The sequence below is a fragment of the Hamadaea sp. NPDC051192 genome, assembly GCF_040682475.1.
In the GTDB taxonomy this organism is placed as follows: domain Bacteria; phylum Actinomycetota; class Actinomycetes; order Mycobacteriales; family Micromonosporaceae; genus Hamadaea; species Hamadaea flava.
This window is the reverse complement of sequence record NZ_JBFBAZ010000064.1, coordinates 1-43,139: the sequence shown is the minus strand read 5'-3', so window position 1 is coordinate 43,139 and position 43,139 is coordinate 1. Positions and strand designations below refer to the sequence as shown.

Here is a 43,139-nt window from a genome sequence, read left to right as displayed (position 1 = left end):
GGCGACCGCGTCGACGATCTGCAACGCCCGGTCCAGGGAACCGTTGTGGTTGCCCGACATCTCGGCGATGATGAACGGCCGATGCCCCGGCCCGATCAGATGGTCACCGATCTTGATCTCGGTCACTTCGTCTTCCCCTTCTTCCGGTCGGCCGCGCTCAGCTCGGTCCAGACCACTTCCTGCGGAACCCCGTCGACCTCGCGCTCGTAACGCCGGGTCTCGGTGAATCCCATCCGTTTGTGCAACTGCAACACCGGGGTGTTCCAGGCGAGCGTCTCGCCGCCGATCAGGTCGGCCTGGAGCACGTCGAAGGCGTACGCGACGGCGTCGGACTCCAGCTGCACCCAGGCCGGCAGGAGATCCCGCCCGAGACCCTCGTTGTCGAGGTAGAACCCCCAGACGACGCCCTCCTCGGCGGCGTTCCGGGCGTCGAAGCTGACCACTCCGGCCGGCTTCCCGCGCCACTCGAAGATCAGCACTTTCCGCTCGGAGTCCTGGGCGACGGCAGCCCACCAGGCGGCGTGCTCGGCCGGGCGGATCTCATGCGTCGTGAAGCTCACCTTGCGTACTTCGGGGTGATTGCGCCAGGTCAGGACGATGTCCCGGTCGGAATCGGTCGCGTCGCGCAGCACCCGACGATCCTAGCCCGGCAGTCTCTCCCGGCGTTCCGCCGGGCCGTTTCATGATCATGGTCAGATCCGTGTCGCCATGGCAGCGTGAAAATGACCCTGATCAAGGAGGACGCCCCCTAGGGGCCGAAATCCGTAGCTTGCCGGATCACGAGACTCCCAGGGAACGCCTAGCCTCAACCGCGTGACACTGATCGCGACCGAGTCGCTCACCAAGCGCTACGCGAACGGCGTACTGGCGCTCAGCGAATTCACGGTCCAGGTGCAGCCCGGCGTCGTCGGGCTCGTCGGCGCCAACGGGGCCGGCAAGTCGACGCTGATCAAGATCCTGCTGGGTCTGGTCGAGCCGACCGCCGGCGGCGTACGCGTGCTGGGCCTGGATCCGAAGACGGAGGCGGAGAAGATCCGCGCCCGGGTCGGCTACATGCCGGAGCACGACACGTTGCCGCCGGACCTGGCCGCGGCCGAGTTCGTGACGCACATGGCCCGCATGAGCGGGCTGCCGAAGGTGGCCGCGCGGGAGCGGGCTTCCGAGGCGCTGCGCCACGTCGGCCTCTACGAGGAGCGGTTCCGCCAGATCGGCGGCTACTCCACCGGCATGAAGCAGCGGGTCAAGCTGGCCCAGGCGCTCGTGCACGACCCCGATCTGCTGCTGCTGGACGAGCCGACCAACGGGCTCGACCCGGCCGGGCGGGACGCCATGCTCGGGCTGATCCACCGGATCGGCAGCGAGTTCGGCATCTCCCTCGTGGTCTGCTCGCACCTGCTCGGCGAGGTCGAGCGGATCTGTGACTCATTGGTCGCGATCGACGGCGGCCGGTTGTTGCGCGCCGACAGCGTGGCGACCATGACGACCGTCAGCGACGTGCTGGCCGTGGAGGTCTCCGAGGGGCAGCCGGAGCTTGCGGCCGCGCTGCGTGCCCAAGGGCTGCCGGTCCGCGAGGAGTCGCACCTCATTCTGGTGCCGCTGGCCGGCGACGGCACCTACGACCAGATCATCGGCGAGGTGGCTCGGCTGGATATGCCGTTGCACCGGCTGGACCTGCGCCGCCACCGCATCGCGGAACTCTTCGCGACCGCTTCTCCGACCGGACAGGAGGCCGCCGATGTCTGAGTCGGGCGTCATCCATGACATCGGCTATCAGCGCTATTCCGGGCCGCGGCTCGGCCGCGGGTATGCCGTGCGCTCGCTCTACGTGCACAGCCTGCGGACCGCGTTCGGTTTCGGCCGCAGTGCCAAAGCCAAGATCTTCCCGTGGTTCGCCGCCGGAATCGCGCTGCTCGTGGCCGTGATCGTCACAGCGGTACGCGCGCAGGCGGGCCGCCCGGTGCTCTCCTACACCTCGTACGCCGACGCGATCTCGATCCTCGTCGTGTTGTTCTGCGCGGTCATCGGCCCCGAGTTGGTCTCCCGGGATCTGCGCTCCGGAGTGTTGCCGCTCTACTTCTCCCGGCCGATGACCCGGGCGGATTACGCACTGGCGAAGCTGGCCGCGACGGTGTCGGCGGCGTGGCTCTTGCTGGCGATGCCGCTGACCATCATGTTCCTCGGTGGAGCGTTCGGGGCGGGCGGCGCGAAGGAGATCTGGACCGAGATCGGCCGGTACGCCGCCGGCCTCGGCTACGCCGCGCTGTACGCGCTGCTCTTCGGCGCGATCGCGACGCTGGTCGGGTCGCTGGCCAGCCGACGGGCGGTGGCCGCGGCGATCATCGCGGGCTTCTTCCTCATGACCTCGGCGGTGGCCGGGGTGGTCTCCGGCATCGCCTTCGCCACGGACAGCACGACGTTGCAGCACGCGTTCGGCCTGCTGAGCCCGGCGACGCTGCTCCAAGGCGTACATGCGTGGGCGATCGCCGATCAGCCCGGCGACCTCGAAACCATCCCGGTGGGCAACCTCGGCCCGGTCTACGGCCTGGTCCTCGTGGCCGCGATCGCGGTGTGCACCCTCCTCCTGCTGGCCCGCTACCGGAAGGTGGCCCGATGAAGGTCGAACTCGACGGCGTATCCAAGTGGTACGGCAACCTCGTCGCCGTCAACGACATCTCGATGGTCCTGGCGCCCGGCGTGACCGGTCTGCTCGGCCCGAACGGCGCGGGCAAGACGACCGTGCTGCACATGATGGCCGGTTTCCTCGCCCCGTCCCGGGGTCAGGTGCTGGTCGACGGGCAACCGTCGTGGCGCAACCCGCCCGTGTACGGCAAGCTCGGGCTCGTCAGTGAGCGGGAGGCGGTGCACGGCTTCCTCACGGCGTACGAGTTCGTGCTGGCCAGCGCGAAGATGCAGCGGCTACCCGACCCGGCCGCCGCCGCGCGCCGGGCGTTGGACCTGGTCGAGATGACCCCGGCGCAGGACCGGCGGATCGAGACCTACTCCAAGGGCATGCGCCAGCGGACCCGGGTGGCGGCGGCGCTGGTGCACGATCCGGCGGTGCTCCTGCTCGACGAGCCGTTCAACGGCATGGACCCCCGGCAGCGGCTGCACATGATGGAGTTGCTGCACCGGATGGGCGAACAGGGCCGCACGGTGCTGTTCAGCTCGCACATCCTGGAGGAGGTCGAGCAGGTCTCCGGCACGGTGCAGGTGATCGTGGCGGGGCGGCTGGCCGCCTCGGGCGACTTCCGCAGCATCCGGCGGCTGATGACGAACCGCCCGCACGTCTTCACCATCCAGTCCAGTGACGACCGCCGGCTGGCGGTGGCGCTGATGGGTGAGGCGTCGGTGGCGGGCGTCGACGTCGACGCGAAACTCGGCCTGACGGTGCGCGCGTCCGACTACGGGACGTTCACCCGCTCGCTGCCGAAGATCGCCCTGTCGACGGGCGTCCGGGTGCACCGGCTGATCCCCGCCGACGAGTCCCTGGAGAGCGTCTTCTCCTATCTGATCGCGGCCTGATTGCGGAGTACGCCATGAATCTCACCATCGCATCGATCACCTTGCGTGGTCTTCTCGGCCGCGCCCGGTTCCTCTGGCTGCTGCCGCTGCCCTTGGTCATGCTGGGGCTGGCCTGGCTGGCCGACGCGCTCGGCGCGGCTCCGGAGGACTGGACCGGGCCGATCGTCGGCGGGCTCGGCATCGCCGTCGTCCTGCCGGTGATGGCCCTGATCGTCGGGACCGGCGTGCTCGGCTCCGAGATCGACGACGGGACCGTCGTGCACATCCTGACCAAGCCGTTGCCCCGCCGGGAGATCATCCTCGCCAAGCTCGCCGTCGCCACCGGGGTCACCGCCCTGGTCGCCGGGGTGCCGCTGTTCCTGGTGGGCCTGATGTCCGACGGCGTACGCCTCGGCCTCGGGCTGTTCGTCGCCGCCATCGCGGGGTCGCTCGCGTACTGCGCGTTGTTCCTGGCGCTGAGTCTGCTCACGCGGCGGCCGGTGCTCGTCGGGCTCGCGTACGTGCTGCTCTGGGAGGGCCTGCTGGGCAACCTGCTCAAGGGCACCCGGCTGCTGTCCGTCCAGCAGAACGTCGTCGCGCTGGCCGACGCGATCTCCGGATCGGACCTGGTCAAGGGCACCATCTCGACCCCGTTCGCGATCGGCGCGCTCGCCGTCTTCGCGATCGGCGGGACCTGGCTGGCGGTCGACCGGCTGCGCTCGTTCAGCGTGGCGGGCGAGACGTCCTGACGTCACAGCAGACAGAACAGGGGCGGCGTCCGCGAGAACGCCGCCCCTGTTCGGTTACCCCCTCACCGGGAACCTTCTAGAGCGAGTTGGTCGAGATGACGCGGCGGTACCACCGCGCGCTCTCCTTCAGCCGCCGCTCCTGGGTGGCGTAGTCCACGTGGACGAGGCCGAACCGCTTGTCATAGCCGTACGCCCACTCGAAGTTGTCGAGCAGTGACCAGGCGAGGTAGCCCCGCAGGTCGACGCCGTCGGTGACGGCCCGGTGCGCGGCCCGCAGGTGCGAGGCGAGGAACCCGATCCGCTCGGTGTCCTCGATCTCGTCGCCGACCACGACGTCCGGGAAGGACGCGCCGTTCTCGGTGATGATGATCGGCGTCTTCACGTAGTCCCCGCCGAGCCGCTTGAGCAGCACGTGCAGGCCGTCCGGGTCGATCGGCCAGTCCATCCCGGTCCGGGGCAGGTCGGGGTCGAGGAACTCCACGCCCTCCGTGCCCGGGAACTGCGCCGAGCCCGGCTCGCCGACCTTCGCCGCGACCAGCGTCGGCATGTAGTAGTTCACGCCGAGGAAGTCGATCGGGGCGTTGATCGTCGCGAGGTCGCCCTCCTGGATGTGCGTACCGCCGGTGAACCGCTCGACGACCTCCAGCATGTCGGCCGGGTAGCGGCCGAGCAGCAGCGGATCGAGGAAGATCCGGTTGTGCAGGCCGTCGACCCGCGCCGCCGCCTCCACGTCGTGCCGGTCGCGGGCGTCCCGGGGGAACACCGGGCTGAGGTTCACCGTCACCGACACCTCGCGGGCGCCGGCTTCGCGCAGCCGCCGGGCCGCCAGCCCGTGGCCCAGCATCAGATGGTGGGCGGCCCGGAAGGCGGCGGCCGGTTCGGTACGCCCAGGAGCGTGGTTGCCGGAGGCGTACCCGAGGAACGCCGAGCACCACGGTTCGTTGAGCGTCGTCCACGTCGGTACGCGGTCGCCGAGCCGCAGGTACGCCGCGATGGCGTAGTCGGCGAAGGCGTCCGCGGTCGCCCGGTTGGTCCAGCCGCCCCGGTCCTCCAGGATCTGCGGCAGATCCCAGTGGTAGAGGGTGGCCATCGGGGCGATGCCGGCTTCGAGCAGCTCGTCGACGAGCCGGTCGTAGAAGTCCAGCCCGCGGGGGTTCATCGGGCCGGTGCCGTCGGGGATCACCCGCGGCCAGGCGATGGAGAACCGGTAGGTGCCCACCCCCAGCTCTCGCATGATCGCCACGTCGTCGGCGTACCGGTGGTAGTGGTCGCACGCGACGTCGCCGGTGTGCCCGCCGTCCACGAGTCCCGGCGTACGCGAGAACGTGTCCCAGATGGAGGGAGTGCGCCCGTCCTCGCGGGCGGCGCCCTCGATCTGGTACGCCGCCGTCGCGACGCCCCAGCGGAAGCCCACCGGGAAGGTGACGGAGGCGGAGGCCTCGGTGCGGTCCTGGGTCGTTGTCATCCTTTGAGGGCTCCTTGCATGATTCCGTGGATGATCTGCTTGCCCAGCAGCGCGAACACGACGATCAGGGGCATCGTCGCGAGGGCGGCGCCGGTCAGGGTCAGCGAGTAGTCCGTGATGTATCCACTCGCGACGGTGGACAGGGAGACCTGGACGGTGGGGTTCTCCGGGGTGAGGACGACCAGGGGCCAGAAGAAGTCGTTCCAGGCGTTCATGAAGGTCAGCATGCCCAGCACCGCCGCGGCCGGCCGGGCGATCGGCAGGACGACGTGCCAGAACAGGCCCAGGGTGGTGCACCCGTCGACTCGGCCGGCCTCCAGCAGTTCGGTCGGGACGGCGGAGGACAGGAACTGCGACATGAAGAACACGCCGAACGCGCTGACCAGGCTGGGCGCGATGACGGCGTACAGCGTGTCGATCAGCTGCCACTTGGCCATCAGGATGTACAGCGGGATGACGCCGAGCTGGCTCGGCACCATCATCGTCGCGATGACCCCGACGTAGAGCACGGGCCGGCCACGGAAACGCAGTTTGGCGAAGGCGAATCCGGCCAGCGAGGAGAACAGCACGACGCTGAAGGTGATGACCGAGGAGACGATCACCGAGTTGATCAGCGCTTTGCCGAAGGCGACGGTGTCGAAGACCCGGCGGATGTTCTCGACCAGGTGCGTACCGGGGAACAGCGGCGGCGGCACCTGGCCGAGCGCCGAGTTGTCCATCGAGGCGACGATGAGGCTGTAGTACAGCGGGAACGCCGAGAAGAACAGGAACGCGATCAGGGTCAGGTAGGTCAGCGGGTGCGCCCGCCGGATGAACCCGATCGGGCGTACGCGGGTCTTCTCCTTGTAGACCTCGCTCACCGGGCGGCGGGTCCGGGGCGGGACGGTGGGCGTCGTGGCCGACATCAGGCCCTCCGGATGCGTCGGGTGAGCAGGAAGTTCAGCATCGCGGCGAGGACGATGACGAGGAACATGAGCCAGGCGGTCGCCGAGGCGTAGCCGAAGTCGAACCGGCCGAAGCCTGCCTGGTAGAGGTAGAGCGCCAGGGTCTGGAACTGCCCGTCGGAGCCGCCGGTGAGGCCGCCCCCGCCGAACAGCAGCGGTTCGGCGAAGACCTGGAGACCGCCGATGGTGGAGACGATGACGGTGAAGATGATGGTGGGCCGGATCGACGGGATGGTGATCCGCCACAGGCGCTGCATCGAGGTGGCGCCGTCGAGGATCGCGGCCTCGTGCAGCGAGTCCGGCACGGCCTGCATCGCGGCTAGGTAGATCAGCGCGTTGTAGCCGGTCCAGCGCCAGATGATCATCGCCGAGATGGCGATATGGGAGGTGGCCGTGCCGGCCTGCCAGTCGATGTGACCGATGCCGAACTGGCCGAGGACCCAGTTGATCATGCCGTAGTCCCGGCCGAAGAGCTGGCCGAAGATGATCGCGACGGCGACCACGCTGGTCACGTTGGGCAGCAACAGCCCGGTACGCCACAGCGTCTGGCCGCGGAGCCGGTTGTTGAGGATGTGCGCGAGCAGGATGGCGAACAGCAGCTGCGGAACGGTCGAGATGACCCAGATCGACGCGGTGTTGCCGAGCGCGTTCCAGAAGAGCGAGTCCGCGAAGAGAGCCTTGTAGTTCGCCAGTCCGACGAAGGGATGCTCGTCTTCCAGCAGGCTCCAGTCGTGCAGCGACACCCAGGCCGTGTAGACCAGCGGGAACGCGCCCAACAGTCCGAACAGAAGGTAGAACGGCGAGATGTAGAGGTAGGGCGAGGCCTTCACATCCGCCCGGTGCAGCCACGATTTCACCAGGGGCTCCTCGGGTGTTTCAACGGGACGACCTGCGGGATGACCGGCCCCGGTCCGGGCGTCTGGACCAGGGCCGGAGCCGGGCTGAACCTCTGAGGTGCGCCTCTCGGGTCAGCCGCCAGAGGTTCAGTCCAGTCAGGGGTGGCGTCAGACGATCTTCTTGATCTCCTCCAGCGCCTGCTTCCAGGCGGCGTCGGGTGTCTGCTTGCCCTGCTCCACGCGGGTCAGGCCGTTCTGGATGGCGGTGTTGATGTCACCGGCCTTCGGCCCGAGGTACTGCGCCTTCATCGTCGTGATCGACTCGGAGAAGATCTTGCCGACCGGCGCGTTGTTGAAGAACGGGTTCTTGAAGTCGGTGATGACCGGGTCCTGGTACAGCGTCACGGTCGAGGGGAAGTTGCCGGCCTTGCGGAAGACCTTGGCCTGCTGCTCCGGGCTGGTCAGCCACTTCGCCAGCTCGTACGCCTCCTTCTGGTGCTTGCCCTGCTTGGGCAGGGTCAGGAAGGAGCCGCCCCAGTTGCCGCCGCCGCCGGGGATCTTCGCGATGTCCCACTTGCCGGCCGCGTCCTTGGCCTGCTCCTGGATGTACGCCATCATCCAGGACGGGCAGGCGATGGTCGCGAACCGTCCCTTCTGGAATCCGGCGTTCCAGTCGGCCGACCAGGCGGCGATCTTCGCCGACAGACCCGCGTTGATCGCCTCGACGGTCTTGTCGAAGGCGGCGCGCACCGACGGGTTGGTCTCGACGATCACGTTGTCCTGGTTGTCGTACAGGCCCTGGTCGAACTGGCCGAGCACGGAGCGGTACATGACGGTCGGGCCGTCCATGAAGGCGGAGTTGGGCAGCTTCGCGGCGGCGTACTTCTTGCCGGCGGTGATGTAGCCGTCCCAGTCCTTCCACAGCGCCGAGACCTGCTCACGATCGGTGGGCAGGCCGGCCTTGGCGAACAGGTCGGTGCGGTAGCACATGGCCAGGCCGCCGACGTCGGTGCCGAAGCCGATCTGGGCGCCGTTCTTGCCGACCGAGGTCTGCCACTTCCAGTCCGGCCACTGCGCCTTGAGGTCGTTGGCGCCGAGGTCGCTCAGGTTCACGAACTTGTCGGGCGTGGCCTTGAACTGGCCGATCCAGCCCTCTTCGATCGCCTCGATGTCGGCCGCGCCCTGTCCGGTCGCCAGGTGCGCCGCGAGGTTCTTGTGGTGGTCCTCGGCCTTGGTGACCCGCTCGGTGATCTCGATGTCCGGGTGGGCCTTCATGTATTCGGCGTAGAGGTCCTTGTATCCGAACTCGCCGAACGTCGCGACGACGAGCTTGACCTTGCCGCCGCTGCCGGAGCCACCCTTGTCGTCGCCGCACGCGGCGACTCCGGCGAGCAGTGCCACGGAGAGCGCCGCGGCACCGATCTTGTGCAGGTTGCGCATCAACTCCACCCCTTCACGGGCGCGTTCAAGAGGAACTCTGCGGGGGAGACCCGGTGAGCTTTCGGAGCGTGATAGAGCGCTCTCCGGGCTTATTTCGTGATGCGATTTAAGGCCCGATCCTTCGGCGTGTCAAGCGTTGACTTATTCGGAACACCGTGTTTACAGTTCCGACCACAGAAGGTTCCATCGATGGATGTCGGGCAGGACATCGCGATGGCGACTGGGTGGCGGGCCCGTGAGCTGCGGGTTTCCTGCGAGGTGCGCCGTGCCTGCTGCGCGGGACGGCGAAGGCCGTCACCGCCGGATCCCCCGCAGAAAGGCACATCCATGTCTTCGTTCAGGACGGGAAGCATCCCCAGACTGGCCGCGCTCGGGTCCCTCGTCGTGGTCGCCGGGTTGCTCGGACCCGTACCGGCCCAGGCCGCCGGTGAAAGCGTGAACATCTGGCTGACGACCACCTCAGACTCCGGCGGCCGCACGGTCACCCGAGGACTTCAGCAGCAGACGCCGGTGGCGTACGCGGCGAGCAGCCCGGCCGGCAGCCAGACCGTCACCGTCAACGAGAACGTGACCTACCAGCAGTTCGAGGGCGGGGGCGCGTCCTTCACCGACACGGCGGCGTACCTGCTCGACGGCGGCGTCCTCAGCACGGCCACCCGGGACGACGTCATGCGCAAGCTCTTCTCCCCCACCGACGGGATCGGGCTGAGCTTCCTGCGCAATCCGATGGGCGCCTCGGACCTCGCCCGCTACAACTACTCGTACGACGACACCTGTTGCGACCTGAACGACTTCTCGATCAGTCACGACCTCGCCGACGTCGTGCCGCTGACCAAGCAGGCGCGCCAGCTCAACCCCAACGGCGTCAAGCTGATGATGGTCCCGTGGAGCGCGCCGGCCTGGATGAAGGACAACGACAACTTCATCGACCAGGGCTGGCTGATGTCGCAGTACTACCCGGCGTACGCCCAGTATTTCGTCAAGACCCTCCAGGCGTACGAGGCGCAGGGGATCCACGTCGACTACATCTCGGTGCAGAACGAGCCGACCTGCTGCGGCGCCGGGACCACGTACGCCTCGATGAACTGGAACGGCAGCGGCCTGCAGTACTTCATGAAGACCAACCTGTGGCCGGCGCTGCGGGCGGCCGGGCTGACGACGAAGACGCTGGTGCTCGACTACAACTGGGGCAACTACAACGACCTGGGCTCGGTCCCGCTGGCCGACTCCGCCGTACGCGGTGACTCCCTGTTCGGCGGCATCGCCTGGCACGGCTACGGCGGCGACGTCAACCTGCAGACGACGATCCACAACCAGTACCCGAGCGTGAACGCGTACATGACGGAGCACTCGGGCGGCACCTGGATCGCCAATCAGCAGACCGAGGACATGCTCAACATGATCGACTACACCCGGAACTGGGACCGGTCCTGGGTGAAGTGGAGCCTGGCGGTCGACCAGAACCACGGACCGCACTCGGGCGGCTGCGGCACCTGCACCGGCCTCGTCACCGTCCACAACGGAGACTCCCGCAGCGGGCAGGTCGACTACACGATCGAGTACTACACGATGGGACACCTGACGAAGTTCGTGAAGCCGGGCGCGGTCCGGATCGACTCCAGCGCCAACAGCTCGGTCCCGAACGTCGCCTGGAAGAACCCGGACGGCAGCAAGGCGCTCATCGCGTACAACAACACGGGCAGCACGCAGACTGTGAAGGTCAACTGGGGCGCGCAGTCGTTCACCTATAGTCTGCCCACCAAGACGTCGGCCACCTTCACCTGGTCCGGTACGCAGTCCGGCGGCGGCAGCCGGGTCGGCGCCATCACCGGATACGGCGGCAAGTGCGTGGACGTGGCCGCCGCGAACTCCGCCAACGGCACCCAGGTCCAGCTGTACGCCTGCAACGGCACGAGCGCGCAGCAATGGACCGTCGGCACCGACGGCACCATCCGGGCGCTGGGCAAGTGCCTGGACGTCGCCAGCGGCGGCACGGCGAACGGCACCAAGGTCCAGATCTGGGACTGCAACGGCTCAGCCGCCCAGCAATGGACCTACTCGGCGGCGAACGATCTGGTGAACCCCCAGGCGAACAAGTGCCTCGACGCCACGGGGCCCAGCTCGGCCGACGGGACCCCGCTCCAGATCTGGGCGTGCGGCGGCACCGCCAACCAGAAGTGGACGCTCCCCTGAGCTAGCGGAAACGAAAGGCGCCCGCTCGACCGGTCCGAAGGCAGAGACCGGTCGCGCGGGCGCCGTTTTCGTCGTGTGCGACGCGCTCGGGGCGAGGTGGTTCCGAGACATCTACACGCCTCTACTTTGAGACTTATTTCATATCATAAAATCAAGGTCTGGGGCATGCTGAGACGTTCCTCGAACGCAGAGGTGGGTTGCACACATGGTGGCGAGACGGGCGACGGTGCGTGACATGCGCCGGTCGAACAGGGCAGTCCTGCTCTCGAAGATCTACCTGGACGGGCCGCTGAGCCGGCATGAGCTGACGCAGCTCACCTCGCTGTCCCCCGCGAGCGTGAGCACGCTGGTCGCCGAGTTCCTGGAGGAAGGCCTGGTCGAGGAGGCCGGCTCGGTCGAGTCCGACGGCGGCCGCCCGCGCGTGCTGCTGCGGGTCGCGCCCAGCTTCGGCCACGTCATCGGGGTCGACGTCGGCGAGACACGGGTGACCGTCGAGCTCTTCGACATGTCGATGGCGGCCCTGGCCAAGGCCGACTACCCGCTCGAGCCCAACCAGCTCGAACCGCGCGTCACCGTCGAGCACATCCTCGAGGGCATCACCGCCGTCTGCGCCCAGGCCGGGGTGGATGAGTCCACTGTGCTCGGAGTCGGGGTGGCGTTCCCCGGGGTCGTCGACTCCGGCGAGGACGGCCTCGTCCACGCTCAGCACCTGGGCTGGGCGGACGGCGTACCCATCGGGACGATGCTGCGCGCGGGCACGCGGATTCCCGTCCACATCGACAACGGCGCGAAGACGCTGGGCCAGGCCGAGATGTGGTTCGGCGCGGGGCGTGGGGCCCAGCACGCGGTGATCGCGCTCGTCGGGTCGGGAGTCGGCGCGGCCGTCGTGGCCGACGGCGCGAGCTATCGCGGTTCGCGCAGCAGCGCGGGCGAGTGGGGCCACACGACGCTGGTCTACGGCGGGCGTCGCTGCCGGTGCGGCGCGCTCGGCTGCCTGGAGGCCTACGTCGGCGCCGAGGGCATTCTGGACCGCTACCGGGACGCGAACGGTCAGGGCGCGCCGGGGATCGACGAGGAGTCGGCGATCGGTGCGCTGATCGCGACGGCCGACTCGTCGCCCACCGCGCGCGAGGTCCTCACCCAGACCGTCGGCTATCTCGGCGCGGGCATCGCGACGCTGATCAACCTGTTCAACCCCGAGCGCATCGTGCTGGGCGGCTGGGCGGGCACCGCGCTCGGCGGCCGCTGGCTGCCGGAGATCCGGTCCGCCGCCGCCGAGCACGCCCTCAAGCTGCCGTTCGCCCAGACCACCATCACCCTGTGCGAACTCGGCCCAGATGCCGTGGCGCTCGGGGCGGCGACGCTTCCGGTCGCGCGGCTGCTCGCCGACGGCGGCTTGCGTCCCGCGGCGGTCGCTCAGTCAGCACTTGTACGCGGTCCACGCGTCCGCCGTTCGTAACGTCAGTCCGCCGCGTCCGGCGTCGGCAACGGCGACTCGAAACAGGCCAGCCAGGTGGTGAGCAACGACTCCAGCTGGCCGGCCTGCTCCGGGGTCAGCAGGTCGAGCAGCCGGCGTTCGTTGCGCATGTGCTCGGCGAACGCCTGGTCGATCAGGTCCCGGCCGGCGGGGGTGAGCGCGACCACCCGGCCGCGGCCGTCCGTCTGGCTCGGCCGCCGGGTGACCAGCCCACCGCGTTCGAGCCGGTCGATGCGTTTGGTCATCGCGCCGGTCGTGACCATGGTGTGCGCGGCCAGCTCGCCCGGCGCCCGTTCGAAGGGCTCGCCCGCGCGGCGCAGCGTGGCGAGGACGTCGAACTCGCCCTCCCCGAGACCGTATCGGCGATAGACGACGGTCAGCTGCTCGGTCAGCTCGCCGGCGAGCCGGTGCAACCGGCCGATGACGCCCTGCGGGGTCACGTCGAGATCCGGCCGCTCGCGGGCCCACGCCTGCTGGATGCGGGCCACGTGATCGAGTTCTGTCACCCCTACACAATAGCTTCCCGGGAAGCTAAACTAGCTTCCATGGAAGCTACATCGCGATGGGCGCTCGTCACCGCGATCGCGCCGGTGGCCTGGGGCTCGAACTACTTCGTCACCCACCAGTACCTCCCGGCCGACTCCCCGCTCTACGGGGCGGCGATCCGGGCGCTGCCCGCCGGACTGCTGCTCCTGCTCGTACGCCGGACGCTGCCGCGCGGTTCGTGGTGGTGGAAGTCGCTCGTCCTCGGCGTCCTGAATGTGGGCGCGTTCTTCGCCCTGATCTACGTGGCCGCCCAACTGCTGCCGACCAGCGTCGCGGCGACGATCATGGCCACGTCGCCGGTCGTCATGATGCTGATCGCGTGGGCGGCGGTGGCCGAGCGACCCAGAGTCGCCCAGCTGACCGGCGCGGGCGTCGGGATCGCCGGGGTCGGCCTGATGGTGCTCGACGGCGGAGCCGCGGTGAACGCCGGCGGCGTACTGGCTTCGGTGGCCGCGATGACCATGTCGTCGCTCGGCTACGTCCTCGCCAAGAAGTGGAGCGCCGACGTCGACGTGTTCTCCCTGACCTCGTGGCAGCTGATCGCCGGCGGACTGGCGCTCCTGCCCTTCGCGGTCGCGGTGGAGGGCGCACCACCCACTGTGGACGCTCCAGCCGTCCTGGGCTTCGCGTACGTGACGGTCGTCGCGACCGCCGTGGCCTTCGCGGCCTGGTTCACCGGGCTGCGGCACCTGAGCGCCGGAACGGTCGGGCTCGTGGGACTGCTGAACCCCATCACCGGGGTGCTGCTGGGCGCGGCCGTCGCCGGGGAGTCCCTCGGCATGCCCCAGATCCTCGGCATCGCCCTGGTCTTCGTCGGCATCCTGCTCGGGCAGCCGATCCTCCGCCCCTTCCTCCGCCGCGTACGCCGTCGGGCCGCCGGGCCGGCCGCTGGGCAGCCGGCCCGGTGACGGTGCTCAGGCGGGCAGGTTCCACTTCTGGTTGGCCCCGCCGCCACAGGTCCAGATCTGGAGCTGGGTGCCGTCGGCCGAGCTGACCCCGGCGGCGTCGAGGCACTTGTTGGACTGCGGATTCACCAGATCGCGCCCGGCGGTATAGGTCCACTTCTGGGCGGCGGTGCCGTTGCAGTCCCAGAGCTGGACCTTGGTGCCGTCGGCCGTGCCGCCGCTGGCGACGTCCAGGCACTTGCCGAGCGCCCGGATGGTGCCGTCGGTGCCGATGGTCCACTGCTGCGCGTTCGTGCCGTTGCAGGTCCACAGCTGGATCTTCGTCCCGTTCGCGGTGCCCGCCGACGCCACGTCGACGCACTTGCTCCCGTAGCCCGTGATCGGGCCGACACGGGTTCCGCCGGAGGTCCACGAGTAGACCCGGACGTAGTCGATCGTCATGGTCTGCGGGAAGACCGTCGACGCGTTCGGCGAACCGGGCCAGTTCCCGCCGACGGCGACGTTGAGGATCAGGAAGAACGGGTGGTCGAAGACCCACGGGTTGCCGTTGGTCTCGGCCGAGGTGTGCCGGGAGTACTGGATGCCGTCGACGTACCAGGTGACGGCGCCGGGCTCCCAGTCGACGGCGAAGGTGTGGAAGGCGTCGGCGAACGACTGCCCGCCGGGCAGCGTGTACCCGCCGCCGAGGCCGCAGCAGCCGGAGTACCCGGGACCGTGGATCGTGCCGTGCACAGTGGACGGCTCGAAGCCGACGTTCTCCATGATGTCGATCTCGCCGCTGTTCGGCCAGCCGACGCTGCCGATGTTGTCGCCGAGCATCCAGAACGCGGGCCAGAGTCCCTGCCCGCGCGGGATCTTCATCCGCGCCTCGAACCGCCCGTACGCCTGGGTGAACTTCCCCTGCGTCTTCAGGCGGGCGGAGGTGTACTGGCAACTGCCGTACCAGCAGCTGTACCCGGACGGATTGCCCTGACGGGCGGTGATCACGAGGTTGCCGTTGCCGTCGAGGGCGGCGTTGCTGGTGCTGGTGGTGTAGTACTCCAGCTCGTTGTTGCCCCAGCCGGCGCCGCCGACGTCGTACGCCCACCGGGCGGAGCTGGGCGCGGTGCCGGCCGCGCCGGTGAACTCGTCGGACCAGGTGAGCCCGCCGACCGCGGCCGCGGCCGGCGGCGCTGCCGGTGCGGTCGCCAGTCCGGCGGCGAGGGTGAGCGCGGCGCTCAGGGCGAGAGCACCACGTAACAGGGTTCGGGACATAGAAAGAACGCTATTCTTCACTAAATATTCTTGTCAATAAAAGTCCCGAACAAAGTGGGCGCCGGCTTTGAGGTAGTCGTCGATGCGCCTGATGATCAACCGGTACGCTGGCGGAATGCTGATCTACGTGGGCGCGTACACCTCGACCGGCGGCGGCATTCGCTGCTACGAACAGGACCCCTCGACCGGCGCGCTGACGGAGGTGCATCCCCCGGCGGCGGCGATCGATCCGTCCTTCCTGGCCTGGGACGCCACGAAGGCGAACCTGTACGCCGTCAGCGAGTCGACCGGCGGCGTCGAGGCGTACGCCCGCTCGGACCACGGTCTGCTGACCTCGCTCGGCCAGCAGTGGACCGGCGGCGCCGACCCCTGTCACCTGGTCGTCGACCCGACCGGTCAGTTCCTCGTGACCGCGAACTACAGCGGCGGCTCCGTCAGCGTCCACCCGATCGCACCAGACGGCTCCCTCAACAGCCGCCGCGATCTGCTGGAGCACGGCGGCAGCGGGCCCGACCCCGAGCGCCAGGAGGGCCCGCACGCGCACATGATCGCGTACCGGCCGTCGGGGAACTCGTTCTACGTCACCGATCTCGGCACCGATCAGATCCACGAGTACGCCCTGAGCGCCGACGGCGCGATCCTCCCCGTCCGCGCCATCGCCGCCGAGACGGGCAGCGGCCCCCGCCACATCGCCTTCCACCCCACCAGTGGCGCGGTCTACGTCTCCGGCGAACTGGATTCGAGCGTGCTCATCTATCAGCCGCAGGGCGACGGGCTGGTCCAGGTCGGCCGGATCCCCGCGACCGTCGAGCCGCCGACCGAGCGCAACTACCCCAGCCACATCGAATGCTCGGCGGACGGCCGGTTCGTCTACGTCGGCAACCGCGGCTCGGACTGCGTCACCGTCTTCTCGGTCACCCCGGACGGGCTGACCCCGGTGGCCGACGTGCCCGCGGGCGGCCGCTGGCCCCGGCACTTCGCGTTCGCCGGCGACTTCCTCTACATCGCCAACCAGTACGCCGGCACCGTCACGGCCGGGCGACTCGACCCGGCGACCGGCGTACCGGCGGCACCGGTGGTCGTCGCCCAGGTCGCCGAGGCCGCCTGCATCCTCCCCAGCTGACTTCCGGGCCGCCTCCGGTCGGCTCCGGCTCCGCTCCGGTTCCGTCTTGGGCGCTGGATCAGGGATCCGGGTCGAATCATGCTCCAAGATTCGACCGAGAACCCTGATCCAGCGCCCAAGCACCAGCGCCCAAGCACGGTCCGGCGCCGAGGCTGCGAAGGGTCAGGGGAGCAGGGCGACGGAGTGGGCGGCGACGACGGACTGGATGAGGTCCAGCGCCTCCCCCACCGGCTGCGGATCGAGCGACCGCCCGTCCCGAAGCCGCAACGCCACCGCACCCGCTGCCGCCTCCCGGGCTCCGATGACGGCCGCGTAGGGAATCTTGCGTTGCGCGGCTTCGCGTACGCGCAACGACAGCGAGCCCTCCTCCAGGACTTCGACCCGAAGGCCCGCTCGGGAAGCACGGTCGTGCAGCGCCCAGGCGGCGTCCCGCTGCGCCTCCCCGATCGGTACGACGGCCAGCTGCACCGGGGCGTACCAGGCCGGGAAGGCACCCTGGTGCACCTCGATCAGGTGGGCGAACAGCCGCTCCAGGCTGCCGATGATGCTGCGGTGCACCATGACTGGGCGCTGCTTCACGCCCTCACTGTCCACATAGGTCAGATCGAACCGGTCGGGCTGCGCGAAGTCCACCTGGATGGTGGCCAGCGACAACTCCCGCCCCTGCACGTCGTGGATCTGCAGGTCGATCTTCGGCCCGTAGAACGCGGCCTCCCCCGGCGCCTCGAAGAAGGAGACGCCCTCCGCGATCAACGCGTCGCGCAGCATTCCCTCGGCCGCGTCCCAGACCTCGGATTCGCCCAGGAACTTCTCGCCCCGCAACGACAGCCGGTAGGAGTCGACGGAGAACCCCAACGCGGCGTGCGCCCGCTTGATCAAGGCGAGCATGTTCGCGACCTCGGCGCCCACCTGATCCACACGACAGAACACATGCGCGTCGTTGAGCGAGATCGCGCGTACGCGGGACAGCCCGGACAGCACCCCGGACCGCTCGGCCCGGTACTGACCGCCCAGCTCCGCGACGCGTACGGGCAGCTCGCGGTAGGACCGGCCGCGGGCCGCGAACACCATCGCGTGGTGCGGGCACATGCTCGGCCGCAACACCAACGCCTCGCCCTCCGGCGCGGAGTCGTCGGCCATCGGCGGGAACATGTCATCGGCGAACTTCGCCACGTGCCCCGAGCGCACGTACATCTCGTGTTTGGCCATCGGTGGCGAATAGACGTGCTGATATCCAGCGAGGCGTTCCTCCTCGCGGATGTACTCCTCGACCGCGTGCCGCGCGGCCGCGCCGGCCGGCAGCCAGATCGGCAGGCCCGCGCCGACGAGCGGGTCCGAGTGGAACAGCTCCAGCTCACGGCCCAGCTTGCGGTGATCGTTCATCGCTCTCTCCTCCTAGGGGTACGCCCAAGGCCGTCCAGAGAGCGCGAAAACGGCTCCGGGACTGGCCCGGAGCCGTTTCGATCGACTAATGCGTCAGCGGTTCACCGCTGCGTCAGCCTGCACGAAAGCCGCCGGGATGCCCGGCGTCGTCGTGCTCTGCTGATAACGCATGAATCGAGGGTACCTCACACGCCGTAGTAGCCGCGAGCACCGGGGTGCAGTTCCACCGGAGCGGTCTTCCAGGCCACCTCGCGGTTGATGTTCCGGCCTTCGGTGTGCACCGCCGCCAGTTCGTCCTGATGCTCGAAGAGCAGCCGGGTCAGCTCGTACCCCAGCTCGGTCGGCATGGTGGGCGTGGTCACCAGCAGGCAGGGGACGGCGACGGTCGACACGTCCGCGCCGAGCCCGTACGCGTCCTTGGGGATGGTCGCCGCCGTGTACGCCCCCGGGTAGTCCTTGTCGAGGATGGGCACCAACGCGTCGGTCGGCAGCAGCGCGACGTGGCCGGGCAGCTTGCCGAACAGCGCGGTGAGGCCGACCACCGGCTGACCGGCGGTCCAGAAGAACGCGTCGAGCTGACCGGCGGCGAACATCGTCGTCATCTGGTTGAGCGAGGCGGTGAACCGCTGCACGTCTTTGGCGGGATCGAGGCCGGCGGCGGTCAGCATCCGCAGCGCGAGGATCTCGGTGCCGGAACCCGCAGGACCGGTCGCCACCCGTTTGCCCCGGAGATCGGCCGGCGTCCGGATGCCGATGCCCGGGCGCACCACGACATGCATGTACGCCGTGAACATCCGGGCCAGCGCCCGCACCTCGACGGGCGATCCGGCGAACGAGCCCTTGCCGGTGACGGCGTCGCTGGCGACGTCGGCGTACGTGAAGCCCACGTCGATGTCGCCCCGGGCGAGCCGCTGCAGGTTCTCCAGGGCGCCGTTGGTCGGCATCGACACCGCTTCGAACCCGGTCAGGTGCTTGTTCACGACGTCGGCGTACCCGCCGCCGAGCTGGTTGAAGACGCCGTTGGTCGGGCCGGTGCCGATGGTGAGCTGGCCGTGGTGCCAGAGCTGGAGCCGGGCGTCGAGTTCCGGCTGGGCGCAGCCGGTCGCCCCGGTCAGCGTCACGACCAGCAGCGACAGGAGGGCGGCGACCGCCCGGCGAGTCCTCACAGCTGTCCGGGCAGGCGGGCGCCTGGTTCGAGGGCCACGGCGACCCGCTGCGCCAGCAGGGCCGTCTCGTATCCGGTCTGCCCCAGATCGCAGCCGGGAGCGGCGAGCACCGCGAGGTGCGCCCGGTCGCCGACCGCCATGATCAGCATGACGCCGCCGTCCATGTCCACCACCGTCTGGCGTACTCGTCCGGTGGTGAGGACCATGGACGCGCCCACGGTGAGGCTGACCAGGCCGCTGGTGATGGCGGCGAGCCGGTCGGCCTCGTCGAGCGGGAGTCCCTCGGTGGCGGCGAGGGCGAGCCCGTCGACCGAGACGGCGAGGGCGTAAACGATGTCAGGAACGCGCCGGGCGAAGGCGGTGAGCAACCAGTCCAGGCTGGCCGGGTCGGTTGCGGTGGTCTCAGGGGACATGCTGTTCTCTTTCTTCGGGGGTGCTAGACCGGCGGTGGGGCGTGCCGTTGGGCGGCGGCGAGGCCGGAGGCGAGGCTGGACAGGCGGGCGCGCGCGAGGTCGGGGTCGATCACGCCGGTCGCCGCGGCGGCGACCACGGTGGCCCGGCCCCGGGCGATCCCGGGCGGAGTGGGCGGGCTCGGCGGACCGGAGATGGGCCGGGGTTTGCGGTTCACGGCGTGGGCCGGCAGCAGCATCCGGTTCGGCAGTTTGACGAGGGCCACTGTGCCGGTGGTCGGCGCGCTACGCAGCTCGACCTGTACGCGCAGCCGCTGGGCGAGCCGGGCGACGACCAGCAGTCCCATCCGGCTGGCGAGTTCGCCGGTGAGCACCGCCGGGCGGCGCAGCTGCTCGTTCAGCTCCGCCAGTTGCTCGGGGCCGATGCCGATGCCGTGGTCGTAGACGGTGAGGGTCAGCTCGTCGACCGTCCTATGTGTAGCAACCTGCACCTTGCTGCCCGGCGGGGAGAACACCACGGCGTTCTCCAGCAGCTCGGCCAGCAGGTGGACGAGGTCGCCGACGGCGGTCGCGTCGATCCACAGCTCGTCGACCGAACTGGCGTCGATCCGGGAGTACTGCTCGATCTCGGCCGCCGCCGCCATGACGACGTCGGCGAGCGGCTCGGGGTCGACGAACGCTCGGCCGGGCTCGGCCCCGGCCAGCACGAGCAGGTTCTCCTCGTTGCGCCGCATCCGGGCGGCGAGGTGGTCGAGCTGGAACAGCCGGCCGAGGGTGTCCGGATCGGTCTCCGCCCGCTCGAAGTCGTCGAGCAACTGGAGTTGCCGGTGGACGAGGGTCTGCCCACGCCGGGACAACGCGACGAAGATCCGGGCGACGTCCATCCGCAGCAGCGCCTGGTCGGCGGCGAGCCGCAGCGCTTGCCGGTGCAGCGCCGACAACGCCGTGCTCAGCTCGCCGATCTCGTCCGTGCCGGGGGCGAGCCAGGCCGTCACCCGCTCCTGCGAGGCGTGCTCGACGTCGCGGACCGTCTGGGGACTGGGCGCCGAACTGACCTCGGCGATCGCCTCCGGCAGCTCGGTGCTGGTGACCTGCTGGGCGCCCCGGCGCAGCTGCCGCAATCGGCGGCTCGTCTGGATCGCCAGGGCCACCGCCGCGCCCAGGCTGATCCCGACGAGCCCAGCGGTGACCGCCGTGATCACGGTGGCCTCGTTGCGCGAGTCCGCTTCCAGGACGGCCGCGTCCGTCTCCAGCAACGAGATCACGTCGAGCTGGAACAGGTAGACCTTCCGCATCGCGTTGGTCTGCGCGATGTACCACGCGTCCGGGTCGACCTTCAGCGCGTCGGGCTGGCTCTCGTAGCGCAACGCGCCCTCGACCAGCCGGGTGGCCTTCTCGACGTCGGGACCCTGAACCGTGGCGGCGTACTGGTCGCGGGTGGCGGCCGAGGCGAGGTTGGCCAACTGCCCGATCCGGTCCGACTCAGAGCCCCGCAGTTCGGCCAGTTCGGCCAGTTCACCGGGCTGGAACTTGCCGCGGCCGAACACCGAGCGCAGTAGACTCCGCTGCTCGGCGGCCCGGTGCTCGGCCGCGCTCAGCGTCGCCACGATCCGGGCGTTCTCGGCGAGCGCCGGAGCCATCGGCTCGGCTGCGATCGTTTCCGCCATCGAGACCAGGGCGTGCGTCAAATCGTCGTACGCCGCCTCCGGAGTGCCGTCGTCGGGCGACCCGGAATGGCTGGAATCGAACAGCGCCTGGTCGGTCTCCTTCTCCGGATGCAGCGCGAAGTCCCGGACCAACGGCAGTTTCGTCAGCTCGGCCCGGGCGGACGCGACCGCGGAGGTCAGGTCCGGCGTCAGTTTGGCGACCGCGGCCGCCGCCTGGTCGTAGTTCGCCACGGCGGCGTCGGTCCGGTTCTGCTGTGCCGTCAGCAGCTGCCGGCCGGTCTCGCCGCCGCGCAGCAACAGGTCGGCGGTCTCGGCGATCTCCTGCTCGACCTGATGGTTGAGCTTGACCGTCGCGGTCAGGCCCCAGGCCAGGGTTCGCGCCCGCTCCCCCTCGCGGGCGGTGGTCAACGCCGCACCGCTCTGCAGCAGGCCGAGCACGGTCATGCCGACCGTGGCCACGCCGATCGGCAGCAACAGGCGTACGCGGATGGACCGCAGCGGACTGCGCCGGGCGTGCTGCACCGGCTCCCGCACCGACGCGGCACCGCTGGATGTGGGCATGGCGACGGACCTCCCCCGGAGTGACCATTTGAGACTCCGCTCACGCCGGGGGCCGCCGCATCCCCCGAAGGGTTCGCCGTCTTGTCACATGGCATTCAAAAAGTTGACAGATCACACCATTGAGCCCCGCCAAAGCGTGCCAATCCGGCTGGAAATCACACGGTGTCGGAGCTGAACGCCGAGTCGAAGGCCGCCGACGGCGCGTCGAACGCCAGCCGCCGCACGAAGCCGACCGCCTCGGCCGCGCCGACGAGCCGGTCCATTCCGGCGTCCTCCCACTCGATCGAGATCGGACCGGCGTACCCGATCGCGTTGAGCGCGCGGAAGCAGTCCTCCCACGGCACGTCGCCGTGGCCGGTCGAGACGAAGTCCCAGCCGCGCCGCAGATCCGCCCAGCCCAGGTGGGACGACAGCCGGCCACGCCGGCCGTCGCCCGCGCGTACCTTGGTGTCCTTGCAGTCCACGTGGTAGATCCGGTCGGCGAAGTCGAGGATGAAGTTCACCGGGTCGACGTCCTGCCAGACCATGTGGGACGGGTCCCAGTTCAGCCCGAAGGCCGGCCGGTGCCCGATCGCCTCCAGCGTCCGCTTCGTCGTCCAGTAGTCGTAGGCGATCTCGCTCGGATGCACCTCGTGCGCGAACCGTACGCCCACCTCGTCGAACACGTCGAGGATCGGGTGCCACCGGGCGGCGAAGTCGGCGTACCCGGCCTCGATCATCGACGGCGGGACCGGTGGGAACATCGCAACCGTGTGCCAGATCGAGGAGCCGGTAAATCCGACCACTGTGGACACCCCGAGTTTCGCCGCCGCGCGGGCGGTGTCCTTCAGCTCCTCGGCCGCCCGGCGGCGGACGCCCTCCGGCTCGCCGTCGCCCCAGATCCGGGCGGGCAGGATGCCCTGATGCCGCTCGTCGATGGGATGGTCGCAGACCGCCTGCCCGACGAGGTGGTTGGAGATCGCCCAGACCTTCAGGTTGTACTTGGCCAGCGTGGCCAGCTTGCGGGGCACGTAGGTGTCGTCGGACAGCGCCTTGTCCACCTCGAAGTGATCGCCCCAGCAGGCGATCTCCAGCCCGTCGTAGCCCCACTCCGAGGCAAGCCGGCACACCTCCTCGAACGGCAGGTCGGCCCACTGCCCGGTGAACAGCGTGATCGGTCTGGTCATGTCGGTTCTCCTCGTCGTCTCCGATGGGTTGCCGGGGCGCCCGTCGGCGTCGGGCGCCCCGGCGGTTCAACTCCCCGTCCGCACCGCCATGGCGGGCGGGAAGCCGTCTAGGGCAGGTTCCAGCGTTGGGCGGCTCCGCCGGAGCACGTCCAGATCTGTGCCTGGGTGCCGTCGGCGGTCGCCCCGCCCGCGGCGTCGAGACACTTGCCGGACTGCGGGTTCCGCAGACTGCCGTCCGTCTGCGGGGTCCAGTTCTGCGCGCCGGACCCGTTGCACGTCCACAACTGGACCTTGGTTCCGTCGGCGGTGCCGCCGCCCGCGACGTCCAGGCACTTGCCGAGCACCCGCCACGTCTGGCCGACCGGCGACCACTGCTGGGCGGCCGAGCCGTTGCAGGTCCAGAGCTGGATCTTCGTGCCGTCGGCGGTTCCGGCCCCGCTGACGTCGAGGCACTTCCAGCCCGGCCCGGTGATCGCGCCGCTGCCGAGCGTGCGGGCGACGGTGAAGTCGTCGACGTCGAACGGGCCGCCGCCGGTCCCGGTGAAGGTCAGATAGAGCGTCTGCACCCCCACTGGTACGCCGGAAAGCTGCGTGCTGACTTCGGCGAAGGTCGTCCACCCGCCCGTGTTCGGGACGGCGACCGAGCCCAGCACGGCTCCGGTCGCCGAACCGGCGCGGATCTGGATCGTGCCGCCCGGCCCCCCGGACACCACCCGTGCCTTGAACCGCGTGACGCCGGTCAGGTCGAGTCCGGCGTACGCCGCCCAGTCGCCCGGGTCGACGTAGCCCAGCGTCTGCCCGTTGTGCGCCCCCGCCTTGGTGTAGGGCGACACGCCGGACGCGCTGCTGAACGACTCGGCCTGGACCGACCGGTCGATGCCGGCCGGTTTGATCCGGATGTTGCGGAAGGAGGCGTCGTCGCCGGTCCCGTGGTTCTGCAACCCGATGTACCCGGCGAGCGAGCGGGCCGGATCGGTGTTGGTGAAGTCGTTGACCTTCACCCCGTTGAGGAAGACCTGGAGCCGTTCACCGGCGACCGTGATCTCGAAGGTGTTCCAGGTCCCCGGTGGGTTCAGCGCGGCGTCACGGGCGGCCACATCGGCCGACTGGAACCCGTAGACCGCGCCGGTGGTGCGGTCCACGCTGTCGGTCGCGTCGATCTGGATCTCGTACCCGTTGTTCACCGCCGACCACGGATCCGCCGACGCCGGGAAGCCGATGAACACTCCCGAGTTGTCGTCGCCGGCCAGCCGCCAGTCGAGCTTGAGCGAGTAGTCGGTGAACTGCTGGGCCGAATACCAGAACAGACCCATGCCGTCGTAGCTGCTCAGCGTCGCGTCCGTGCTGGTGAAGCCACCCGGTCCGGCCTGCGACCAGCCTGTGGTGGAGCCGTTGTAGAGCGTGCTGTATCCGGTCTCCGGCCGGCAGTCGGCGTTGACCCGGCGAGCGGCGTACCGGATGCCGCCGAGCAGGAGCGCCCGGAACCCGGCCTCCGCGTACGCGGTCTGGGTATGCCCGCTGCCGGTGTAGAAGGACCGTCCACTCCCGATCGTCTTGCACCAGGTGTGCGGGTGGTCCGCGCCCATCCCGCCACCGGTGTAGCTGGACTCGTCGAGGCTCGCCAGGACGTGCGCCGTGGATCGGGGATTGGTCTGGTAGTTGTACCACTCGTCGGTGCGGACCCAGGTCTGGCCGAGCCCGGCGGTGGCCGCGTGCGCCCGGTCCTCGACCTTGATCGTGGCCTGCTGAATGGCGGGATGAGAGGCGAACCACGCGCCGACCAGCTCGCCGTAGAACGGCCAGGCGTACTCGGTGTCGGCGGCCGCGTGCACGCCGACGTACCCGCCCCCGCCCCGGATGTACGCCTCGAAGGCGGTCTGCTGCGGGTCGTCGAGCACGTCGCCGGTGGTGTTGAGGAAGACGACTGCCTCGTACTGCGCGAGGTTTCCGGCGGTGAAGGCGGCGGCGTCCTCGGTCGCCGTGACGGTGAAGTTGTCGGCCGCGCCCAGCTCCCGCAGGGCCTGTACGCCGACCGCGATCGAGTCGTGCCGGAAGCCCGCGGTCTTGCTGAACACCAGCACGTCGTACGCCGTGTCCGCGGCGCACGCCGCGGTCTCGGCTCCGGCCACCAAGGTCGACGCGAGCGCGGCCGACCAGAGAATGCTCCTCAGGGTCCTCATGGCAGGGTCCACTTCTGGTTGGCGCCGGCCGTGCAGTCGTAGATGATCAACTGCGTGGCGTCGGCGATCGAGCCGCCCGGGACGTCGAGGCACCGCCCCGACTGTGGATTGCGCAGGGTGCCGTCGGCTTGGGCGACCCAGTTCTGCGCACCGGTTCCGTTGCAGGTCCACAACTGCACGACGGATCCGTTGGCGGTGTCGCCGCCGGAGATGTCGAGGCATTTGCCGAGCGATCGCCAGGTCTGCCCGACCGGCGCCCAGCGCTGCGCGGTGGTCCCGTTGCAGGTGTAGAGCTGCACGTGCGTGCCGTCGGCCGTGTTCGCCCCGGCGACGTCCACGCATTTGCCCGCCAGGCCGACGACCGCGCCGGTCGCCCCGCTGCCGAGCCGGTTCAGCGTGAAGTTGTCCAGATCGAAGAGCGCTCCGCTGCCGCCGCTGAAGACCAGGTACAACGGGCCGGAGGCGGAACCGGTGAGGGGCGTCGACACCGTCTGGAAGGTCTCCCAACCGCCGGTCACCGGCACGGCGACCGAGCCCAGTTGCGTACCGGTCGGGGAGCCGGAGCGGATCTGGATCGTCCCGCCGACTCCGTTGGAGGAGATCCGGGCGGAGAAGCCGACCGCGCCGGTCGTGCTGATCCCGGCGTACGCCGCCCAGTCGCCGTTCTCCACGTAGCCGAGCGTCTTGCCACCGGTCGCGGGGGCGTGCGCGGCGATTCCGACGCCCGACTGCGACGTGTAACTCTCGCCTTCGGCCGCCGCCGCGTTGTTCGTCACGAAGGTGATCGAGTCGAGGTCGAACAACGCTCCAGCGCCCCCGGCGAACACCAGATACAGCCGTTGGGTGCCGGCCGGCGGGTTCGTGATCGCGCCGCTGACCGTGGTGAAGGTGTCCCAGGCCCCGGTCACGGGAACGGTCGCCTGCCCGATCATCGGCCCGGTCGGGGAACCGGTACGCACCTGCAGGGTGCCGCCGACCCCGGCCGACGAAGCGCGGGCGACGAACGACGCCGCGTTGCCGACGGCGTACGGGTCGAAGGCGATCCAGTCGCCATTGTGGATGTCGCCGACCGTCCTGCCGCCCTCAGCGGTCGCCTTGGCGAACTGGTTGACCCCGGCGGCGGCGGTGTAGTGCTCGGCCTGCCGATGCCGAGGCTGGGCGATGTTCTGGGCGTGCGTCGTCAGCGCGGGCTGGCCGTTCGCCCCGTTGTCCGTGTACTCGGCGTCGAAGACCCCGAAGATGTTCGCGGCGTCGTCGTGCTCCCCGTCCACCGGTACGCTGATCGCCCCGGAGCAGCCGGTCTGCGACGTGATGGCGTGGCCGTGGTTGTCGTGGCCCAGCACGTAGGTCATCTTGACCCGGGCGCAGTCGATCGTGCCGTCCTCAGGATCGGTGACGGTGATCTGGTACGGCACCGTGTCGCCGAAGGAGAAGAGCGCCCCGTTCGCCGGGAGCTGTACGCGTACCGTCGGAGCGGTGTTGCCGACCGTCACGATCACGCTCGACGATCCGGTGTTGCCCGCCGGATCGCGTACCGTCAGCGTCGCGGTGAACTGACCGTTCGCGGCGTAGGTCTTGCTCGGGTTGGCCGCCGTCGACGTGGTGCCGTCGCCGAACGCCCAGTTGTAGGTGAGCGCGCCGCCTTCCGGATCGGCCGACCCGGCGGCGGAGAAGGCCACCGCCAACGGGGCCAGGCCGGAGGTCTTGTCCGCCGAGGCCTGGGCGACGGGCGCTCGGTCCGCCCCGGCGATGTACTCGATGCGGTAGAGCGCCGAGTTGGCGTCGCCGTTGAAATAGCCGGTGCCGTAGTCGAGCACGTAGAGCGCGCCGTTCGGGCCGAACGCCAGGTCCATCACCTGCTTGCCGGTCCACGGGAAGTTCGCGATCGCACCCGGCGACCCGTCGGCGTTGACGTCGATCGCCTTGATCCAGCCCCGGCCGAACTCACCGGCGAAGAAGTGGCCGTCCAGTTCGGCGGGGAACTTGACGGTCGAGGTCGAAGCGGCGTTGTAGTGGTAGACCGGCCCGCCCATCGGCGACTCCGAGCCGGTCCCGAACTCCGGCGGCGTACCGGCGTCTCCGCCGTAGCGGATCCAGGCCGGGCGGGCCGCCGGCAGCGCCGTCAGGCCGGTGTTGCGGAACGAGTTGTTCGTCGGCCCGGTGGAACAGGCGTACTTCGGCCCGGTGGTGTCGGTGGCGAAGTTCCACTCGTTGTAGGTCTCCGTCGAGGTGTTCGTCCCCGTGCAGTAGGGCCAGCCGTAGTTGCCCGCCGAGGAGATGCGGTTGAACTCGACCTGCCCGGCTGGTCCGCGATTCGCGTCGGTGCTGCCCGCGTCGGGACCGTAGTCGCCGAGGTAGACCACGCCGGTCGCCTTGTCGACGCTCATCCGGAACGGGTTGCGGAAGCCCATCGCGTAGATCTCCGGCCGGGTCTTGGCCGTGCCCGGGGCGAACAGGTTGCCGGCCGGGATCGTGTAGGTGCCGTCGTCGGCCACCTTGATCCGCAGCAGCTTGCCCCGCAGATCGTTGGTGTTCGCCGCCGTACGCTGCGCGTCGTACGCCGGATTCCGGTCAGCGCGCTCGTCGATGGGGGCGTACCCGGCCGACGAGAACGGATTGCTGTCGTCGCCGGTGGTCAGGTAGAGGTTCCCGGCCGCGTCGAAGTCGATGTCGCCGCCGACGTGGCAGCAGATGCCCCGGTCGGCCGGGGTCGACAGGACGACCTTCTCGCTGGCGAGGTTGACCGTCCAGTCGGCGTTGAGGGTGAACCGGGACAGCCGGTTGACGCCTTGCCAGGCGGAGAAGTCGGTCCCGGTCGCGGGCGCGTCACCGGCCGGAGTGGACAGTGGCGGCGCGTAATAGAGGAAGATCGCGCGGTTGGCCGCGAAGTTCGGGTCGACGCCGACGCCCTGCAAGCCTTCCTCATCATGGGAGTAGACGGGCAGCGTGCCGATCACCGTGGTCGTCCCGGCCGCGTCCGTGCGGCGCAACTTGCCGTCCCGGGCGGTATGCAGCACGGAGGTGTCCGGCAGCACCGCGAGCGACATCGGCTCGCCCATCTCGGCGACGCCACGGGCCATCTCGACCTGCTGGTAGTCGGCGGCGTTGATCGTGGTGTGCGCGACGGCTGGACTGCCGGTCAACGGCACGAGGACGAATCCGGCGGCGAGGACCAACGCCGCGGGAAGAGTGGAGCGGTTCATCTGGGTGCCTTCCTGACTCGGGGGAAGTCAGGCGCGCGCCGCCGCGCCGTCATGGGGTCGGGCCTGCGAGCGGCTGGACGCCGGCCGCTCGCAGGCGGGTTTCAGGCGGTGGTGAGGACGGGGTCGACCCCCGTCCAGGCGGAGTCGTTGCCGGCCGAGCGCAGGACCGCGTCGAGCACCAGCTGCACCTGGAGCGCGTCCTCGAAGGACGGAGCCGGGTCGGTGCCGTCGGCGATGGCCTGCACGAAGTCGCGCATCTGATGAGTGAAGGAGTGCTCGTAGCCGATGATGTGGCCGGGCGGCCACCAGGCGGCCAGGTACGGGTGCTCGGGTTCGGTCACGAGGATCCGGGTGAACCCCTGCTCCGGGCCGGGTCGCGTGGCGTCGTAGAACTCCAGCTCGTTGAGCCGTTCCAGGTCGAACGCGAGCGAGCCGAGGGCGCCGTTGACCTCGACCCGCAGCGCGTTCTTGCGGCCGGTGGCGAACCGGGTCGCCTCGTAGGTGGCGACCGCTCCCCCGTCGAGCCGCGCGGTGAACAGCGCCGCGTCGTCGACCGTGACGCGACCGAGTCCACGACCGTCCGCACCGGCCGACAGTCCACTAGAGACGGATGGCAGCGGCCGCTCCCGGACGAAGGTCTCGGTGAGCGCGCTGACCCCCGTGATGCGCTGGCCCGTGACGTACTGGGTCAGGTCGACGATGTGCGCGCCGATGTCGCCCAGCGCGCCCGAGCCGGCCCGATCCTTCTGCAACCGCCAGACCAGCGGGAACTCCGGATCGACGATCCAGTCCTGCAGGTACGCCGCCCGCACGTGCCGGATCGCGCCGAGCCGGCCGGCCGCGATCAGCTGCTGCATCAGCGCGACGGCGGGCACCCGGCGGTAGTTGAACCCGCACAGGCTGCGTACACCGGACCCGCGGGCGACCGCCGCGGCGGTCGCCATGGCTGAGGCCTCCTCGACCGTGTTGGCCAGCGGCTTCTCGCACAGCACGTGCTTGCCCGCGGCCAAGGCGGCGAGGGTGATCTCGGCGTGGCTGTCGCCCGGCGTACAGACGTCGATCACGTCGATGTCGTCCCGGGCGACCAGTTCCCGCCAGTCGGTCATGGCGGACTGCCAGCCGAGGCGGTCGGCCGCCGCGCGGACGTTGGCCGGATCACGGCCGCAGATGGCCGTCATCCGCACCTGCACGGGCAGGTCGAACGCCCGGTTCACGGTACGCCACGCCTGCGAGTGCGCCGCGCCCATGAACGCGTAGCCGACCAGGCCGACCCGCAGTTCTCCACCGTCTGTCGTGGACACTGATGAAACCTCCCGCAAGAACCGAACGCCAGAACCGATGAACGCTCAGAAACCGAGCTTCAGATAGGTGCCGGCGTTCTCCTTCGTGATCGTCTCGGAGGAGAGGATGATCTCCTTCGGGACCTGGAGCTCGACCAGATCCGCCATCCCCCGCCCCTGGGCGATCAGCCGGCCGAGCGAGATCGCCGACGACGCCATCGACGGGCTGTAGGTGACGGTCGCCTTGAGGACCGACTTGTCGGCCGCGATGTCCTCGATCGCCTTCTTCGACCCGGCCCCGCCGACCATGATGAACTCGCTCCGGTTGGCCGCCGTGATCGCCGCGAGGACGCCGATGCCCTGGTCGTCGTCGTGGTTCCACAGCGCGTCCAGCTTCGGCAGCGCCTGCAGGAGGTTCTGCGCCTCCTTCTGGCCGGTGTCGGCGGTGAACCGGGCGGCCCGCCGGTTGGCGACCTTGAAGCCGTAGGTCTTCAGCGCGTCGGCGAAGCCCTTGCTGCGTTCCTGGGTCAGCTCCAGCTCGTCCATGCCGGCGATCTCGCCGATCACCGGGCTCGCGACGTTCTTCGCCTTCATCGCCTTGCCGATGTAGTGCCCGGCGGCCACGCCCATGCCGTAGTTGTCGCCCTTGATCTGCAACCGGTACGCCAGCGCGTCGGGGAACGCCCGGTCCAGGTTGACCACGGGGATACCGGCTTCCATCGCCTTGAGCCCGAACGCGTTCAGCTCCTTGCCGTCGTGCGGCAGCAGCACGATGACGTCGGGCTTCTCGGCGATCAGCGTGTCGAGCGCGGCCCGCTGCGCGGCCGCGTCCTTGCCCGCCTCCACCTGCTTGAATGTGACGTCCGAGTACGCGGCCGCCTGCGCCTTGGCGTTGTTGGTGATGGCGGCGATCCAGCCGTGGTCGGCGGCCGGGGCGGAGAACCCGATGGTGACCGCCTTCCCGGCGGCGACGTTGGGGTTGCTCGCTTCGGCGCCCTTGGTCTGCGCCGTGGTGGGGTTGTTCGACTCGTTGCTCGTGCACGCGGCGAGGACCGCGCCGGCGCCGAGGGCCGCGCCGCCGAACAACAGGCTGCGGCGGGACGAGTGGGTCATGCGCATGACAACCTCCGAAGATGGACGGGAAATCCGAAGATGGACGGAAAATGGGTGCGAGGAGCCCAGCCGCCGTCGGCGAATCGACGGCAGCCGGTGGCGAGGTGGCTCAGGGTTTGCGGAACAGAGCGGTCAGCGAACCGAACCGGATCTGCTGGACCAGGACGGCCAGCACGATGATTCCGCCCTTGACCATGTTCTGGACCTCGGTGGGCAGGTTGGCGATGGCGAAGAGATTGGTGATCGTCGAGAAGACGATCACGCCGAACATCGAGCCCACGATCGTCCCGCGCCCGCCGGACAGCAGCGTGCCACCGATGATCGCGGCGGCGATGGCGTCGAGTTCGTAGAGTTCGGCCGCGGCCGCCTGGGCGGAGGTGGCCAGTGAGGTGAGCATGATCGCGGCGATGCCGCAGCACAGCCCGGACAGCGCGTACAGGAGCAGGGTGTGCCGCCGGACGTTGATCCCGGCCAGCCGGGCCGCCTCGGCGTTGCTGCCGATGGCGACCGTACGCCGGCCGAACGTGGTGCGGTTGAGCAGCACCCAGCCGAGCGCCGCGGCGACGGCCAGGATGACGACGAGCATCGGGATCCCCGCGACCTTCTTCGTCGCGATCCCGTTGATGAACTGGTCGGCGGAGACCTGGGTCTGCTTGCCGGAGATCTGCGCCGCGAGGCCGCGGGCGGCCACCAGCATCGCCAGGGTCGCGATGAACGGCACGAGCCGCCCGTACGCGATGAGCAGGCCGTTGACCGCGCCGGCGATGGTCCCGACGGCGATGGCGGCGAAGATCATGCCGCCCGCGCCGTAGGACTGCGTCGCCAACGTCGTCGACCAGACCCCGGCCAGCGCGATCAACGCGCCGACCGACAGGTCGATGCCGCCGCCGATGATCACGAAGGTCACCCCGACGGTGACCACCCCGATCGCGGCGGCCTGTTGCAGGATCACCAACATGTTGTTGACGACCCAGTCGGAGTCGCCGTACAGGTCGGGCCGGATGATCGCGCCGATCACGAACAGCACGACCAGCACCCCGACCAGGCCGAGGTTGCGCCACAGCGACTCGGTGGGGATGGTCCGCCACCAGCCGCCACGCTCCACAACGGACGTCTGAGCCGTCACCGCACAAGCTCCTTATGACAAGGTGGGGCTCAGCGAGCCCGCCATCACCAGGTCGAGGACGTCGTCCTCGGTCAGTTCGCCGGCCGGCGCCTGCTTGATCAGGCGTCCCTCGCGCATCACGAGCACCCGGTCGGCCAGACCGAGCACCTCCGGCACTTCGCTGGAGACCAGCAGCACGCCGACGCCGCGGCGCGCGAGATCACGGATCACCTGATACAGCTCGGCCCGCGCGCCGACGTCGACGCCGCGCGTCGGCTCGTCCAGCAACAGCAGCCGGGTGTCGCCCAGCAGCCAGCGGCCGACCACGACCTTCTGCTGATTGCCGCCGGACAGCGTGCCGGCCGGGCGGCGTACGTCGCGGGGGCGCAACTCCAGGGCGTCCGCGATCCGGCTCGCCTCGGCCTGCTCCCGGCCCGCGTCGGTGAAGCCGCCGTGGGCGTACCGGCCGAACGTGGTCAGCGTGATGTTGCGGTAGACCGGCTCGGCCAGCAGCAGCGCCTGACTCTTGCGCTCCTCGGGGGCCAGGCCCAACCCCGCTTTGACCGCCGCGGCGACGCTTCCCGCGGGCAGGTTCCGGCCCGCGACGCTCACCGTTCCAGACTCAGGGGTACGCGCACCGTAGACCGTTTCGAGCAGCTCACTTCGTCCGCTGCCCACCAGGCCGGCGATGCCGACGATCTCCCCTGTGCGTACCTCGAAGGAGACGTCCTGGAACTCGTGTGCCCGTGTCAGCCCACTGACCTGGAGCAGCACGTCGCCCGGTTCTCCCCCGCGAGGTGGGAAGACGTATTCGAGGGAGCGCCCGGTCATCTTGCTGACCAGCTCGCGAGTCGGCGTCGTCCGCGCGGGCAGGTCCACCGCGGAGGTCCGGCCGTCTTTGAGGACGGTGACCCGATCGCCGATCTCGCGGATCTCCTCGAGCCGGTGGGAGATGTAGACGACCGCGATGCCCTCGGCGGTCAGTTCCCGGATGATCCGGAAGAGGTTGGCCACCTCGTCGTGGGCGAGGACCGCGCTGGGCTCGTCCATGATGAGCAGTTTGGCCTCGTGCGAGAGCGCCCGCGCCATGCTGACGATCTGCTTGCCAGCCGACGGCAGCGCCTCGACCAGCCGGTGCACCGGGATCTCGGGATGCCCGAGCCGCCGCAGGACCTCCCGGGTACGCGTCGCCGCAGTTCTCTTGTGGACGAACCCGAACCGGCTCGGCTCCTGGCCGAGGAAGACGTTCTCCGCGACCGACAGGTGGTCCACGAGATCGAGTTCCTGGTAGATCGTCGCGATCCCGGCCTTCATCGCGGCCTGCGGGTTGGCGAAGACGACCGGGCTGCCCTGCCAGGTGACGGTCCCGGCGTCGGGCTTGTGGACGCCGGCCAGCACCTTGATCAAGGTGGACTTGCCCGCCCCGTTCTGCCCGAGCAGGCAGTGCACCTCACCCGCCCGGACCTCGAGGTGGACCCCGTCGAGCGCACGTACGCCCGGGAACTGTTTCACCACCCCGTCGAGCTGGAGGATCGTCGCGTCGGTGGCAGCCTCGGTGGCCGTGTCGGTGGTCATGACGCCTGCTCGAAGGCGATCTCGCTGGCCAGCAGGGCGGCGCCGGCGACGCCGGCCCGGCTGCCCAGCTCGGACAGGACCAGGGGGAGGTTGCCGGTGGCGAGCGGCAGCGAGCGCTTGTAGACGACGCTGCGGATCTCGGCCAGCATCACGTGCCCCAACTGGGCCAGCCCGCCCCCGATGACGATGAGCGACGGGTTCACGAAGCTCACCAGGCTCGCCAGGACGGCGCCGACGCGGCGGCCCCCGTCGCGGATGAGCTGGATGCAGGCGACGTCGCCCTCGGCCGCGCCGGCCGCGACGTCGAGCGCGGTCACCACGCCGTTCGCGGCGAGCCGCTCGGCGAGCGCGGGCGAAGCCCCGGAGCGAGCCGCGGCGGTCGCCTCCCGAGCCAGCGCGCCCCCGCTGAACACCGCTTCCAGGCAACCGTGGTTGCCGCAGGTGCACACCGGCCCGGCGGGGTCGACCTGGATGTGCCCGATGTCCCCGGCGCACCCGTCGGACCCCCGATAGACCGCGCCGTTGAGATAGATCCCGCAGCCGATGCCGGTGCCGATCTTGACGAACAGGAAGTTGTCGACCGAGTGCGCGACGCCGCCGTGCCGCTCGCCGACCGCCATGATGTTGACGTCGTTGTCCACCACCGCCGGGCAGCCGTGTTCCCGGGTGAGCAGCTCACGCACGGGATAGCGGTCCCAGCCGGGCATTATCGGCGGCGACACCGGCAGGCCGTCCCGGAAGCTGACCGGCCCCGGTACGCCGATGCCGATGCCGTCGAGGTGGCTGAAGTGCCCGTCGGCCTTCGCCTTGGCCAGCAGTTCGTTGACCCGATGCAAGGTCGCCTTCGGGCCGGAGCGGATGTCCGCGGGTTCGCTGTACGCCGCCACGGGCTCCAGCCGCCCGTCGGTGATCTCGACGTCGATCGAGGTCGCGCCCAGGTCGACGCCGGCGTACCGGATCTCCGGGTTCAGCTCGACGAGAGTGGACCGTCGTCCGCCCCGGGACTGCGCCGGTCCGGCCTCGGCGACCTGACCGGCGGCGAGCAGCCGATCCAACTCGGCGAGCAGCCGCGGCCGGGGTACGTCCAGCCGGGCGGCCAACTCGGCCCGCGACAACGGGCCTTCGTCGCGCAACAGCCGCAGCAGCCTGACATGCATGCCGTCTCTCCTCTATGGACACATCGACGCTCGCAGGTGCGTTGTGTGGCGCACACGTTACGAGCTTTCCCCGTCGCTGTCCATAGTTTTGTCGGCACAAACAAAAGTTCCGCCTGATCTTGCAAAAGCCCCCCCTCTCTGCGACGCCGAAGGGCGCTGGATCAGGGATCCGGGTCGAATCTTGGGCCAAGATTCGACTGAGATCCGTGATCCAGCGCCCTCGAAGAAGCAGGGTTAGATGGCGAACTCGGGTTGGGCGTGGGGTTCGAGGGCGGCGAGCGTACTGCCGTTGTCGTCCACGACCGCGGCCCGGACGGACTGCGGGTCGTAACGCAGCCGCGGCACGGCGAACACCGCCGACGCGGGCTGGCCGGCGTACCGGACGGAGTAGACGAGCACGCGCCAGTCCGCCTCGTCCCAGTGCTCCCGAACGTCCGAGGTGACGCTGCGCGCCAGGTCCCGCCACGCGCTGCTCTTGTGCAGCTGGTCCACCGTCGACTCCAGCGGCACGTCGAACGCGCCGGGCGAGGCGAGCGGGTGGGACAGCCGGACGTACAACCGGCGCAGGGGCATCAGCCAGCGTTCGTCGAACTCCGGGGAGAACACGACGATCGCGGCGGCCTCGGCCAGCAGCAGCGCGACTCCGGCGACCGGATGATCGGCGAGCCCACCGGTCCACGCGGCACCGGAGGCGAGGGCCAGCAGAGATCCGGCCAGCATCAGTCCGGCCCGGCCGAAGCTGCGGCCGTTGATCGGGATGGGCTGCGCGCTCAGGCAACCACAGGACGACTTCGGGTCCTTGATCTTCGCGTACGCCAGATAGCCGAGGAACCCGGTGCTCAGGGCGGTGGCGGCGACCGCCTCCAGGCGTACGAGTCCGGGCAGGACGAGCGCGGCGCCCAGCACCGCTTCGACCCCGGCGAGCGTGCGATAGGCGAGCACCGCCCGGTCTTCGCCCAGCAGCGGGGCGAGCGCCGTACGCCGCGCGTGCGCGGCCGCGTACCGGCTGAACACCTTGGCCTGCGCGGACCACAGCAGGACCGCGCCGAGCAGGAGTGGTTGCAGGGAACCGATCCACACAAGCATGACGACAACTCCCAGGTCGACGGCAGCCGGGCGGCCGCACCCGCGCCGGACTGCCTTGTGCGTATCAATCAGTGGTTGTGCTGGATGGTGGAGGTGTAGAGGGTGGCGATCTCGATCTCGTTGGTGTCGGGGATCCACGCACCGATGACCTGAGCGTGCCGTCCTACCTGGACCATCGTCATGTCGGCGATGGCCGGCGTGTTGTTGTAGGAGGCGGCCGTGACGCCGGGCACGACGTGCCCGATGATGCGCTTGCCCCGATGGTCGAAGTGGATCTTCTTCGGGGCCAGCGCCGCCACGTGGACCTGGATGTTCACGATGTTCACCCAGATCGCGTCGGCGGCGAGCGTGCCGTCGCCGAGCCGTACGCCACGGGCGTAGAGACCGTCACCCACCGCGACCTTGTCGAGGCTGGTCGGGTGCAGCTTCCAGATGCTGGAGGCGTTGGTGACCCGGATCCGCCACAGGGTGCCGTCCGAGCCGGCCACCAGCAGCATGCCTTCGCTGATGCCGGTGACCCGGCCTTCGGCGAAGTTCGGGTCGGGCGCACCCGGTTCGATGTCGTCGCCCTTGGCGAACGCCGCCTCCGGCGCCAGCGAGCCGAGCGCGGTCGCGCCGACGAGCGAGGCGCTGCCGAGCACGGCCGAGGTGAGCAGGGACCGGCGGTCCATGTTGAGTGCCATCGTCAGTCCCTCCCTACACCACATCGATGTACGCCGGCCGCAGCCCGTACGACAGGCTGGAGATGGCGCTGAACGCCGCGGGCGTCAGGTCGATGACCCGGTTCGATCCGCAGACCGATCCGCAGCAGGTGCGCTCGCCGCAGAACAGGTCCGTCTGCGGGCCGCAGTCGGCGATCGTCGTGCCGACCTTCTGCCCCGTGCACCGGTTGGTCGTGTAGTGGCGGAACCCGCAGGTCCGCCGAGCCAGACCTTCACCGCAGGCCTCAGGATTGGTGATCGCGTGACAGGCGTCGGAGGTGTTCGGCCAGGCGTGTTGCCGGCTGCCTGAGTTGCAGGTGCCACAGGCGCCGTGCCCCGCCGAGCCGCAGGGTCCCCACGAACTGCCGCAGCAGAACCATGAGACCTCGCCGTAGAACCCGGCCATGCGCTACTCCTTTCAGGATGGGGGATTCTCCTGGGAGCGTTCGATGGCCATCGACACTTATCGCAATCATGGCGATAAGATCGCTGTTAGTCAATCCTTAACGATTCATAATTCCTGGACGACAATGTCGAACCCCTTGGGCGTCGGCTCGACGAGATACTTCAGGTCGCGCAACGTCCCGAGCAGCTCCTCCGTCGTCTGCGGCCGCGCGCCCGACAGGAGCAGGTCCCGGACGACCCGGCCCTTGGTCGCCTTGTTGAAGTGGCTCACCACCATGCGCTTGCCGTCGCGCTCCTGCAGCACGCGTACCGCCAGATGCTCGCGGGGCGTCCAGGTCGCCGCGTAGGCGCCGGACCGCAGGTCCAGCACCAGCTCGTCCCGGACCTCGCGGTCCAGCGCCGGACTCAAGGCTTTCTTCCAGTACGCCGTGAGCCCACCCACGGGCGGGAGATTCACCCCGATCGAGCAGCGGTACGGCGGGATCTCGTCGTCGAGCCGGACGACGCCCCACAGCCCGGACGAGACCAGGATCTTCCCGGTGTCGATCTCGGGCGACAGGCTCGCCAGATCGAGGTTGTCGTAGAGCACCCCGGTGTAGACGTGCCGCGCGGGCAACGTCGACGCGGCCGGCAGATCGGCGTTGCGGGCCAGCTCGTCCCGCTGGCCCTCGCTGAGGCCGAGCGTCGCCAGTGCCTTCGCCTGGCCGGCCTTGCTCTTCGCCGAGCACAGTTTGACCAACGCCTTCAGCACACGTTCGCGCGAGCGGCGCAGCTGCGGCAGGAACAGCGAATCGTGGTCGACCGGTGCGCCGGAGCCGGCGGCGGCCTTCCCCTCCGACGGCGGCAGCAGGATGAACACGCAGGTGAGCCTAGCTGGTCAGGGTCGCCAGCCGAGCGGTCGCCTCAGTCAGACTTCGGCGCGTCCACGGCGGGCAGGCCGGATGCGCCAGCGCCTCTTCGGTCGTCAGCCAGAGGATCTCCGCGACCTCCTCCGGCGAGGCGGCGTACGGCTCGGCGCCCGCCGGAACCTCGGCGGCGAAGACCACGTTGACCACGGAGTCGCCGTCGTCGCTGACGAACAACGAGTTGCCCACGTACGCCATCGGCACCCCGTCGAGGTCGAGCCCGATCTCCTCGAGGACCTCGCGCCGGCCGGTCGCCTCCAGTACGCCGGGCAGGAAGCCGCCGACCTCGACCTTGCCGCCCGGGCCGGCGAGCGTACCGGCCGCGTGCCCCTCGTTCCCGCGGCGGATGAGCAGCCAGCGGCCGTCCCGATGCGGGAGGACCTCGACGTTGACCACGTACGCCGGACGCCCGGCGGGGGTTTCGACGACCATCCCGGAACGGTACAGCCCTGGGCTTTACCGCGCCGCCACGATCAGCTTCACAGCGCGGCCATGGATCGGCTTCACAGCGCCGCCAGGATCGCGGTGAGGACCTTGCGGGCGGTCGCCTCGTGCTTCGCGTACGCGTACGGGTAGGCCGAGCCCTGGACCGCCTGGGCCGCGAGCGTCAGCTGCATGTTCTGCCAGCCGGAGACCCTCTTCAGCGCCTGGAAGAACTTCGTCGAGGAGTAGGTCGTGTTCATGATCTGCTTGACCGTGCCCCAGCCCATGCTGGTCCGCTGCTGGAACAGCCCGCAGGAGTCGTAGTCCACCGAGCTGCCCTCGTGCGGGTAGTCGAGCGACTCCGGCACGGCCGAGCTGGCCTGGTTGTAGAGGTCGCTCTCCTGCATGGCGGTCATGATGCCGACGAGCAGCCCACGCTGCGCCACGCCCAACTGCTGCCCGGTCTTGACGACGGTCAGCGCGTTGTTCATCTGCTTCTGGTCGAGCCCGGCGACCGGTTTGACCGAGGTCACGACCTTCTTCACGGTCGGCGACGGTGAGGGCGTCGCGCTGACGGTCGCGCTCGGCGCCGGGCTGGCCGACGTCGACTCCGCCACCCGAGGGGCGGACCGGTCGGCGGCGCCGGCGACCGCGTTGCGGTCGGCGAGCTGTTGCGCCGCGTCGTTCAGCTGCGCCGGAGTGCCCCGCTGACTGGCCACGACCGAGACGCCGAGCAGCGCGATCAGGCCGAGGGCGACGACGCGACCGGCCTTCGCCGAGCGGTGCAGGGTGCGTACGGGGGCGACACCGGGGGTCAGCGGCCCGGCCGGGGTCAGGTATCGCTCCGCCGACTCCATCGCCAGTCGGGTCGCTTCGGCGGTCGCCGCCTTGCCGGTGGCTTTCTTCGTACGCCTCGGCTTCTCGTCTCCAGCCTTCGCGTCTCGCGGCTTGGCGTCTCGCGGCTTGACGTCTCGCGGCTTGATGTCCCGCGGCTTGATGTCCTGCGGCTTGACGTCTCGCGGCTTGATGTCTCGCGGCTTCCCGTCCGTCGGCACCGAACCCGTCGGCATCGAGCCCGTTGGCATCGAACCCGTCGGCATCGGGTCCTTCGGCTTCGCGTCCTTCGGCTTCGCCGATCTCGCCAGCCGGTGCCGGCCGGTCTCTCCGTCGGTTCGCTCCTCCCGAATGCGGTCGAGGAAGAACGTCTGGGTGTCGGTCCAGAGATCGGGTTTGGGGGGCTGCGTACGAGGGCTGGGTCGACCGTCATGGTCGTCATGCTGGGGGCGCATTGGTCGACTTTAAGCAGGTAAAACGTGGTCGCAAACCCCTTAGGGGTGACCTGGGTCACACTGTGGCGGGGCTATCTACGCGTGCGGTGACACGACGCGCGGCGCTGATTTTTCGGTCATGTCCGGCATTTCCGCTGCGCCGACCTATCTGGACCATGCTATCGACATCACCTGATTGAGCTATGACCCTGAGCTGGGAAATTCCTGCCACCGATATCGACTGATCGGGCTCGCCCGATCGGACCCGAATCATCGCCTTACCACGATCGTTTACGCCGACTCGACGACTCCACTGTGGGTCACCACCTGCCCACCAAGAGCTACCACCTCGACGTTTCCATTTGCACCAGTCGATTACCGTGACGCAGTGATCGACGTCGTTCGCCTGTGGCTCGGCATCCTGGTCGCCGTGGCGCTGCCACTCGGCCTGCCCGCGCGGCAGACCAACATCGGGCTGCGATGTCTTTTCACCGCAGCGTATGCGGCATATGCCATTTTTCCGGCGCTCCCCTTCGGCACGGCGGTCGCCACCTGGCTCGGCGTCGTCGCCATCGGCGTCGCCGCTCAGCTCGGCGTACGCCGTCGCGCCGCCACCGCCGAACAGACGCCGGACCGCGACGACCTCGCCCGGATGGCGCACCGCATCTGGCAGTCCCACCGGCAGGTCGTCTACGTCCTGGCCGGCCTCCTCCTGCTCCTGCCGGTCGTCGCCGCCGTACATTTCGGCGGGCGATCGCTCGACGAGCTGGGCCGCCTGCTGGCCGACGATCGGGTGGCGATCATCGTCTCAGGACTGCTGTTCGCCGTCTTCACCGGCGGCGATTTCGTCGCGGCGACGGTCCGCCCGCTCATCCGCCGACTCGCCGAACGCGGCGCGGACATCCATCAGATCGTCCCGACGAGCGCCTACATTGGCTGGATCGAGAGAACACTCGTCTTCACCTTCGTCGCCGGCGGCCACCCCGAAGCCGCAGCGCTGGCCATCGCCGCCAAGTCGTTGACGCGTCTGCCCAACGTGGACCAGCATCCCTCCGGCTTCGGCGAATACGTGCTCGTGGGTACGCTCTCCAGCCTGCTCGTGGCGTCGATGACAGCCGTCGTCGTACGCCTGGCCCTCGGCCTTTCCCCGGTGTAGCCATGGCCGGATTCCGTGACCACCGCTACTTCCGCGAACTCGCGGCGCTGAACCTGCCGGCCGACGACTTCGCCGTCGCGGGCAGCGGCCCCCTGTACGCCCGGGGCTGGATCGACGACCCCCGCGACATCGACGTGATCGCGCGCGACGAGGCCTGGCGGACCGTCTGCCGGATCGGTTCGCTCACCCGCGCGCCGATCAGCGGCTCGGCCCAGGTCAGCCTGTTCCACGGGCACCTGGAGTTCTTCGACGAGTGGTTCCCGCCGCGCTGGCGTGCCACCACGCTGATCGACGAGGCCGACATCATCGACGGCGTCCGCTTCGTCCGCCTCGAGGTCGTCGAGGCCACCAAACGCATGCTCCGACGACCCCGAGACCTCGCCCAGCTGGCCGTGATGGCGGCACGCCGACGACCACGGCACTAGAACCTCACGAGATCCAGCAGACGACGGCGTCACCGTCCTTCGCCGCCGCCGCGAAGTACTCCTTGACGTACGGAAAGTGGCTGACGGCCCACTCCAGCTCACCGGGACGGCCCCAGACGCTGGGATAGATCTCGGCCGCCTCCAGCTCGGCCTGGTCGACCCCGCGGATCAGATCCTCGGCGGTCAGCTCGGCCAGCGCAGCCGACGCCCGCTGAACCTCCTCGGGCTGGAGGAACCCCGGCGGTGAATAGCCCCAATACTGCGACTCGTCCTCGGTGTCCTCCGTGAAGAACCACTCCCCGGTGATGATGTCGATCGGGAAATCCCGGCGGGCCAACAAGAACAGCAACGCGTGCCAGGTCTTGTCACTCCCGAACGACCGCCGCTGCGCCACCGGCTGCTCCTCGCCGTTCTCGCTGTCGGCCTCCGACTGCGCCAAGGCGTACCGGTGGGCCCAGTCGAGGTCCTCTTGCGCGCGTTCAAGCTCGGCCGGCGTCAGCCGGATCCATTCGCCATACATTCCCACGCGCGCACCATAGGCGAGGCGTACGACAGTTACACTTGTCAATCACCGGCCCCCGTCGAGGGGAGCGTGAATGGCAGGGCAACCAGCGAAGCACCGCGACGAGGCCTACGGCACGCAACGCATCGTCGCGCGATCGGTCCTGTTCGTCACCATCCCGATCGGCTTCATCGTCCTGCTCGCCGCGAATCTGGCTTGGGACCTCGTGCGAGAGAACCTCGCACCGGCTGCCCTCGCCTCATGGCCGATGCGGTTGGCGCTGCTGGACACGTCGACCTCGGCTGCACTGCTCGGCGCGGCGGCCGGCCTCTACTTCGCCCGGCTCCAATGGGCGTCGGCCAACCGGCCGGCCATCGGACTGGCGATCGACGACGAAGGCGGCCAGTTCGATCCGGACAGCCCGCGATGGCGCTTCTGGGCGTACAACGCCGGGCCTGGATACGCCGTCGTCAAGCGCTTCGCGTACGCGGTCCGCCGACACGACTCAGCCGAACCCGCGACCGACTGGATCAAGCCGTTCGACCTCAACCGGATCTTCGAGAGCTGTGGGCTGGTCGACGGCCAGGACTACTTCGTTCGCTGGTACGCCGAAGGCGCGCCCTTCTCACCGGTGCCGCACTACACGCAGGGATCGATGGTGGCCTGGTTCCGGCCGGAGGCGTTAGCCCAGTTCGCGCAGATCGACGTCCAGATGGTGTTCCGCGACGCCAACGGCGACACCCACGAGCGCGTCTTCCCCTTCATGGACCGGCTGCCCAGCGTCACCGCGAAGAAGGTCGCCGCGATACGCCGCCGCCCCGCGGTCATTCCTCCACAGATCAGCGGTGCGCCGGTGGACGGTTAGCCGCGAACCACTTGGCGGCGTACGCCGTCGCGGATTCCATTGTGAACAGACAGCTCGGCGCACCACCGATTCGGCCGCGGACGACCGAGTCCGTGTCGTGCTCGAAGTCGGCGCCCAATGTGGCGAAGTCACCCGCGTTCAGCTTCACGGCGTCGTATGTGATCCGCTGTCTGCCTTCTGGGGTCGCCATCGGAGCGCTGAACGACTGCATGGGCAGATCCGGCAGCCTCGCTTCGGCCAGATGGAATGTGGTGCAACGGTCGAATCCGACGCCGAGGAGGACGACCAACGCACCCACGGATTCCATCGCGGCGAGCGGTGAAGCGTCGCCCAGCGGCGAGGTGAGTTCATGGTGGTCCAGCAGCTTGTGCGCGTCCGGTCCGACGGCGGCGAAGGAAGTGTTCGGGTGGTTCGATCGAACCGCCCCGGGCCAGGTGCGTACGCGTTCCGCGATCACGCCCATGCCCACGCTGGGGGTGAGCGCGGGGTCGAATCCCGGAAGCTCGGCGCGGATGATTTCCCAGTATTCCTCGCTGATCCGGCGATGCGGCCATCGCGATGGATCGACATAGTCCTGATTCTGCGCTGGAACGACGAGGGTTCCTTCGCCGCCGAGGACGTCCAGGAACGCTTGGACGACGGTGGTCGCTCCACCACAGACGTAGCCGACGGCCCGAAGCGAAGAATGCAGAAGAACGGTCTGCCCGGCTTCCACCCCCAGCTGCCGCAGATGCGGTCTGAGCTGGGATATCGTCCACGGTGCGGGGTGGTCCGCGCTCACGATGTCAGCGTATCAGCGGCAGTTGGCGAATCTCGTCGAACTGAGCCGCGGCGTACCGCCACCGATGGACGTCGAAGGTCGGCCGGCCCCGCCTCGGCAGCAGGGCCGGCCGACGAACTCAGCGGACATAGATGGTGGGTGCGGGTGGGGTGCTCATCCCGTCGCCGAGGAAGTACGACGGATGCGGCGGCTGGTTGTAGGCGGTGTTCTGCCACGCCAACGC

Annotated in this window: 39 protein-coding genes and 1 pseudogene; 11 read left to right on the top strand and 29 right to left on the bottom strand. The window is 69.4% G+C overall.

Annotated features, from left to right (window positions below; all coding sequences use genetic code 11):
- Together AB0M47_RS25075 and AB0M47_RS25070 are read right to left on the bottom strand one after the other, a co-directional pair.
- Window positions 1-117: pseudogene (locus tag AB0M47_RS25075) on the bottom strand (pseudaminic acid synthase); the annotation flags it as partial.
- 5 nt (window positions 118-122) lie between these two features.
- Window positions 123-632: a GNAT family N-acetyltransferase gene (locus tag AB0M47_RS25070; protein ID WP_363418209.1), complete on the bottom strand. Its 510-nt coding sequence runs from the start codon at window positions 630-632 to the stop codon at window positions 123-125.
- A 181-nt stretch (window positions 633-813) separates the two neighbouring features.
- On the opposite strand from AB0M47_RS25070, the gene AB0M47_RS25065 reads away from it, so the two are divergent.
- Genes AB0M47_RS25065 through AB0M47_RS25050 form a run of 4 tightly spaced genes read left to right on the top strand, consistent with a single transcriptional unit; the run spans window position 814 to window position 4,250 of the window.
- Window positions 814-1,743, top strand: coding sequence for an ABC transporter ATP-binding protein (locus tag AB0M47_RS25065; protein WP_363418207.1), 930 nt, complete (start codon window positions 814-816; stop codon window positions 1,741-1,743).
- Window positions 1,736-2,614, top strand: coding sequence for an ABC transporter permease subunit (locus tag AB0M47_RS25060; protein ID WP_363418206.1), 879 nt, complete (start codon window positions 1,736-1,738; stop codon window positions 2,612-2,614). Before AB0M47_RS25065 ends, AB0M47_RS25060 begins: the two co-directional genes overlap by 8 nt.
- Entirely contained in the window at window positions 2,611-3,522 is a 912-nt protein-coding gene (locus AB0M47_RS25055) for an ABC transporter ATP-binding protein (protein WP_253756234.1), read from the top strand. Before AB0M47_RS25060 ends, AB0M47_RS25055 begins: the two co-directional genes overlap by 4 nt.
- A gap of 14 nt (window positions 3,523-3,536) precedes the next feature.
- Window positions 3,537-4,250, top strand: a complete 714-nt coding sequence (locus AB0M47_RS25050; RefSeq protein ID WP_253756236.1) for an ABC transporter permease subunit — start codon at window positions 3,537-3,539, stop codon at window positions 4,248-4,250.
- Between the two features lie 76 nt (window positions 4,251-4,326).
- Here the strand turns inward: AB0M47_RS25050 and AB0M47_RS25045 are convergent, their stop codons facing one another.
- The 4 genes from AB0M47_RS25045 to AB0M47_RS25030 form a co-directional block, all read right to left on the bottom strand.
- Complete coding sequence (locus tag AB0M47_RS25045) at window positions 4,327-5,715, bottom strand: GH1 family beta-glucosidase (RefSeq protein WP_363418203.1); 1,389 nt, start codon at window positions 5,713-5,715, stop codon at window positions 4,327-4,329.
- Window positions 5,712-6,536 carry a carbohydrate ABC transporter permease gene (locus AB0M47_RS25040; RefSeq protein ID WP_363418216.1) on the bottom strand — a complete coding sequence of 275 codons (825 nt, stop codon included), beginning with the start codon at window positions 6,534-6,536 and terminating at the stop codon, window positions 5,712-5,714. Before AB0M47_RS25040 ends, AB0M47_RS25045 begins: the two co-directional genes overlap by 4 nt.
- Window positions 6,537-6,619: 83 nt before the next feature.
- Entirely contained in the window at window positions 6,620-7,519 is a 900-nt protein-coding gene (locus AB0M47_RS25035; RefSeq protein WP_253763634.1) for a sugar ABC transporter permease, read from the bottom strand.
- Between the two features lie 144 nt (window positions 7,520-7,663).
- The gene (locus AB0M47_RS25030; RefSeq protein WP_363418201.1) at window positions 7,664-8,935 is read right to left on the bottom strand and encodes an extracellular solute-binding protein; all 1,272 of its coding nucleotides are present in this window, start codon (window positions 8,933-8,935) and stop codon (window positions 7,664-7,666) included.
- 327 nt (window positions 8,936-9,262) lie between these two features.
- Between AB0M47_RS25030 and AB0M47_RS25025 the strand changes: the two genes are divergently transcribed.
- Complete coding sequence (locus tag AB0M47_RS25025) at window positions 9,263-11,128, top strand: ricin-type beta-trefoil lectin domain protein (RefSeq protein ID WP_363418199.1); 1,866 nt, start codon at window positions 9,263-9,265, stop codon at window positions 11,126-11,128.
- A 235-nt stretch (window positions 11,129-11,363) separates the two neighbouring features.
- Window positions 11,364-12,587: an ROK family protein gene (locus AB0M47_RS25020; RefSeq protein ID WP_363418197.1), complete on the top strand. Its 1,224-nt coding sequence runs from the start codon at window positions 11,364-11,366 to the stop codon at window positions 12,585-12,587.
- 2 nt (window positions 12,588-12,589) lie between these two features.
- Here AB0M47_RS25020 and AB0M47_RS25015 read toward each other — a convergent pair whose 3' ends face one another.
- Window positions 12,590-13,111: a MarR family transcriptional regulator gene (locus AB0M47_RS25015; RefSeq protein WP_363418196.1), complete on the bottom strand. Its 522-nt coding sequence runs from the start codon at window positions 13,109-13,111 to the stop codon at window positions 12,590-12,592.
- Between the two features lie 39 nt (window positions 13,112-13,150).
- On the opposite strand from AB0M47_RS25015, the gene AB0M47_RS25010 reads away from it, so the two are divergent.
- On the top strand, window positions 13,151-14,059 hold the full coding sequence (locus tag AB0M47_RS25010; protein WP_363418194.1) for an EamA family transporter: 909 nt from the start codon (window positions 13,151-13,153) through the stop codon (window positions 14,057-14,059).
- A gap of 6 nt (window positions 14,060-14,065) precedes the next feature.
- Here the strand turns inward: AB0M47_RS25010 and AB0M47_RS25005 are convergent, their stop codons facing one another.
- Window positions 14,066-15,310: a family 16 glycosylhydrolase gene (locus AB0M47_RS25005; protein ID WP_363418192.1), complete on the bottom strand. Its 1,245-nt coding sequence runs from the start codon at window positions 15,308-15,310 to the stop codon at window positions 14,066-14,068.
- Window positions 15,311-15,425: 115 nt separating this feature from the next.
- Between AB0M47_RS25005 and AB0M47_RS25000 the strand changes: the two genes are divergently transcribed.
- A complete protein-coding gene (locus AB0M47_RS25000; RefSeq protein WP_363418191.1) occupies window positions 15,426-16,433 on the top strand; it encodes a lactonase family protein in 1,008 nt (335 codons plus the stop codon).
- A 162-nt stretch (window positions 16,434-16,595) separates the two neighbouring features.
- Here AB0M47_RS25000 and thrS read toward each other — a convergent pair whose 3' ends face one another.
- The 18 genes from thrS to AB0M47_RS24910 all read right to left on the bottom strand — a co-directional run bounded on the left by thrS (window position 16,596) and on the right by AB0M47_RS24910 (window position 39,208).
- Window positions 16,596-17,816 (bottom strand): threonine--tRNA ligase, encoded by a 1,221-nt coding sequence (gene thrS, locus AB0M47_RS24995; RefSeq protein WP_363418190.1) that lies wholly within the window; start codon window positions 17,814-17,816, stop codon window positions 16,596-16,598.
- Window positions 17,817-18,001: 185 nt separating this feature from the next.
- Window positions 18,002-18,982: a TAXI family TRAP transporter solute-binding subunit gene (locus AB0M47_RS24990; RefSeq protein WP_253756255.1), complete on the bottom strand. Its 981-nt coding sequence runs from the start codon at window positions 18,980-18,982 to the stop codon at window positions 18,002-18,004.
- Window positions 18,979-19,395: a roadblock/LC7 domain-containing protein gene (locus AB0M47_RS24985; protein WP_363418188.1), complete on the bottom strand. Its 417-nt coding sequence runs from the start codon at window positions 19,393-19,395 to the stop codon at window positions 18,979-18,981. The genes AB0M47_RS24990 and AB0M47_RS24985 overlap by 4 nt, the downstream gene beginning before the upstream one ends.
- A 23-nt stretch (window positions 19,396-19,418) precedes the next feature.
- Window positions 19,419-21,620 carry a nitrate- and nitrite sensing domain-containing protein gene (locus AB0M47_RS24980; RefSeq protein ID WP_363418186.1) on the bottom strand — a complete coding sequence of 734 codons (2,202 nt, stop codon included), beginning with the start codon at window positions 21,618-21,620 and terminating at the stop codon, window positions 19,419-19,421.
- A gap of 155 nt (window positions 21,621-21,775) precedes the next feature.
- Complete coding sequence (locus AB0M47_RS24975) at window positions 21,776-22,786, bottom strand: sugar phosphate isomerase/epimerase family protein (RefSeq protein ID WP_363418185.1); 1,011 nt, start codon at window positions 22,784-22,786, stop codon at window positions 21,776-21,778.
- Between the two features lie 107 nt (window positions 22,787-22,893).
- Window positions 22,894-24,966, bottom strand: coding sequence for a ThuA domain-containing protein (locus AB0M47_RS24970; RefSeq protein ID WP_363418183.1), 2,073 nt, complete (start codon window positions 24,964-24,966; stop codon window positions 22,894-22,896).
- Complete coding sequence (locus tag AB0M47_RS24965; protein ID WP_363418182.1) at window positions 24,963-28,169, bottom strand: carbohydrate-binding protein; 3,207 nt, start codon at window positions 28,167-28,169, stop codon at window positions 24,963-24,965. The genes AB0M47_RS24970 and AB0M47_RS24965 overlap by 4 nt, the downstream gene beginning before the upstream one ends.
- A 101-nt stretch (window positions 28,170-28,270) precedes the next feature.
- Window positions 28,271-29,470: a Gfo/Idh/MocA family oxidoreductase gene (locus tag AB0M47_RS24960; RefSeq protein ID WP_363418180.1), complete on the bottom strand. Its 1,200-nt coding sequence runs from the start codon at window positions 29,468-29,470 to the stop codon at window positions 28,271-28,273.
- A 45-nt stretch (window positions 29,471-29,515) separates the two neighbouring features.
- A complete protein-coding gene (locus AB0M47_RS24955) occupies window positions 29,516-30,562 on the bottom strand; it encodes a substrate-binding domain-containing protein (protein WP_253756267.1) in 1,047 nt (348 codons plus the stop codon).
- A 109-nt stretch (window positions 30,563-30,671) separates the two neighbouring features.
- Complete coding sequence (locus tag AB0M47_RS24950; protein ID WP_253763636.1) at window positions 30,672-31,667, bottom strand: ABC transporter permease; 996 nt, start codon at window positions 31,665-31,667, stop codon at window positions 30,672-30,674.
- A gap of 33 nt (window positions 31,668-31,700) precedes the next feature.
- Window positions 31,701-33,242, bottom strand: coding sequence for a sugar ABC transporter ATP-binding protein (locus AB0M47_RS24945; protein WP_363418178.1), 1,542 nt, complete (start codon window positions 33,240-33,242; stop codon window positions 31,701-31,703).
- The gene (locus AB0M47_RS24940; RefSeq protein ID WP_363418176.1) at window positions 33,239-34,399 is read right to left on the bottom strand and encodes an ROK family transcriptional regulator; all 1,161 of its coding nucleotides are present in this window, start codon (window positions 34,397-34,399) and stop codon (window positions 33,239-33,241) included. Before AB0M47_RS24940 ends, AB0M47_RS24945 begins: the two co-directional genes overlap by 4 nt.
- A gap of 234 nt (window positions 34,400-34,633) precedes the next feature.
- Complete coding sequence (locus AB0M47_RS24935) at window positions 34,634-35,485, bottom strand: MauE/DoxX family redox-associated membrane protein (protein WP_363418174.1); 852 nt, start codon at window positions 35,483-35,485, stop codon at window positions 34,634-34,636.
- Between the two features lie 68 nt (window positions 35,486-35,553).
- A complete protein-coding gene (locus tag AB0M47_RS24930; RefSeq protein ID WP_253756275.1) occupies window positions 35,554-36,168 on the bottom strand; it encodes a cell wall protein in 615 nt (204 codons plus the stop codon).
- A gap of 13 nt (window positions 36,169-36,181) precedes the next feature.
- A complete protein-coding gene (locus tag AB0M47_RS24925) occupies window positions 36,182-36,592 on the bottom strand; it encodes a septal ring lytic transglycosylase RlpA family protein (RefSeq protein WP_253756277.1) in 411 nt (136 codons plus the stop codon).
- A 105-nt stretch (window positions 36,593-36,697) separates the two neighbouring features.
- Window positions 36,698-37,450: a peroxide stress protein YaaA gene (locus AB0M47_RS24920; RefSeq protein ID WP_363418171.1), complete on the bottom strand. Its 753-nt coding sequence runs from the start codon at window positions 37,448-37,450 to the stop codon at window positions 36,698-36,700.
- A 10-nt stretch (window positions 37,451-37,460) separates the two neighbouring features.
- The gene (locus tag AB0M47_RS24915; RefSeq protein WP_363418169.1) at window positions 37,461-37,928 is read right to left on the bottom strand and encodes an NUDIX domain-containing protein; all 468 of its coding nucleotides are present in this window, start codon (window positions 37,926-37,928) and stop codon (window positions 37,461-37,463) included.
- Between the two features lie 71 nt (window positions 37,929-37,999).
- Entirely contained in the window at window positions 38,000-39,208 is a 1,209-nt protein-coding gene (locus AB0M47_RS24910; protein WP_363418167.1) for a hypothetical protein, read from the bottom strand.
- Between the two features lie 367 nt (window positions 39,209-39,575).
- Here AB0M47_RS24910 and AB0M47_RS24905 point away from each other — a divergent pair, with 367 nt between their 5' ends.
- Both AB0M47_RS24905 and AB0M47_RS24900 read left to right on the top strand, forming a co-directional pair.
- A complete protein-coding gene (locus AB0M47_RS24905; RefSeq protein ID WP_363418165.1) occupies window positions 39,576-40,343 on the top strand; it encodes a hypothetical protein in 768 nt (255 codons plus the stop codon).
- 2 nt (window positions 40,344-40,345) lie between these two features.
- Complete coding sequence (locus AB0M47_RS24900) at window positions 40,346-40,768, top strand: hypothetical protein (protein ID WP_363418163.1); 423 nt, start codon at window positions 40,346-40,348, stop codon at window positions 40,766-40,768.
- 4 nt (window positions 40,769-40,772) lie between these two features.
- On the opposite strand, the gene AB0M47_RS24895 is transcribed toward AB0M47_RS24900, so the two are convergent.
- Window positions 40,773-41,288 (bottom strand): YfbM family protein, encoded by a 516-nt coding sequence (locus AB0M47_RS24895; protein ID WP_363418213.1) that lies wholly within the window; start codon window positions 41,286-41,288, stop codon window positions 40,773-40,775.
- Between the two features lie 76 nt (window positions 41,289-41,364).
- Between AB0M47_RS24895 and AB0M47_RS24890 the strand changes: the two genes are divergently transcribed.
- Window positions 41,365-42,135 (top strand): hypothetical protein, encoded by a 771-nt coding sequence (locus tag AB0M47_RS24890; RefSeq protein ID WP_363418161.1) that lies wholly within the window; start codon window positions 41,365-41,367, stop codon window positions 42,133-42,135.
- On the opposite strand, the gene AB0M47_RS24885 is transcribed toward AB0M47_RS24890, so the two are convergent.
- Both AB0M47_RS24885 and AB0M47_RS24880 read right to left on the bottom strand, forming a co-directional pair.
- On the bottom strand, window positions 42,110-42,916 hold the full coding sequence (locus AB0M47_RS24885; RefSeq protein WP_363418159.1) for an AAC(3) family N-acetyltransferase: 807 nt from the start codon (window positions 42,914-42,916) through the stop codon (window positions 42,110-42,112). The two genes, AB0M47_RS24890 and AB0M47_RS24885, sit on opposite strands and share 26 nt — an antisense overlap.
- 118 nt (window positions 42,917-43,034) lie before the next feature.
- On the bottom strand, window positions 43,035-43,136 hold the full coding sequence (locus AB0M47_RS24880; RefSeq protein WP_363418211.1) for a hypothetical protein: 102 nt from the start codon (window positions 43,134-43,136) through the stop codon (window positions 43,035-43,037).
- Between the last annotated feature and the right edge of the window lie 3 nt (window positions 43,137-43,139).

Coding starts and splice junctions, on each gene's coding strand:
- AB0M47_RS24940 (WP_363418176.1), bottom strand. CDS start 34,399: ATGCATGTCAGGCTGCTGCGGCTGTTGCGCGACGAAGGCCCGTTGTCG.
- AB0M47_RS24985 (WP_363418188.1), bottom strand. CDS start 19,395: ATGTCCCCTGAGACCACCGCAACCGACCCGGCCAGCCTGGACTGGTTG.
- AB0M47_RS24935 (WP_363418174.1), bottom strand. CDS start 35,485: ATGCTTGTGTGGATCGGTTCCCTGCAACCACTCCTGCTCGGCGCGGTC.
- AB0M47_RS25010 (WP_363418194.1), top strand. CDS start 13,151: ATGGAAGCTACATCGCGATGGGCGCTCGTCACCGCGATCGCGCCGGTG.
- AB0M47_RS24925 (WP_253756277.1), bottom strand. CDS start 36,592: ATGGCCGGGTTCTACGGCGAGGTCTCATGGTTCTGCTGCGGCAGTTCG.
- AB0M47_RS24930 (WP_253756275.1), bottom strand. CDS start 36,168: ATGGCACTCAACATGGACCGCCGGTCCCTGCTCACCTCGGCCGTGCTC.
- AB0M47_RS25020 (WP_363418197.1), top strand. CDS start 11,364: ATGCGCCGGTCGAACAGGGCAGTCCTGCTCTCGAAGATCTACCTGGAC.
- AB0M47_RS24955 (WP_253756267.1), bottom strand. CDS start 30,562: ATGACCCACTCGTCCCGCCGCAGCCTGTTGTTCGGCGGCGCGGCCCTC.
- AB0M47_RS24945 (WP_363418178.1), bottom strand. CDS start 33,242: ATGACCACCGACACGGCCACCGAGGCTGCCACCGACGCGACGATCCTC.
- AB0M47_RS25000 (WP_363418191.1), top strand. CDS start 15,426: ATGCTGATCTACGTGGGCGCGTACACCTCGACCGGCGGCGGCATTCGC.
- AB0M47_RS24980 (WP_363418186.1), bottom strand. CDS start 21,620: ATGCCCACATCCAGCGGTGCCGCGTCGGTGCGGGAGCCGGTGCAGCAC.
- AB0M47_RS24910 (WP_363418167.1), bottom strand. CDS start 39,208: ATGCGCCCCCAGCATGACGACCATGACGGTCGACCCAGCCCTCGTACG.
- AB0M47_RS25060 (WP_363418206.1), top strand. CDS start 1,736: ATGTCTGAGTCGGGCGTCATCCATGACATCGGCTATCAGCGCTATTCC.
- AB0M47_RS25025 (WP_363418199.1), top strand. CDS start 9,263: ATGTCTTCGTTCAGGACGGGAAGCATCCCCAGACTGGCCGCGCTCGGG.
- AB0M47_RS25050 (WP_253756236.1), top strand. CDS start 3,537: ATGAATCTCACCATCGCATCGATCACCTTGCGTGGTCTTCTCGGCCGC.
- AB0M47_RS25055 (WP_253756234.1), top strand. CDS start 2,611: ATGAAGGTCGAACTCGACGGCGTATCCAAGTGGTACGGCAACCTCGTC.
- AB0M47_RS24975 (WP_363418185.1), bottom strand. CDS start 22,786: ATGACCAGACCGATCACGCTGTTCACCGGGCAGTGGGCCGACCTGCCG.
- AB0M47_RS25045 (WP_363418203.1), bottom strand. CDS start 5,715: ATGACAACGACCCAGGACCGCACCGAGGCCTCCGCCTCCGTCACCTTC.
- AB0M47_RS24965 (WP_363418182.1), bottom strand. CDS start 28,169: ATGAACCGCTCCACTCTTCCCGCGGCGTTGGTCCTCGCCGCCGGATTC.
- AB0M47_RS25005 (WP_363418192.1), bottom strand. CDS start 15,310: ATGTCCCGAACCCTGTTACGTGGTGCTCTCGCCCTGAGCGCCGCGCTC.
- AB0M47_RS24900 (WP_363418163.1), top strand. CDS start 40,346: ATGGCCGGATTCCGTGACCACCGCTACTTCCGCGAACTCGCGGCGCTG.
- AB0M47_RS25030 (WP_363418201.1), bottom strand. CDS start 8,935: ATGCGCAACCTGCACAAGATCGGTGCCGCGGCGCTCTCCGTGGCACTG.
- AB0M47_RS24895 (WP_363418213.1), bottom strand. CDS start 41,288: ATGTATGGCGAATGGATCCGGCTGACGCCGGCCGAGCTTGAACGCGCG.
- AB0M47_RS24890 (WP_363418161.1), top strand. CDS start 41,365: ATGGCAGGGCAACCAGCGAAGCACCGCGACGAGGCCTACGGCACGCAA.
- thrS (WP_363418190.1), bottom strand. CDS start 17,816: ATGAACGATCACCGCAAGCTGGGCCGTGAGCTGGAGCTGTTCCACTCG.
- AB0M47_RS24970 (WP_363418183.1), bottom strand. CDS start 24,966: ATGAGGACCCTGAGGAGCATTCTCTGGTCGGCCGCGCTCGCGTCGACC.
- AB0M47_RS24915 (WP_363418169.1), bottom strand. CDS start 37,928: ATGGTCGTCGAAACCCCCGCCGGGCGTCCGGCGTACGTGGTCAACGTC.